Source organism: Microbulbifer maximicatervae (SeqCode) (assembly GCF_052467505.1).
In genome coordinates this window covers 4,789,045-4,846,715 of sequence record NZ_CP174313.1, presented here as the reverse complement: position 1 = coordinate 4,846,715, position 57,671 = coordinate 4,789,045, and the positions used below count along the sequence as shown (strand labels likewise).

The window sequence follows — 57,671 nt, the reverse complement described above, 5'->3', positions numbered from 1 at the left end:
CGCCTCAAGAAAGGCGGCTATGGAGCGCCTCAGCGAGAATACTTCCATATCAACAGTAGCCTAGCCACTTCAAAAGTCGACCAAAAAATATTCGGCCTTCAACAGCTGCTTTCCCAGTCCTCGTTCAAAAAGAGTATTTCAGGAGAAGAAGGCGCAATGCTGTTGAAAAACCTACTAGCCAGTCAGCGTTTCTTCAGCGATATCGATTCCCTAACCCCGATTCATTGGGGAGAGGCAGTCAAACTGGAGCTCAGTTGGAAGGAAAGTAAGAGTAGTGCACAGTTGCAATTAGATGTACCTGACCTCCCCGATGATTGGAAGCTCATACCTACCGAACCACCTTGCTATTATTCACCACAGGAAGACATCATTGGTCCCATCATCAGCCCGGTGGATGGGGAAGCGCTTAATGACTTTACAACCATGCCCGCCATTTCTAAAGATGAAATAGGCAATGCTATTACTTTCCTCAATAAACAATATGGCAGTGAACAATTACCCACGCCAAAGTCGGTGCCCATCATACCTGTAGATGATTTGTTACGGCCGGTATTAACCCTTAACTCAATTTCTATTCGAGAAGGGGCTGAAAGTCTCCATACGGCAAGTTTTCTTATTAAATATGGTCCGGTAGTAATCCGCGCGGAAGAAATTCTTACAGAGAATCGTCCTGAGACTAATATCTACCCCCAAAAAGATAAACTATATAAAGTAGAGCGAGACTTCAAACATGAAGCCGCCGTACTGAAGGATCTCTTGCAGTGGCAATTTAGCTTGGGGGCGGACGAAACTGGTGAACCCGTTTTATTCTTCTCCGATAGTGGGCCAGGCCAAACTCCTATTGAGCGCTGGCATGAATTCCTCAATGAGGGTATCCCAAGACTTGAGGAATCTGGCTGGATAGTTGAATTCGAGGATAACTTTTCTTTAAAAGTACACGAGATTGAAGATTGGGAATGGCAAACAGAGCAATCTTCCAACGACTGGTTTTCCCTTAGTGCAACTGTAGATATTGAAGGGCAGTCTATTCATTTAGCACCATTATTATTGCAATATTTGGAATCGGGGTATGTGGCTACAGACGAAGAAGACATATTGGTTCCCCTCGGCTCAGACCAGTATATCCGTCTACCCATTGCACTATTTCACAACTTATTCGCAGTTTTAGAGGAGTGGTATGACAGCGAGTCCCAAAGCCTCAAAGTGCCCAGGTTTGCTGTTCCGGAACTGCCTAATGCAACTTCAGCCTGGCAGGGCAATAAAGACTTAAAATCGCTCGCTAAAAACCTGCAAAAAGGTCCGCAAAGCGTAAAACCACCCAGGGCCCTAAAGGCACAATTACGCCCCTATCAACAAACGGGTTTTGAGTGGCTGCAATACCTGCGTAAACTCAATATGAATGGCATCCTGGCCGATGACATGGGCCTGGGAAAAACTTTGCAGGGACTGGCCCATATCCTCAAAGAGAAAGAGAGCCGGCGCCTGGCCAAGCCTGCCCTGGTGGTTGTACCCACCAGCTTGGTAGGCAACTGGCTTAACGAGACCCAGCGTTTCGCCCCAACCATAAAGTCACTGCTACTTCATGGTAGCAATCGGCATGAGAGCTTCCCACTCATTCCTGAATCAGACCTGGTGATAACGACCTACCCGCTTATAGTGCGGGACAGCGAAATATTAAAAGAACATGACTTTCATTTATTGATCCTCGATGAAGCTCAGGTTATTAAAAACCCCAAATCAAAAGCGGCACAATTACTCCGCACACTCAATGCACAGCACAAGGTATGCCTGACCGGAACTCCGCTGGAGAACCACCTGGGCGAACTGTGGGCGCTATTTGATTACCTGATGCCCGGCTTCCTACACAACCAGAAAAGGTTCAATAGCCTTTATCGGAACCCCATTGAGAAGCAGGCTAATGAGCACAAGCAACAGACTCTGAACCAGAGAATCTCCCCATTTATTTTACGCCGCACCAAACAAGAAGTGGCCACTGAACTGCCGCCGAAAACAGAAATTATCCAACGGGTGACTTTCGATACCGCCCAAGCCGCGCTTTACGAAACCGTACGCTCGGTGATGGAGAAGCGGGTTAGGGACCTGATGAAGAAGAAAGGTCTCAACCGCTCTCATATTGAAATCTTGGATGCCCTATTAAAGCTGCGACAAATTTGCTGCGACCCCGCACTGGTCAAACTGGACAAGGCAAAAAAGGTTAAACAATCGGCCAAGCTGGAAGCGCTGATGGATATTCTCCCGGAAATGGTGGAGGAAGGCCGCAAGATACTTGTATTCTCCCAATTTACCGAAATGCTCGGCAAGATTGAAACCGCCCTTGAAGAACAGGCGATACCCTATGTAAAACTGACCGGGCGCACGCGCAAACGCCAGGAGGCGATTGACGCTTTCCAGAATGGCGATGTTCCTGTATTCCTGATTAGCCTAAAAGCCGGCGGTGTAGGCCTAAATCTTACCGCTGCCGACACAGTTATTCACTACGACCCCTGGTGGAATCCCGCAGTAGAAAACCAGGCTACCGACCGCGCATATCGCATCGGCCAGGACAAGCCAGTCTTTGTGTATAAATTTATCTGTGAAAATACCGTAGAAGAAAAAATAGTCGATATGCAGGCGCACAAGCAAGCCCTGGCTGATGCGATTTACAGTAAAGATGGGAAAGATATAACTATGGATTCAGAGCAATGGTTATCATTGTTTGAGGGCTGATTTACGCGATAAAAAAATGAGTGGCAAGGTATGTCGTAGATAGAACCCCATCAGTCATATAATTTCGGTTTTATTGTCGGCTTCCATAAGCTTATTTATAACCAGCCCTCACAATAGGACAGCCTACGGCAGCTTTGAAGAAAATAATCAAGCGGAATTAGGGCAACCTAATTCCGCTATGCCTACTAATTTACAGTAAATTCGCTAGCTTACAAGTTTGGCCAAACCAGCTTCTTTTGTGCTTTCTTTACTCTTCTCGTAGTCCAAAAAATTCGTCACAGACTCTACTACCGAGGTATCCCAGACCATTTTCCGGTGTCCCACACCACTAATTTTGATCATCTCCGCTGCGGGCCAGGTTTTGTGAATTCTCTCTCCATGAAAAATCGGCACTTCATCATCTTCAGTATCGTAAATCATCAGAAGCGGAGTCTCTTCCGGGGTATGCATTTTACACTGTAACAATTCCTGCCAAGAGTATCCTATCTGGTCGGCAATCTTGTCTTGGCATATCTCTATAGTTTCAGGGCTTACCTTCAACAAATTTTTCATAATTTCAAGAATCGGCAGAGGTGCACTCGGTGAGCCGAGTACAGCATAACATTGAGCTTTAAGCCCAAATTCCCGTGCTCTCATCGTCATCATTCCACCCATCGAGTGGCCGACGACGGCAAATATTTCCGAAAACTGACTGGCCAGAGAATAAATATCTTTCGCCATAATATCGAAATTACAAACCTTTCCCTCGGAGTGACCATGAGCAGTAGCATCTATGGCCACCGCTTGGAAGCCTTGCTCGGCAATTGCCATCGCCATAGTGGCCATTTTTGCGGCTTTGGCCTCCCAGCCGTGGCATAGAATCACTACAGGGCCCTCACCCCAGGACCAAGCTGTGTTTTCTGTACCTAAAGCACCCTGGTAGATAATCTTCCTGGCTTGGGCTAACTGCGCTTTCTCGCGTTCTGAATCTGGATAGTGCCTGGGCCGGGAGGCCATATACATCGCTATATTTGCTGATAATTTGGGGGATAGTCGCCCTGTGAGTTGCATTATTCCCTGTATTATCTTAAGCATATTATTAAATCTCTGATATCCCGTTTTATATGATCATTGATGGTGTTTAATACGCAATAGGAAAATTACACTGATCAATGGTCTCTGATGAGATTTCAACCTAAAAACATTCAATAATACAGGGCAATTTCATCCAACAGATTAACCGATTCGATGATTACTCTTCTTCTGAAATATTTTCCTAACGAAATAGGAAGTTTTTCCCAGCAGAGATCTTTAGAGTTATATCAATAGAATATTGCGCCACCGCTTTTGTTATCTACATGCCCAGTCCCCCAAGACATCTACACTAATAATCTGACAGTAGATTAGGGTTCTCCTACCCCTATCAGATCTCCTACTTATATTCCATCGGATCTCTGGAAAGTTGGACATGAAAGGAATCAATCTGACAATAGTTTTTTGCATGGCACTATTGCTCACCGGCCATTCCACTGCGGACTATAAAAAGGGAGATTTTATCGTTCGCGTTGGCGCAGCGGCCGTCGATCCAAACGACGATTCAGGCAGGCTTCGCCTCAATGGCACCCCCTTGGACTACACCCGGGTCTACGTGGATACCGGCTACTCCGCTAGCATCACTGGTACCTGGTTATTTGCAGACCACTGGGGACTGGAATTACTGGCAGCTGTACCTTTCCGGCACGATCTTGATGTTCGCGGTTTACCGGACCCGGATACCGGTGATCCACTGGGTCGGGTATCCCTGGGTGACATCAAGCACCTTCCCCCAACCCTCAGCGTACAGTGGTATCCGGTATGCACCGAGTCCTGGGTACAGCCATATATTGGTGTGGGAATTAACTACACCCATTTCTTCGATGAAGATATCAGCCGCACGGCACAAAACTACTTCGAGACGGCCCTGGGTGCAGACTCAAGAGCATCCCTGAGCCTGAGCAATTCCTGGGGCCTGGCAGGGGAAGTGGGCATAGATATTGCCTTTGGACGAGAGAGCAACTGGCTGTTTAATGCGGCCATCTGGTACTTGAGCATCGATACCAAGGCCAAAATTCGCTTCCGCACAGAAGATAACGACTACGACCGCATCAATGTCGATGTGGATATCGACCCTTGGGTTTACTCGGTGGGCATCGGTTACCATTTCTGAACTAAGGCCCTATTGCACCTAATGATAAGATAGGCTCAACAATCATTCTATTTTTTAGAATGGTTTGGTCGAATTTAACCAATTTTCATTCTATCGATCCTCTGTAAACTGCCTCTTACTCACAGCAGCGACTACTGAGTAGCGCAAAATTCACAGTTTTAGGAGCGATACCATGAGCACATCCACTTTATCCACAAGCGCCAATATCGACGGCAGCTCCCTGTTTTCCGCAAGTGCTGACTTGGCTGGCCGTATCAGCTTGGCGGCGATCTTCCTGTTGGCGGGAATGAATAAGATCCAAAATTATGAGGGCAGTGCACAGTACCTAGCTTATGGCGGCCTGCCAGAATTTCTGCTGCCTCTTGTTATTCTGTTTGAGATAGGTGGTGCGCTCGCACTAGTCGCCGGCTTCCAGGTTCGCCTGACCGCCTTGGCGTTTGCTGGCTTTAGCTTAGTTACTGCTGCCTTGTTCCATAACAATCTGGGCGATCAGATGCAGTTTTTGATGTTCTTCAAAAACCTGGCGATTGCCGGCGGCTTTTTGGTAGTGGCAGCCCATGGCGCCGGGCGTTTCAGCTTGGATCACCGCAAAAGCACCAAGCAATAAATTCCTCTGGACCAGAAAATACCGATTGTGGAGTAAAAAATGGGACTGTTAGTCAATGGCCAGTGGCACGACCAGTGGTACGACACCGAGAATTCCGGTGGGAGCTTTAAGCGCGAAGCGGCGCAACTGCGCAATTGGGTGACTGCTGATGGCAGTGCAGGTCCCAGTGGTGACAGCGGCTTTAAGGCGGAGTCCGGCCGCTATCACCTGTATGTTTCACTGGCCTGCCCTTGGGCCCATCGCACCCTTATTTTCCGCAAGCTGAAGAAACTGGAAGAGCATATCGATGTTTCGGTAGTAAGCCCCGATATGCTCGATCAGGGATGGAGCTTTAACGTCGACGAAGGTAGCAGCGGGGACACTCTGTTTAGCTATCAGTTTATGCACCAAGTATACACTCGTAACAAGTCTGACTACTCGGGCCGGGTGACGGTACCAGTACTCTGGGATAAACAAAAAAACTGTATCGTTAGCAATGAGTCCTCTGAAATTATCCGCATGTTCAACAGCGCGTTTAATACCATTACCGGCGATACACAGGACTTTTTCCCCGAAGAGAAGCAGCAGGATATAGATACCATTAATCAACTGGTCTATGAGAATATAAACAACGGAGTTTATCGCTGCGGCTTTGCCACAACCCAGGAAGCCTACGAGAATGCTTACTATAATTTATTCTCTGCTTTAGACCAGGTTGAGAAAATTTTAGGGGAACAGCGCTATCTGGTCGGAACAGAAATTACCGAGGCAGATTGGCGACTGTTCACTACCCTTATTCGCTTTGATGCTGTCTATCATGGACACTTCAAGTGCAACCGCCAGAGACTGGAGGACTTTCCTAATCTGCGTAACTATGTACGCGAGCTATACCAGTGGCCGAAAGTTGCTGAAACAGTAAATTTCCACCATATTAAACGTCATTACTACTTTAGCCATACATCGATCAACCCAACCCAGGTTGTACCTGTAGGGCCGGAAATCGATTACAACAGCTCTCACAACCGCAGCTAAAAACCCTTGCCTATCCAGCCTGGGCCAGTCAGGATATTCAGGGCTGCCCCAGGCTCCTTAAACCTTGGAACAGCCCTTCGCAGCCTTCAAAGAGTACCCAGATGCAAAAAACCACTCTGGAACAGTGGCGAATGTTTAAAGCTGTCGCAGATGCCGGCGGCTTTAATCAGGCCTCTTCCCACGTTCACAAAAGCCAGTCCAGTATTCACAATGCAGTTAGCAATCTGGAAGCTGCTCTCGGCGTAAAATTGTTTGAAGTCTCGGGTAGAAAAGTAGTAATTACTGAAGCCGGTAATTTAATGCTACGCCGGGGCCAATACCTGCTGGATGAAGTCTCACGTATTGAGGATATTGCCGGCTCCCTTAACCGGGGAGTGGAATCCGAGCTGCGCATTGCCGTAGATGGCGCCTTTCCCCAAAGTGTCGTTTTTCAGGCTCTGGAGAGAGTTTCCGCAATTTATCCACAAGTGAATATTGATATCGTTGATACCGTACTATCCGGCACTAATGAGTTGATCCAGGAGGGGCTGGTAGATCTGGGACTTTCCGCCTTCCGCATGAAGAATGCCCTCAACGATGAGATTTGTCGCATCGAATTTGTGGCTGTAGCCCATAAGAACCATCCACTGCATCAGCTGGGATACGAGCTGAGCTATGAAGACTTGAAGTCCTATCGCCAGATTATTGTGCGGGACTCCGCACTACAGACCAATAGGGATTCCGGCTGGCTGGGGGCAGAGCAACGCTGGAAAGTGGGCAGTTTACGGACATCCGTGGATTTAATTGTACAGGGGCTGGGGTTCGCCTGGCTGCCACTGCCAATGGTCTCAAAGCTACTCGAGAATGGCACTCTAAATCGACTCCCCTTGAAAAATGGCGGAGTGCGCTCCAGCAGTTTTTACCTGAACTTTAAAGACCAGGATAAATTAGGCCCCGTGGCGAGGGAGTTTATTGGCGAGCTTCGATTACTCACTTTAGATATGCCCACTTCTGAGGAAGGCTGAGTATTCTATTGATACGAATGGTAAGATTCTTTTTACCCAATATTCCCTTATACCGCAAAAGACTATCATAGCCCTAATATTCTATTTACTGCACTAATAGGAGCTGGCTATGTATTACTTCAGACCGTCACATGAACGCGGTCAAGCCCGATTTGGCTGGCTGGACAGCAAGCACACCTTTTCATTTGGGCACTATTACGACCCAAAACACATGGGTTTTTCTGCACTGCGCGTTATCAACGATGATACAGTAAAAGCAGGGGCCGGATTTGACACCCATGGACATCGGGATATGGAAATTATTTCCTATATTCTTGAAGGTGCTATCGAACATCGGGATAGTGAAGGCAATCACTTTGTCGTTCCCGCTGGCGAAGTTCAGATAATGAGCGCCGGAACCGGAATTACCCATTCCGAGTTCAATCACTCGAAAACAAAAAAATTGAAGTTTCTTCAAATCTGGATTCAGCCAAATCAGAGGGGTATTCAACCTGTCTATGAGCAAAGGACAATAAACCAAACGAGCATGCTGACTCCATTGGTAACCCCCAGTGGTCGAGATAATTCGTTAAAAATCCATCAGGATACCAGCCTATATCGTCTTCAAATAGAGCCTGGAGAGATTCTACAATTGGATACATTGCAGCGCCCTGGCTACCTACATATCATAGATGGAGACATCATTATTAAAAATAATCGCCAGTTAAGTGCCGGGGATGGTCTAGGCATATTTAAAGAAATAATAAGGCTAAAAGCAGCAACAGATGGAGCAACGGCATTATGGTTTGATTTGCCTATAGTCTAATATTCATAACCTCACTAGGCTACTGGCCCACAGAGTAGCCCCCCTGACAACACTAACTAATCAATACAAGAATTATTTGCTGTACCAAAATCATTATTTATCCACTGAAATCGCCCACAAGGAATAGTATTTTGATCACTCAAATCATCTCCAGAATTATCTCGCGCAGTACTATTAAAAATCAATCCACCTGACATAGAACTGGCTTCAGCTAGTATTCCATCAACACCATTATCATTGGCCGTAACACTATCTAAGGTAATATTATTAGCGGTTGTAATTACGAAACCCGATCCGGAGTTTGATAGCGCGCTACTTTGTTTAATATAATTATTATTTCCAGAAATCTCCACACCTGACTGTGTATTCTTTTCAAATGCAGAAAGTATAATCTGATTATTCGCGCCAGCCAGCCTAACCCCAACACCACCATTACCAATAGTAGAGGAACCAGAAATAACATTGTAAATAAAATTAGTATCAGAAATAACGGAAATACCAGAAAAATTATTAAGAACTACTGTTATAAATTCCAAATAGTGCCCCCCCACTCCCTCTACAGAAATGCCAACATCACAAGATTCAACACTTCCCGCGCCGAGAGAACTATCTGAAAGCGTCCTTCCTGACCCTAGTATTTGCACCCCTATCCCAGCCCCATTGCAGCTAATAGTATAACCATTTAAATCCAAGGATCCTGCATCAGTGATAGTAACAGCGGGACTTGTAGCACATGCAACAATAGATGCATCCAGAGTCTCTGGAGTAGTAACCGTGTCACCGCAGCTTACCGCGAAGGCGGCACCCGCCAGTGAAAAAGCTGAAACACCAGATATCGTTAAAAGCGTAAATCTTGTGAGGTTAGCACATTCAGTTTTCATATCATTTCATCCAATCATAATTAATTACTACAAAGCCTGGAATTTTCGAGTCTATTGATAGTGTGACAGAGAGCTAGGATTTATCTATGGGATCTCCTTCCCAATTAAACGTGAATTAAATGTCTCGTAAAGTGAATGAAAAATATGCCCCGCACAAGATGGTCATTCCTAGTGGTAGTATTCAGAATTCTGAATACTACCACTAGGAGACCCGCCAATATTTGAAGAGTTGGTCTATTATGATATGCCATTTCCAAGTCTCGGAATCGATTACTTTAAAAATGGCCAACTCATTATCCAATACCTAGATCCCCCCTAACTGCAACCTTTAACGCCTACCCTTAAAAAGGCGGAGTTCGGACCTACAGCTTTTACCCGAACTTTAAAGATCTCGATAAACAGGAGTCTTTGAAATATAGATTTTGGCGAGTTAAGCTTGCCAACAAGTTATATAGATACTGCTGTCCCAATGTGACATAGAAATTAGCTTATTTTTATGTCTTGCAATAACACCTAAACTTGCGTCAACCAAACCAAATACATCTGCAAAGAATATCAACCCCATAACCCTCCTATTGGATGCACGAATCATTAGAGCTGCCAAAGGTATTTGAAATCCATACATTATTCACACAGGCAGGATTATTTTGGTCCCTAAGGTCCGTATTACCACTATCATTCACCTCATTCCCTGTAATAACATTACCATGCTGATCATCTGCCTCCAATAGAATTCCATTTGTTCCATTTTCATCCAATGAATTCCCAACAATTAGATTATTATCTGCATCTGAAATCACAATTCCGTTATCATCATTTAGTTGATATTCACTTGAACTTATTACATTGCTACTTCCAGAAACTTCCATACCGGAAGAATTATTAGCGCTTATTTCTGCATTTATTACTTGGTTAAAGTCACCCAACACCTGGACACCCACACCGGAATTAAAACTTGAAAATAAATCCAAAACAACATTATTGTTACTTGTAATTGCAACACCAGAATTAGAATTACTCATGACACTTACATTTTGAATAAAATGCGCTCCAACCCCTTCAACGGAGACACCTGTTGCACAATTCTCTATAAGCCCTCCCCCCTCTGAGTTACTCAGAATCCTTCCAGCACCTTGCAGATTTACGCCCACCCCAGAACCATTACAGCTAATTGAGTAACCATTTAAATCCAATGTTCCAGCATCAGTAATAGTGACCGCAGGGCTTACGGCGCATGACTCTATCGCCCCTTCCAAAATTTCCGGTACAGTTACAACATCCCCACAGCTCACAGCAGAAACACCACTGGACAGAAAAACAGCAGAAGCTCCCACTGCAGCTAAGCATGCCAATTTCAACATATCTATTCTCCTATGTTATATTCCACACTTCTTCATTGTGCATAAATACTTGCGACTCAATAACAGGAACAGTGTGAGGGGAATGGGGTATTTATCTATAGGATATTTTTCTTAATTATTAATCCAAGTGATTGGATAAAATTATAAGAATACAAATCCGCTGCCGCCTTTAGCATTAATCATCATACTCTTTCGAGATCCCGGTTTGACCTCTCAGATTATTCACCTGATACGGACAATCAAGAGTAATTTGATCCTAAGCACTCTAGCTCAGGAATAACACCTAAACTATTACCCTGGCAGTGAATCACTACTGTATATAGGCATCGAGTCACCAGGGATAAAATAATGGAATCAGAAGGCGACATGGAAAGTCGCAATGGCGATAAAAAAACGCCAGGAAGATGGATCTCCCTGCTTTCTCCGATTCCTCCGGCCATTGTCGCCTTGTCATTGCTTTTTCATCTGCCTGATATTTCCGCAGGTAGAGAGTTTTCCTTTGGCGTTAATTGGGTTCCAGAGCTGGGCGTATCCCTACGCTTCTATATCGATGGCCTCAGCTTCTTATTTGCCTTATTAATCAGCGGTATTGGATTTTTTATCACCATTTACGCCGCTGAGTATTTACGCGGCAATCCACTATTGCGACGTTTCTTCCTCTATCTCTATCTCTTTATGGTCGGAATGCTGGGTTTGGTATTGGCATCCGATCTCATTACTTTATTTGTGTTTTGGGAAGTGACGACAGTCGCAAGCTACCTCCTGATTGGCTTTAACCACTCCAGTGCTGTTGCACGACGCTCAGCTTTGCAAGCCTTACTGGTAACTGCCTTAGGGGGACTTTGCTTACTAACCGCTTTCCTATTAATGGGAGAGATTGTCGATAGCTATGATCTTGAAGAATTGTTAATTAAAGGTGAACAGATTAAATCCAGTTCACTGTATCTTCCTATCTTGATACTGGTACTTATCGGAGCATTCTCAAAGTCGGCACAGCTGCCCTTCCATTTTTGGTTGCCCAATGCCATGGCGGCGCCAACACCGGTGAGCGCATATCTACATTCCGCCACTATGGTCAAAGCCGGTATTTACCTTCTTGCGCGCCTACATCCGGTACTGGCTCACACTGAATACTGGGAGTGGATTTTAACCTGCACCGGTATTGCCACTGCCGCAGTAGCGGCATTGGCCGCCCTGCGTCAAACAGACCTGAAACTGGCCCTCGCTTATACCACCGTTATTGCCCTCGGCACTATCACCATGTTTCTGGGTTCTGATGCTTCAGCTGCCGTCGCCGCTGCAATTACTTTCTTGCTGGTTCACTCTTTTTATAAAGCCGCACTGTTTATGGTGGTGGGCATTATCGATCGGCAGACAGGTACCCGGGATTTAACTAGGTTGCACGGTCTGGCGAAATTATTGCCCTTTGCTTTTATAGCTGCACTGGCTTCAGCCCTATCCATGGCAGGATTCCCGCCGTTCCTTGGATTTATTGGTAAAGAGCTTAAATATGAAGGTGCACTGGCGGTAGCTTCAGAGCCCGCACTGGTGGGCACAGCAGCAATTTTTGCCAATGCGGTAACGGTGACAGTAGCCGGCATGGTGGCCATCAAACCCTTCTTTGGCCCTCCCCCCAAAGATGCCAGTCGTATTCGCTGGGCACCTCCTGGTTTGTGGATAAGCCCACTGGTTTTAAGCGCCTTCGGCCTCACATTTGGTTTGGCCCCGGACTTAGTCGGTGGCGGACTGGTGGAACCGGCACTGACAGCGATACTTGGCCTTCCGGAAACCATCGACCTGAAACTCTGGCACGGTATTAACATTCCGCTCCTGATGAGCATTCTTACTTTTGTGCTCGGGGTGATTATGTATGTCAATTTAAAACGTATGCGTGCCTGGCTAAACTGGGACTTTACCCATGCGCCAACTAGCGCCGATCTACTGTGGGATAAATCCTTAGAACTATTAAAAGCTTTTGCCGCACTGCAAACACGCATATTGCAAAATGGAATTATGCGTCGTTATCTCACAGTCATTTTTGTTACGCTCTCGATGGCCCTTTTTTATGCCTTTGTTCATACCGGCCACTTCTCACTGGAATACACTGCGCCACGACTTAATTTAAAAGAGTGGGCAGCCATACTGCTGACGGTAGGAGGTACATTTACTGCGGGTTTTGCGCGTAAACCTCTGACTGCCATTTGCGCTCTCGGCGCTCTCGGTGTGGGTATCGCTCTAATTTACCTCTTCTTTGGTGCACCGGATGTGGCCATTACACAGATTCTGGTGGAAACACTCTATTTAGTATTAATTGCTGCGATTCTTCCACGTCTGCCCGTATTTACTCCCGGCAAGAAGGAAGGCTTTCGTCCCAGGGATGCATTGCTCGGTGCCACAGTTGGCCTTTTATTTACCATTAGCATTCTGGTGGTTCTGCAAACCCCATTCGAGAGCCCTGTGAGTGAATTTTACAAGGAAGCTGCTGTACCCGAGGCCCATGGGCGCAATATCGTCAATGTCATTCTGGTGGACTTCCGGGCCCTGGATACTTTCGGGGAGATTATTGTGGTGTTTACCGCAGCTGTCGCTGCGGTGACCTTACTCGGTCATCATTTAAGACGGGGCAAGCAGTGAATTCTATTATCCTACAGACAGCGACCCGTGTGTTGGTAGCGCTGATCTTGGTCTTCTCCATTTATATGCTGTTACGTGGACACAATTATCCCGGAGGCGGATTTATTGCTGGATTAATTGCCGCTTCTGCTTTTGCCCTGTTTGCCATGGCTTGGGGGATGGAGGCGGCACAAAGTGCTCTGCGCATACCTCCAGGAACCCTCGCCGCCTGGGGAGTTGTCATCGCCGGATTATCTGGATTGATGGCTCTATTTTGGGGAGACGGCCCCTTTTCTGGACAGTGGTTTGCCATTGTAGGTAGCAAAGAAAATGGCGGAATCATTATCAGCAACCTTTTATTTTTTGATATTGGGGTCTATCTGACAGTACTCGGAGCCGTTCTCACACTAATTTTTGCCTTGGAAGAGGCCAGCTGATATGGAAGCTCCCCTCGCCGTTGTCGTCGGCATCCTGATTGCTACCGGCGTTTACCTTATGCTGGCCCGCCACCTATTGCACTATCTGTTCGGCTTGGTACTGATTAGCAATGCCGCCAACTTGGCAATTTTTATCGCGGGGCGGTTGACCCGCGCCTCACCACCGCTGGTACCCAAGGATCAGGAAGCCCCGCAAATTATCGTCGCTAATCCCCTACCCCAGGCCCTGATCCTAACCGCGATCGTAATTGGCTTTGGCCTGCTGGCCTTTGCCCTAGCCCTGATCGCCCAGGCTTACCGTGAGCTGGGTACATTAGATGTGGATAGCATGCGTATTGCCGAGCCTGTGAAACCCAAGAGGAAGAAGACCACTTGAGTTGGTTATTGGCCCTGCCATTCCTAATCCCTATCGCCACGGCGTTAATTACATTTCCCGCTCGAGGCCGTAGATACCTTTGCTCTGGTATTTCGATATTGGGGTGCCTTACCGCCCTTTGCATTAACCTTTATATTCTTGTCCTGGTAGAAAGCCAGGGCCCTCAAGCTGGGCAAATGGGAGACTGGCAGGCTCCCTTCGGCATCACATTGGTCGCCGATCGGCTCAGTGCGGTAATGCTGTTGATCAGTGCCATCGTGGGTTTGTGTGTCTCTCTATTTGCCATTTCAGATATCAGTGAGAAACGGGTGAAACTTGGCTTTCACAGTTTCTTTCAACTGCTATTGGCCGGTGTTAGCGGTAGCTTTATCACCGGCGACCTATTTAATTTGTATGTGTGGTTTGAGGTGATGCTGATTGCCTCTTTCGCACTGCTGGTACTGGGGGGGGAAAAAATACAGCTGGACGGTGGCATCAAGTATGTAGCATTAAACCTTGTATCCACGCTGTTGATGCTGACCTCTATCGGGTTGCTTTATGGACTCACCGGCACCCTTAATATGGCACAGCTGCATATTTCTCTGGTCGAAGTACAAAATCCCGTCGCGATTTCAACATTGGCAGTTATTTTTATCTGCGCTTTTGGAATTAAGGCGGCAATATTTCCACTCTTTTTCTGGTTGCCCGCTTCATACCATGTTCCACCTGTCGCTGTAACCGCTGTATTTGCCGGTCTCCTGACCAAAGTCGGCGTCTATGCGCTAATTCGCACCTTTACTTTAATATTTCCCAATGATTTGGAATTCACCCGGGATATCTTATTGGGAGCTGCATTACTCACCATGCTGACGGGTGTTTTGGGCGCAGCAGCACAGTACGAATTCCGCAAGATACTCGCATTCCATATCATCAGCCAGATTGGATTCCTGGTATTGGGATTAGCACTGAACAGCCCTTTAGCATTGGCCGGATCTGTGTTCTACATGGTCCACAATATTGTGGCAAAGACAAATTTATTCCTGATTAGCGGTACTGCCCAGCGCCTTACTGGCAGTTATGAGCTCAATGAAATTGGTGGTTTATATCGCGCCAGCCCACTTCTCTCTACTTTCTTCTTTATCGCCGCATTTAGCTTAGCGGGGTTCCCACCATTATCTGGGTTCTGGGCAAAATTGCTATTAGTCAAAGCAAGCCTCGATCAGGCCGCCTATATCGTCGCTGCAGTCGCATTGATTACCGGGGCGCTTACCCTGTTTTCAATGAGTAAAATATGGGCAGAGGCATTCTGGAAGCCACACCCCCAGGAGCACTGCAAAAATTTATATAGCCTCAGCGGCGCAGAGCGCTTCCAGCGGCTGTTACCAGTCGCGTTACTGGCATTAATCACTTTGGCTTTGGGGTTGGTGCCCGAGCCTTTTATCGAATACTCCCTGGGGGCTGCCGGAGAGTTATTGGAGCCTGATGATTACCTGAACGCCGTGTTACCAGGTACCACTCATTAACTTTGGGATGGATAAATAGAAATGCGTATTTTTCTATTAAATTTATTGCTCGCGATCAGTTGGTCGGCCCTGACCGGCAATGCTTCCATGGCAAATTTTTTCTTTGGTTTTCTGATCGGATTTCTGGCGCTGCGAGTCTCACCTATATTACCCGGGGCACAGACTTATTTTACCCGCTTGCCCCGTTTGGCTCATTTATTCTTTTTCTTTATCGAGGAGCTTGTTTTATCCAGCCTGCGTGCCGCCTACGAAGTCTTTTCGCCCCGCTTGCAAAGCCGGCCCCTGGTAGTACGACTACCCATGGAGAGGCTCGATAGAAACCAGATTTTTATTCTCACTAACTTAATTTCGCTGACACCGGGCACTATGGTATTGGATGTCACACCCAACAATGATGCCTTAATCGTACATACTATGTTTGTCAGTGATCCAGAAACCTTTCGCGAGGAGATTAGGGAGGGATTTGAGAAACGGGTTAAGGAGGCCGTTTCCTGATGTTTCTCACAATTATCGATATTCATTCGCCACTGGTCACAGTAGCAATCAATATTGCTTCCTTTCTATTATTACTCGCCCTGGTGATGTGCTTCCTGCGTATCGCTTTGGGCCCCACCTTAGCAGACAGGGTTGTCGCCCTGGATGTTCTCAATATTTTGGCGGTAGCCTACTGTGCACTACTGGCAATCGCCTCGGGACAACCCGTGTATCTGGACGCTGCCATCGCCCTGGCCCTGGTCGCATTTTTAGTGAGTGTGGCCTTTGCCCGTTTTATTGAAAAAAGCGGCTCGCGCACAGTCACCCACAGCCATAGGGATCATGATGACATTTGATGAAATTTTTATCGCTCTGATAATTCTGGTGGGCAGTTTTTTTGGGTTCAGCGCCGCTTTGGGCTTGCTGCGAATGCCGGACTTTTACACTCGAATGAGTACATCGGGAAAAGGGGCTACGGTGTGTTGCGGATTATTGCTGGCGGGCGTAGCAATTCTTTTTAGTGACGCTCAGGTAACAGCCAGGGCCATAGCCGCTATTTTATTCTTATTACTTACAGTGCCAATTGGTGTCCATATGATTGCCCGGGCGGCTTATCGAGCCGGCACTCCCATGTGGCGGGGTACCGGCTACAAACTCAAGTTCAAGAACCCGATGCGCAATATTCAGTAAGCACTAAATCTTTTCGCCGTAAAGTTCTTCAATCATACTTTCGCTGCGCTGGCGCAGGTGCTCCATATCTGGGTCCTGTAAAATGACATGACCCATTTTGCGCCCAGGGCGAAGTGCTTTGCCGTACAGCCAAACACCATCGTTATCCTGCTTCGGAGCTACATCAACCCCCAACATATTGACCATCGCAACTGGCACCGGGCAGGCAGTATCGCCCAGGGGCATATCCAGTATCGCGCGGATATGATTGGCAAATTGGCTGGCCTCAGGGCCGACAAAGGTCCAGTGACCGCTGTTGTGAACTCGCGGTGCCACTTCGTTGACAATCAGGCCGCTCTCACTGACAAAACATTCAACGGCCAATACACCCACATAGTCCCAGTCCTTCAGCAGGGTCGCCAGGTAACCCTCTGCGGCCTTGAGCAGCTCCGGGTTGTCGTAGGGAGCGGTGGACAGCAGTAAGGTGCCGTTGCGGTGGCGGTTTTCCGTCAGCGGATAAGCTTTGATTTCACCGGATGCCGAGCGAGCACCGATAATGGAGACTTCACAGGCGAAATTCACCCCAGCCTCAACCACACACTCCTGATCACCAGCTTGGGGAATGGCAGCATCCAAGTCTGCAGCACTCTTCACACACCATTGGTTCTTGCCGTCGTAGCCATTTTCACAGCTCTTAATAAACGCCGGATATCCCAGTTGGTCGACCGCTTCCCGCAGCTCTTTTTCACCCTGTGCTGCTGCGAAAGGTGCAACAGGCAGTCCAGCGTCTGTGAGTGCTCGCTTCTCACGCAAGCGGTGCTGGGCCTTCTCTGTAATATGCGGGTCCGGATATACCGGACAGAAGGGCTGAAATGAGCGCAGCAAGTCCACACTCACTTGCTCTCTCTCACTGGTGATCACTTCCGGGCGTCCCAATGCCTGATACAAGGCCTCAGGGTCCTGTCCCGGTTCCATCTCCACGATAGTCCCCAGTCCCTTCACACAGTCGGTGTTTTCACCGGTCTCAGCCAGGAAACTGAACTCCACTCCGAGGGGCTGTCCCTCTTGAGCCATCATCTGTGCCAACTGCCCACAGCCAATAATGGCAACTCGTCTCTTACTCACAACGATCTCCTATCACTCAACCGTGATCGGGACTTGCTCGGTCTGGCGCTCACGCCAGGCGATCAGGCGCTTCTGCAATTCCGCATCAGCCAAAGACAACATCTGCGCAGCCATTAAACCTGCATTGTAGGCACCGGAAGCACCGACCGCCTGGGTTGCTACCGCCACACCGCGAGGCATCTGCACAATGGATAATAAGCTGTCCATACCCGTCATAAAGCGGCTCTCAACCGGCACTGCGATCACAGGCAGGGGAGTCAAAGCAGCGATCATACCCGGCAGGTGGGCGGAGCCGCCGGCGCCAGCAATAATCACTTCGGTACCGGATTCGTGGGCACGGCTGGCAAATTCAACCATGCGCTGGGGAGTTCTGTGGGCCGAAACCACAGCAGTAGCAAAGGGAACTTCGAGCTCTTCCAGAGGCTTAGTCGCGTTGCTCATGGTGGCCCAATCCGAGCGGGAACCCATTACGATAGTGACTTTTTCAAAGGGAATCGGCTTCACTTGCGATTAACTCCAATATTGAACGAGCGCCAGATAGACGGGAATCGCCACCAGCACATTGAAAGGAAAGGTAACTGCCAGGGACAAAGTGATGGACACACTAGCATTGGCCTGCGGCAGGGCAACGGACATAGCCGCAGGCACAGCGATATAAGAGGCACTGCTACCGAGCACCGCGAGCAGAAAGATACCACCAGGCGACAAACCCAACAAACTCCCCAAGATACCGCCAGCGGCACCGCCAATCAGCGGCATAAAAATGCCGAAGCTGAGCAGGAAAGCACCCTGCCCTCTAACATCGGCCAACCGCGCCGCAGCGACACGCCCCATTTCCAGCAGAAAGAGCGCCAATATGCCATGAAACAGGGTCCCAAACAAAGGCATTACTGAAGCGGTGCGCTCTCCAGCCCAGGCTCCGATAACGATTCCCCCCAGGAGCAACAGTACTCCCTGGTTGCAGGTGACCTCGTGAAACACCCTGCGCTTGCTCGAACTGCCCATCGATTGCCGCGCCAACAGCATGCCGACAATGATTGCCGGGACTTCAAGAAGTGCTACAAACAGAGGGAAATACGCTTCGTATTCAATATTCTGTGACTGTAGCAGGGCCACAGCCACCGCGTAGGTGGCAACACTGACAGACCCATAATGCGCCGCCGTTGCCGCCGCATCCACACGTGACCACTTGCCAATCCAGCGCAAGATAGGGAAAGCTACCAGAGGTAACAGAGCACCAAAAGCCACCACCGCCAGGGACTGGGGAACCAGGGTGGCAGCGGAATACGCACTTAAAGCAGCACCACCTTTTAGGCCGATGGCGATTAGCAGGAAGATAACGCAGCTCTGGTAAAGACCTTTGGGTAAACGCAGGTCACTGCGAACCAGCTGGGCAAAGGCGCCCAGCAGAAAGAAACCAACAACAATATCCAACTGCATCTCTATCGCTGTCCCCGGCGCTGTCTGGAGCGATTATTGGAGATACGTATGCGTTCCGGGGTTTGCTGCGCCGTCAGCCAGTAAGCAGCATTGGCCAGAACCACCACTAGGCCTACAGCCATCAAGGGAACCCCGTTCATACCGGCAAGATTTACTGACAAGCCTGCGCATAAAACTAACAAGCCGACAACCACGCCAAAGAAGAGTTGTGATCTCTGCATTGATAATGACCCCACTGGTTATTGAAATTGACGCATTATCGGAATTGCCATTGATAGATAAAAATAGATATTTATTATGTAAACTATAAACTCAAACTTATACAGGTGATTTTGTGCCCCTAACTCGTGCCCATGCCCGCATTGGAACCGTTCGCCAGCTGGAGATCCTGCTCTGTGTCTATGAGTTGGGCAATATCAGCGCCGCAGCCAGGAAGCTGCACCTTACCCAACCGAGCGTATCGATGCAGCTGGCCAAACTCTCCGATGCGGTGGGTCTACCTCTGTACTACTCGGTGGGCAGGCAACTGCAATTTACGGAGGCCGGGCAAACCCTGGTAGAAAGTGCTCGGGAGATCCTGAAGAGTTACGAGTATCTGGACCTGAAACTGGCCCAATTGCGAGGGTTGGATACCGGCAGCTTACAACTGGCAGTAGTGACCACCGCCAAATACTTTATCCCCCACCTGATCGGGGAGTTTTATCAGCAGCATCCGCGACTGGATATCCACTTCAGGGTGGGCAACCGCCAACAGATCATTGATTACACCGGTGAGGATGAAGATGACTTCTACGTATTCAGCCATCCTCCAAAGAGCCAGGACCTGGAGCTGGTGGAGTTTCTACCCAACCGCTTACTGGCGATAGCGCCTGAGAAGCACCCACTGGCCTCCCGCAAGAAAATCTCCCTGCAAGAATTTGCAGGCTGTCAGTTCCTGCATCGGGAAGAGGGCTCCGGTACACGCCATGCCATTGAACAGTTCCTGCGCAAACGCAATGTAGACCTCAAGCTCCGTATGACCATAGAGAGCAATGAAGCCATTAAGCATGCAGTTATGTCCGGTCTGGGGGTCTCTATATTGTCGGAGCATACCCTGGCGTTTGGCGGACGCGCAGGCTTGTCAATTCTCGATGTCGAAGAGCTTCCTATTGTCACCCACTGGTATTTGGCTCGACGCAAATCACGTCCGCTATCACCAGCAGCACAGAAGTTCCTGGAGTACGCCCGCAATCTGGAAAAAGTGCCCCTGGGTAATCTCCCGTAGCCCAGCCTTATCATTGGAAAAGAGGGAAAGAATACACTGCACCCAAGACTCACAGTGGAAATTTCCCTGTAAACCCGAATAGACACCTATACCCCCAAAGGCACCAAGCGCATTATTCTTTCTCTCCTTATAAATTCCCTTCTCCCTGTAAACCGGGCTAGATAATTTAGGCCTCAAATTTTGAAAAATTCCCTGCGGCCTTTTTCAGTCCTGCTACTTTTTGGGGTACTTGGCCCATGCACTGCCAATAATTATCAACCAAAGCCACCTATGGCAGATAAGCTGTTTTGCCTGTGTCCGGATTTTCAGAGATGGATATCGAGATGACCGCAAAAGGAATTAATAAAGGAATTATTACTCTACTTTTCACTCTCTCAGCACTATCGACCCATGCCCAGGATGATTGGCGTGATATCGAATGGGGTGAATTTATTGTTCGTTTTGGCCTGACTTATGTCCAGCCAAACGATGAGGGCACAGCGCTTAAATACAGAGTTTTACAGCAATGGGATTTATACAACAGCAGTTGGCAAATCGACTCGACCCATGCATGGCAAATATCGGGAGTGTGGCGGCCCAGCGATCGCTGGGGCATAGAATTAATGCATATTAATGGCGCCAGCTATGGTACAAAACTGGATAATTTCACCGGCAACCCTGGGCGAAACCAAATCCAGCTCGGCGACTTTAGCACTACAACGACAATGGTCTTCGGCAACTGGTATTTCTTAGACCCATCCTATCGCGCTCGCCCCTATATCGGTGCAGGAATCAATTACACCAATTTCCACACCGTTGAAATCAGCCGCCAGTTTAACGAATACCTGATAGATTCAGAGCTCTCGGTCGCACCGGGATCATTTAATATGGGGCACTCGTGGGATTGGGGGCTGCAGGCCGGCCTGGATTATATCTTTGATTTCCGCGACTGGAGATATCCTCTACTACTTAACGCATCCGCGATTTATTACCTGGCAGACACCGATGCCACTATCGACTTCCCCACTGAATTGGGAAGGGATCGCCTCTATGCCCATTTTGACTACAACCCCTGGATCATAAATTTCGGGGTGGGTATTAAATTTTAGTTATCGGAGAAATTTCATACAGTTGGGCGACAGCGAATACGCTTAAAATTTGAAGTTATTTCACACACGAGCTGCGTTGTCCCCAACTATAACTTTGCCGCTAAAAACCTAATCGGTATTGCAACTATCTGGCACAATATAAAGGAATAACTGTGTCTCCCCAAAAAACTGGTTTCCAGCTTTCTCCTGTAGGATTCGTAAAAATATTCCTACTCATTATGACGGTTTCTGCACTGCTTATTTTTAGCCGCCACTCTCTAGCACAATGTACCCCCGGCAATAGTGGCACCACTGCCGCAGATGAAATCACCTGTGACGAAGACAATGACCCCGATGGTGCGGACATAGAAACTTATGCCGGCAACGATACCATCATTCTTAACGGTGGAACGGCGGAAAATGTACTTGCGGGAGAGGGAGATGACGAAATTACTATCACGGGAGGAATTGTTACTTTATTTGCCGACGGTGGTGCTGGCAACGATACGATAACTCTCGACGAGCGATCCAGTGATGTAGGGAATTATCTGGGGGGAGGAGGCATTCATGGAGGCGATGGAGATGACACCCTGATTCTACTCGATGGGTTGTCCTTTCACGTCTGGGGAGGAGAAGGAAACGATACCATCACCTTGGATGGAGGGTTCATTTTTAACTACCTGGATGGCGGAAACGGCGATGACTATATCTATTGGGATGAGGGCATCAGTAACGAAATTCGAGGCGGCTCCGGATCAGACACCCTACTGATAGATTCACACTCTTTCGATGGAGACGTCATACTGGATGGTGGTGATGATCTCAGTGCAAATGATGGTGAAGTCGACAATTTAATATTTAAATTGGATTACTCCGTTGATGGGACTCTTCTAAATAACTGGGAAAGAGTCGTTATCTGGGGTAGCTCCAAAATGACATTCACTGGGAGTTTAGCTGTCGGAGGAGGTCTCGATTCGGAAGGAAATTCCCTCGGCCTGGATATTCGCTGGGGTGGGCAGGCATTTTTTGATAGCGACAATTATGTAATTTCAGGAGATGTCTCCAATAGTGGAACCATTGATCTATCCAACAATAGGTTCAACACCCTCACCATAGCCAAAGACGATAATGGAAATTATGGGCAATACCGCTCTAATAATGGGCGCCTATGGGTAGACGCCGTCCTTGAAGATGATTTTTCACAGAGCGATCAACTAATTGTGGAAGGAGACAGCTCTGGCACCACCACTATCTCTGTCTTTAACCGCTCAGGTAAAGGAAAGCGGACAGAGGGCAATGGTATTAAGGTGGTTTCCGTCAAAGGCGAATCAAATGCACAATTCACTCTGGCAGGGGACTTTGTCAGTAAAGATGATCAGCAGGCAGTGATAGGTGGAGCCTATGCTTACACATTGCACCAGAACGGCGCAGGAGGAAGTGATGATGGCAGCTGGTATTTGCGTTCAACTGTGGATAACTCTTCAGTATTTCCTGAAGGCGGAATGATCCGCTGGCAACCTACTGCAGTACTCTACGAAGCCCTCCCGCAAATTCTCAGAACACTCAATATTCCCGCTTCACTGCGCAGCCGCCTGGGCAATCGCTATTGGGTAGGTACAAGCTATTTGGACTTGGCCAGTAGCGAGTATAGCGATGCCCAAGAGCAGGCAATTGATAATCGTGGACTTTGGATCAGGAACTCTGCCCGGCATATTACCCTTGACCCTAATGAGTCCAGTACCCGTGCAAACTGGAAACAGACTTACTATCAAGTACAAGTGGGCTTTGATTTACCAATACAAGTCTCCGTGTTTGGAAGCCAACTTATTGGCAGCGCCGCTTTGCACTACGGCGATTCAAATAACGATGTGAGTTCATTTTTTGGTGATGGCTCAATCGATGCGAGTAACTACGGCGTCAGCGCATTTGTCACCTGGTATGGATTGGATGGCATTTTTATTGATAGTCAACTTAAGCTAAATTGGTTTGACTTTGAAATGGATGCCAGGTCACTACGCGAACTCAATAATAGCGATGAAGCATTTGGTTACGCCTTGTCTATCGAGGGCGGAAAGAGTTTTAAACTGCATGATTACTATTCCTGGACACCCCATGCGCAATTGATTTACACCTCGGAGGAAGCCAATAACTTGCAGGATATCTATGCCGTACAAGCTACAGATATCAATAACAATGGCTTCCTCTTACGCTTGGGAACCATCTTTGAAAAGCGCAAGAGTCAACGTAAGAGTAGTCGCAATATGTATGGCTCAATTCCCCTGGAAAGGTTCTCTCTATTCGCAACTCCGAGCCTTATTTACAATATCGACCAGAGGACCAATTTACTCGTATCGGAAACCCGACTCAGTCAAAAACCTGATACCTGGTACGGTGAATTGCGCTTGGGCGCGAGCTACGATGAGTGCGGTGATCACTGTTCTATCTATTCAGAAATTTATTACAGTAGCAGTTTGGAAAACCTGGGGAATAGTTTTTCCGGAGGCTTGGAATTAGGATTTCGTTATAAGTGGTAGCAATTTGAGATTAAACTGAAAGCCAAACATCAACCTTAGAGAACGACAGCTACATTACCTATAGATTAAGCAGCGCCTATTCACTCTAACAGTAACTGAGTTAAATTATATTCAGAAAATACTCTGCGTATTTTCTTATCGTTACCACACTTTCCCTTTAAATTTTGTTTCTTCAAGCCGCTAGCCTGACACCCAGGGATTGTTAAAAACCTATCCCTCCAGAAACGAACATCTGGCACTCTTGCACAACGAACTCCTTGCCTCATACTCATGGCTTTAAGCCAGATATCATCCGCATTAGGACATAACTCCAAAAACTTATCTTTATTCAGAACATCGGGATGTAAAGATCCGGGATAATATAAAACACCCCCAACTCCAGTAGGAAAAACGCGATACGAAGGTTTGATATTCATGTTGCACTTCCAAGTTTCCCGCGTTGTCCTCCATTTATTGTAAGGCAACACATTACCTTTTTTATCAACACCTATCCTGTGAGCTCGATGACAGAAAATATGTGACGGGAACTTTAAATATGACTGATACAGCATATCGATGGTATCCATCGGGTAGAGGATATCGTCATCCACCGTGATTATCAGGCTATCAGGAAATTTTTGAAGCGTGTAATAATACTTTGTGTAAGGTCCTAGATCTTCATCAACAAATTCAATTTTCAACCCACGATCCACCTGCCTCATTAAAATATTGGGCAACATATAATCTGGAAATTCTTTGGTCGATAGCCAAAGTACAATTAAATCCGCCTTTAGCGACTGCTGAAATAAACTCTCGATACACAAATGGATATCATGGATTCGCTTTCCATAGCTAGTCAGAGAAACAACAATACTGTGTTTAGCCGCATTACCTACCCCAGAATCATTACCACTGAGGGCCGACTGCTCCAATATTCTCTTCCAGACCAGAGCATCTAATTTTAGGTTGTTGTTGATTGTATTTTTCTTGCTGCGCTTCGCCGTAAAACCCTTGAACATATTGACTTTACAATCTGGGGTTGAGACAACTCAATGCCTGGTTTTAGACATATACCTAAAAAGGACATTCAGTAATCCGTGGCCGCACATTAGAATTATTGAAATTCATAGTGCAGTAACAGAAATTGGTATAGGCGAGCTCAATTTTCCAAGATCGACCACACCCTCAATAGTAAAGGTATGGTCTAGTTTTCGGTAAATGCAACATTTACTATCCTACTTCACCTGCTCCTTCCGTCTCAGAGGCCAGTTTTTTCGTTGCACCACGGCGACCATATAACGCCAAAAGAACGCCAGATGGGAACATCAATACACCGTAAACTGCTGAGGGCACGGACATCTCACTCGAGTGTAAGAGCGTGAGGGTTACCATCATTCCGATGGTACTGTTCTTAATACCGAGTTCCGTTGCAACCGCAACCCCTTCCCGCTTTGGCAGGCCAGCAACCCGGCTGATAAGAAGCCCCAATAGCACACCACAGAGATTCAAAAGAATGACCGAGGGTCCAGCTTGAACCATCAAGTCTGCAAGGCGATCGCGAATTCCCCAGATAAGGCCTGCTACCAGTGCAAGCAATACAACCCCGCCAAAAATACTGACTATTCCCTCTGCGCGGCGAGCCAGGTGCGGTCTCCAGGCGCGAAATAGCATCCCTATCACAACAGGCAAGAGGACAATACTGGATAACATCACCACTGTACTGGCGAATGGCAGAGTTATAGTCTGGTCAGCGCCGAAATAAGTTCGAAGCGCATAATTTGCGAAAAGCGGTAAACTGGCAATTGTAATCAGGCTGGCAGAAACTGTTAATACAATAGAAAGCGCCACGTTGCCGCGAGCCATCAAGGTAAACAGGTTCGATGTTGTGCCTCCCGGACAGGCGGCAATAATGACTAGGCCAACAGCAATGGCCGGTGGTAGATTTAATCCCCAGCAGAGGCCAATTGCTATAGCTGGCATCAGGAGAATTTGGGTAAAAGTTCCGATAATAAGGCCAATGGGCTTTACCGTTACCTGATGGAAATCCCTGGCAGTTAGGGTCATCCCTATTCCCACCATGATAATAAACAGCGAGATAGGCAAGCCGATCGAAATAAGAGGACCTGATTCCATGATTTTCTCCAGTATCAGTCACTGTAAGAAAAATACCCGACCAAAATCAACTCCCAGAATAAAGCTGGCACTGGAGATGGATAACGAAATCAAGGCAGAAACTCCACTGCCAGGGGACTTATTTCGACATCGGTAATTCGCTGATTTTCTTGGTGCTCGGATCGATTCTTATAAGTGTAATTATTATTTTTAGTTCAGATGGTAAAGCAATCATAGATGACTGCACCAATCTGTCTTGTATTTTAGCAATATACAGAAGTTTAATGACTCAGGAAACGATACAGAAGACCATGATTTCCTCCCTGAAAAGCGGACAGGTAGATAATTGGGACAACTTAATGTGGTCCGTGGGAAGTTCGGATATTCCCACTAGCGAGGGCTCCGTTACAGCTTTTAGTGCAGCTAACCAACTCCCCTGGCTTCTACCCACGCGACGAAAGTCCCTATTGGAATACTTCTCCTGCCCGAAAGTAAAAAATGCACTTTCCCCTGAACTGGATAATTACCTGCACGAACTCAACCTCAACAAACCCAATAACCGCTTGGGCACTTACTTTGAAAGGCTCTGGTCATTTGCCTTTGACAAACATCCCGACTACCAGCTCCTCTACCAAAACCTCCCTCTAAGGTCTGGCGGCAAGACACTGGGGGAACTCGACTTCGTCGTGCAACACCTGCCCAGCAATCAGTGTGAACACTGGGAGATTGCCGTAAAATTTTATCTCCAGGTTACCGATATCCATTGGGTAGGGCCCGGAATCAAGGACCGACTGGATATCAAACTGGCAAGAATGGCAGATCATCAACTGCCACTGATTGACATGCCGGCAGTTCAATCGATGCTGAAAGAGCACGGCCTAGAGATAGATCGCCAGTGGGCGCTAATGCCTGGGAGGCTATTCAAACCGCTGGATACACTTCACCGGCCCTCCAGTCATGATCTTTGGTGGGTATCGTTATCCGAGTTTCGATCACTCTCCCTGAGCCAGGCAAACCGCGGTGCTCTCGAGTGGCTGGCACTCCCCAAGCAAGCCTGGCTGGCGCCTCAGAGAAGCACCACCGGCATGACTGCCGATCAACTGCTAGAGGCGCTGCTGCCCGAAAGTTTTACCCACCCCCTGTGCATCGCCGCCGTCGATAAAAATGGCGAAGCCTGCAGAGGCTTTATCGTGCCCGACAACTGGTACCAAAGAGCCAAAAGTAGCTTGAGCATATAACCCCGGCTGCGCCAGCCTCTCCCCAGATCAGAACCCGGGAGCCTCTCGCTGGCCTCACATTATTTTCTAAATTGGTGATTGACATAGATCAATTTACATTTACAATTTTCAGAAATTTCTGAAACTTAAGAAGTAAATGAAACTATCGAGTCAAGCCCAGGCATTCGTACTGCACTTTGGTGAAATGGGTAGCCGCTGGGGATTCAATCGCACGGTCGGGCAAATGTTTGCCCTACTCACCATTCATCCCACGCCACTCAATGCCGAGCAATTGGCCCAGGCACTGAAGATCAGTCGTGGCAATGTCAGTATGGGGCTCAAAGAGCTACAGGCCTGGCGCTTGGTTGAGCTGCACCATCAACCGGGCGATCGCAAAGATTATTTCACTGCAGCTGGGTCAATCTGGGACCTCGCTCGCACTGTCTTCGAGGAGCGCCGCAAGCGAGAGCTCGACCCTACATTAAGTCTGCTTCGCCAGCTGCTGCTCAATGAGCCCCAAGATGAGCTGGATGCCCAGGCACAGGAAAAAATCCAGGAAGTTTACAGCTTGCTGGAGCTACTCGAAGAATTTGCCAACACACTCAGCAAGCTAGAACACCAGGACCTGCTTAAATTGATGAAGCTAGGCTCCGGTATCGTCAAGCTACTGGAACTCAAAAGTAAGATGACAGGTGGACAGAACACCTCAAACTAGCGAAAAAAACGCTAGCACGAGGAATATACCGCTGCACTCAAAGCGAAATAACACCTTCATCTGAAGCACTTATTCCGGGGAGAAACCCATAGGGCCAAATCCATGGCTAAAAGCCCCGGCATATTTTTAATCCAGCAGCCCATAGTGCTGGATTAAAAACGGCACAAGGCCGTGCCGCTGCCGATCCAAAGTCGGCTCCTGCAGGATTGTATACGCGGGAACACACACCTGCCTCTATATTTTCTTGCAGTGCCGATTAGCACAGGAGGTGCTAATCGGCTCACTGGTTCAAAGATCTCAGACCAGCAGAGGCTCTCATGCTAGATACCCTGATCCTTTCCAGGATACAGTTTGCCGCAAATATCAGCTTTCATATTCTATTTCCAACAATCACCATCGCACTCGCGTGGATCGTTTTCTTTTTTAAATTACGCTACGACCAAACTAATAATCCGGTCTGGATGCGCGCATATCGTTTTTGGGTAAAAGTCTTTGCCCTGACATTTGCTCTCGGCGTAGTGAGTGGCATCACCATGTCATTCCAGTTCGGAACAAACTGGCCCGGCTTTATGGCCCAGGTCGGCAATATCGCCGGCCCGCTTCTCGGATACGAAGTACTTACTGCATTCTTTCTCGAAGCAACCTTTCTCGGCATTATGTTGTTTGGCATTAATAAGGTGCCAAGCAAAATACATACTTTATCTGCCTTTATTGTGGCAACAGGAACCACTCTATCCGCTTTTTGGATTATTGCTCTCAACTCCTGGATGCAAACACCTGCCGGATTCGATTTACGGGATGGAGTCGCCTACCCGGCAAGCTGGATGGAAATTATCTTTAACGCCTCTTTCCCCTACCGACTTACACATATGCTGCTGGCTTCGGGTTTGACGGCATCTTTCTTTGTTGCGGGGATTTCCGCTTATCGGATTCTTAAAGGAGACCCCAAACGCGCGCCCCGGCTCGCCCTTAAAACAGGACTGATTCTCGCTGCCATCTTTATTCCGATTCAAATCTATGTGGGTGACTTACACGGACTCAACACTTTTGAGCACCAACCGCAAAAAGTCGCCGCAATGGAGGGAGTCTGGGAAACAGAGCGCGGTGCGCCCCTGCTGTTATTTGCGATACCCGATGGAGAAGAAAAAACCAACCATTTGGCGATCGGCATTCCCAAGATGGCCAGCCTTATCCTAACCCATGAGTGGGATGGTGAGATCAAGGGAATAAATGAATTCCCCGATAATCACCCACCGGTAGCCCCCGTATTTTTCGCCTTCCGCATTATGGTCGGCATAGGAATATTGATGCTGCTAACCGCTTGGGGAGGGGTCTATCTATTGCGTAAAGGTGAGCTGCCTCGCTGGATGCTCAAAACCCTGGTCGCGATGACATTCTCCGGCTGGATAGCCACTTTGGCCGGTTGGTATGTCACAGAAATTGGACGCCAACCCTGGCTCGTAACAGGAGTACTGAAAACCGCCGACGCTGTTACTCCAGTACCACCTTCTCATGTCGGTTTTTCCCTAACCCTTTATCTGGTTGTCTACGTGATATTGCTCTATGCGTACATAAGAACCCTGAAAGTGATGGCCCTGAAGTCTGTAAAAGTCGAGGAGTTTGAAACTCAGGAACTATTCGCCGGCACTAGCTTAACCAACCGCCCAAAAGATACCGAGAAAAATGACAAGGGAGAAGGCAAATGACCGGTAGCTCTTCTGCAGCGGCCTATTGGCTGCCTGTCGCCTTTGTCGCCCTTATGGGCCTGGCGGTAATAGTCTACGCAATTCTGGATGGCTACGATCTTGGTGTGGGCATTTTGCTCCCCATGGGAGAAGAGGAGGAATCCCAGCGGGATACCATGATCGCATCCATTGGCCCCTTTTGGGATGCCAACGAAACCTGGCTGGTGCTGGCAATCGGTTTGCTCCTGATTGCATTCCCAATCGCACACAACCTGGTGTTAATGCACCTATATATACCAGCTGCGATTATGCTGGTCGGGCTAATCATGCGAGGAGTGGCATTCGACTTTCGTGCCAAGGCTGCCATCGACAAAAAGCTAACCTGGGATCGAACCTTTAAAGCCGGGTCTATTATTACCAGCCTTGCGCAGGGGTACATGCTAGGACAGTACGTGATTGGCTTTAAGCCCGACTGGTCTGCACAGCTTTTTTCAGCACTCAGCGCTCTGGGAGTTACCGCCGCATACGCCTATATTGGCGGCGCCTGGCTGGTTCTTAAAACCGAGTCGGAGCTGCAAAAACGAGCGACCACATGGACCCGTTACGCAGGGCGGGCCACCCTGCTTGGGGTGGTTGCAGTATCGGCCATCAATCCACTGGTAAACCCAACAGTATTCGACCGATGGTTTACCTACCCTCTGGTTATGTTTGTACTACTCGTCCCCACCCTGTGCTTTATCGCCTTTGTCTCCAATGATGTTCTGTTGGCGAGAATGCCTAAGCCTGCAGATAGACATAAAGCGGTTCCTTTTTTTACAGTCGTCGTTATTTTTCTGATGTGCTTTGTCGGCCTGGCCTTCAGCTTTTTCCCTGATATTGTTCCCGGCGAACTAAATATTTGGCAGGCAGCCAGTGCCACCGCCTCATTAAAATTTATTCTTGTGGGTGCGGTAATAGTGGTTCCCGTCATCCTCGCTTATACCGTTTTCTCTTATTACGTCTTCCGAGGAAAGGCGACAGAGCTACATTATCACTAGCTGCATTTCCATTCGGCTGGCAGAAATACCTGCTAGCCGAATTTAATTAATTAAGGTGGAACTACCCCACAAATCAAACAAGTTCTTCTTGCTCGCCCGAATTTGGTACGATTATAATAATCAATTCCAAAAGACAATTTTTTACATGGAAGTAAAGCGTATGCTAGCCCATGGCCAGTACCGCTTGTCTAAAGGGGGAGGTAGTTTGAACCAAATCGATCGACGAGCAATCAGCCGGCGCGACACCGCCAGTCCGCGCAAACCACAACGCAAAAATGGTCGGGAGAAGTATGAAAAGCTTCTTGACGCCCTTGAAGTATTAATTACTGAACAAGACTCTACGGATATTAGCCTCGCAAACCTTAGTCAGGTTGCAGGTGTTCCAGCAGCGTCTGTTTATCATTTCTTCCCAAGTGTAGATGCCAGCTTAACCGCCCTGGCCGAGCGTCACTATAAATCTTTCGGTGACGTAGTATTGGGCCATTCGGATTTTTCTCCGTCAGAAAGCTGGCAGGATATGCTGAATCAGCTGTGCGACCTTGTGCGCGGCTACTATGAAGAGAATCTCGCGGCACTAAAAGTACATTTTGGACCTCAGTCCAGTTGGGCATTACGCCAACTACAAATGGAAAACAATTGGCGCCTGGCAGATACTCTGATCAAGAACCTGTCTCGGGAGTTTGAGTTACCACCCTCTCAGGATTGGCGAGACCGGTTTATGTGTGCCATCAACATTAATGACTCTTTCTGCTCCCAGTCTTATTCCCGCTTTGGGAAAATAACAGAAGACTCCGCAGCAGAGGGGAAACGGGCCGCTGCAGCCTACTTAAAGCTCTACCTCGGTGAGCTTTTGCAGAGGCGCCAATTGCGCTTTGCCCCACTGGAGGCTTCGGCCTAAGCCCAGTAGCAGAACCGCTAACAAAAAAGCCCGACAAGTAATTGTCGGGCTTTTTTGTGCCCGTCATTTCCACCCAGCCCTCTGTTTAAGCCTCACCTGACTAACAATTACCAATAATCAAAAAAAAGAGGGTAAAAAATATTTGCTAATAAAATAGCTTCAACTTTTATATATATCAAATGGCTATATACAGACTTATATTAACTTCACTTTATAACTATGTTGATTAAGGGAAGCAGCGCTAGAATTGCATTTTTGTGACTGGCAAGACTGAACCTACACTTCATTAACTAATATCGATTGTGGAGGTCCCTTATGCCCATTGCTTCACACGAGCTCTCGGTGGATTTCCCAGAATATGCAGACACAATCAAGCAGCTCATCGAAGACGATATTCAATTCAAACTTGAAAACGACATCTACAGCAAACTGGATAAACAAATAAGAGGCCTTCAGGATAGTGGTATTGGCACCGACGACGATCACTATTCCAGCCTCAAAAAACAGAGAGCCTACTTAAAACAGCACCTCTATAACCGCATTACTTCAGTGATTACACATCACTAAAGTACGCGTTAACAGTTGCTCGTAGCAGCACTAGCGGTCACTGCAGTTGCTGAAAGGGCACGCAGCCTAAAAGAGCTTGGCCTATGCAACTGTACTTGACCTTTTCCTCCCCCTTTGCGCGCAAGGCGCGCATTGTTGTGCAAGAACAGCGCCTGCACTCTGTGGTAACAGAGCATTTCTCTCACCCCTTTCACAATGACGACGAACTTATTTCCAGCAACCCCTTGGGAAAAGTCCCCTGTCTAACCCTGGATAATGGCTCCTCGATCATTGACAGCGAAGTCATCTGTGCATTTCTTGATAAAAGCTTAGGAGATGGTCACTTATCTGCACCACTGGACAACAATTGGGATCTGTATACTTTTCACAGTGTCAGCTCTGGATTAATGGACGCAGCAGTGCATCTGCAAATGGAAAAGCTGCGCGCACGGGAAGAACTTAGGTCTGATTTTTGGTGGCAGCGCTACTTCAGTGCTATTGAGAGATCTCTAGATTACCTGGAAAAGCACCTGGATCGATTACCCGCCAGTCTTAGCTTGCCACATATTAACTTGTGCTCAGCACTATCCTATCTTGATTTTCGCCATGAAAATTTTGACTGGAGAAGTGACCACCCGAAACTTATGGCCATATCGGAAGATTTGGAGAAAAGTGAAAGCCTGAATAAGTGTCAGCTGCATGAATAGTTACAAAATGCGAAATACCAACAAGAATAAGTTATCCCGCTATTTGTTCTGAACAGGTCAAAATACTGAGTAGTAAACTATTGTGTCAGGTGGAAAGGAGACTCTACAACTGAGACTCGCTGTGATTACATCTCGGTAAGCTCGGAATCGGCATTCATCCTTAATGCGTTACTACAGCGCAGCGCATTCCTCATTTTTAGGCGCCGTGACTCCATCAGCAGAATGTAGTCTATTTTAATTAATATAAATGCCACACTTTTTTACTAGCCTAATCCCTTTTGGAATACTCCCATGGCCAAACAACCGAAGAGTACTCTTTGGATAATCCTGCACAGTGTGGCCATTGTTGCAGTTTTATGTAGCCTGCTAACGGGGCTCCGTATCTCCACATTAACTAAGCCAAGCATTGGAAATATCGAAGAACTGTTACCCCAGGGACATATTCATGATATTCACTTCTTTGTAGCAATTGTTACTTCAGCCATCCTTCTCTGCTACTTATCCTATAAAGTAACAATTAAAATAAAAAATACAAACTCGCAAAGCAAACCTCATAAAACATCAATTAGCTACCATAGGGTAGTAACACGCATTGGCTCATTTTTTTTAATACTCATGATCTTAAGTGGCTGGATTTTATTTATTGGTTCCGGCAATCCTTCTATCTTTCGCCAGGCACACTTTTATAGTGCTTTTACGATCTTATTCTATATATTCCTTCACGCTGGCGTTTACCTAACAACCTATGGCCTGAAGGCTTTGAGTCATTTACTTCCCAATACTCGATCGGGCTATCGAACTTCAATTTTCACCTACTTATCTACCGGCTGTATCACTTTATTACTTTGGATTACTGTTACAAATAACAGTTACCACGATCTTACAGTTGAGAAAATAAATCCGGAAACCTTTATAAACATAGATGGAATCCCCCAAGAATCCGCATGGTCCTCAGCCATATCACTTAAAATCCATACTGACGGAGGTGCTAACTTTATTGATGGTAGCTCAACCGTCAACTTGAGAGCCTTGCATAACCAACAGGAAATATTTTTTCATATCACTTGGGAAGATCCCACTGAAAGCCTGAAACACCTACCACTGAAAAAAGTTGGTTCTGGCTGGGAAATACAACAGCAAGGTTTTCAAAGTTTTAATGAAACCCGTCACTATGAAGATAAGTTTGCCATCCTGCTTTCCAATTCCTGTGATTTCGGTGCTTCGGGAACCTCTCACCTGGGCCGCAAACCATCAGCACAGTTGCCCGCAAATTGGCATGGCAAGGGCTACCACTACAGCTCATCCGATGAAATACACGATCTCTGGCACTGGAAAGCAGTAAGAACCAATAAAATGCACCTGGCAGATGACAATTATATTGGCAGGCCTGATATTGTAAGGCCAGGAGCACGCCGCTATACCGCAGGATATCTCCAGGATGGCAAAGAGTCCGGGGCATACTTAATGAACTGGAAGTGGTACTCCTTAAAAAACGTTACACCAAAACGACTCCCCAAAAGTCCCTCCAGCCTGACGCCATATCAAAACGAGGATACAAAGAGCGATTGGACTATTTCCTGGTTTGATTACCAGCCATACACGGCTGAAGATGACAATTATCCTATCAATACGATTATGCCTTCAGTCCTCTATACCTCAAATCGCTTTGAGGGAGATCGTGCCGATGTCAGGGCCTATGCTGTTTGGCAGGAAGGCCAATGGTCTATGGAGATGGTGCGAAAATTAAATACTGGGTCAGCGTTAGATGTAGCAATAAAAGATGGTATTTGCCTCTGGGTTTCTGCCTTTGATCACTCGCAAATCGCCCACACTCGCCACGCCCTCCCCGTCAAAATCAAGTTGGCAGATCAATAATGTTTGTGCGCATATTTTGGGTATTCATTTTTCCTGCAATCACGGTCTGTGCAGTCATACTGCACCAACCATCACAACCTCTGCCAAGGGAATATCACTTAGTTAAAATTGATAAAAATGGGGAGCCTATCGAGGCTTGGGCAGGCCCCTGGTCCTGTATCTGCGACACCGATACAGGGCTTCTTTGGGAAGTAAAAACTGACGACGAAGGAATTCACGATGGAAGGTGGACCTACTCGTGGTATCAATATGAAGAAGGTATAGAAAATAATGGAGATTGTTATTTTGAAGAAGAGCGGTGTGATACCGAGGATCTGATTCGCAATACCAATCAACAGAAATTGTGTGCAACGCAAAACTGGCGGCTCCCCGATATTACAGAGTTACGATCCATTATCCTGCAGGAAAGTAAATCTGGCAGACCTCTAATTGCGACTGAATATTTCCCGAAAACTCAAAGGGGAGATTATTGGACCCGTAATTTTGACAGGCCTTTATATGGCATCTACCAATATCTGGGAACAGGTGCTGGCGCAATCAATTTTATGAATGCAAAAACCATCACAATTCCCTATCGAAACGCCGCTTTCGTTCGTTTAGTCTCCAATCATTCAACGGCCTGTAATAAAGATCCACAATAATTCCGGCGCGCCGCACAAGTCTTTTGCAACTAATCTCTAAAGCTGCTGCGCCTGAAAAGAATAACCACTACTTACAGGAAACCCCCAATGAGACGGTTCTTAAGCACTGCTTTTGCTATCTCGGCTCTATGTTTGGCAATTGATGCCAGTTCAGCAACTAAACACCACAGATTGGCCTGGGATGGTGATGCATCCACCAGTGCCGTTATCGGTTTTTCGCCAGATGGCCACAGTAGTAACCCTTACATTAATTTTGGCTATTCAACCAATGAAAATAGCTGGAGCAGTCAAGGGGTTGATTCTACATCTACCTTCGATGGCAGCTTAGATAGCTACTTTGTCAGATTGGAAAACCTAACACCGGATTCAGCAGTTTACTATCGTGTGTGTGATCAGGACGGCTGTGGCGACCGGTTCTGGTTTAAAACGGCTCCTGCGGAGGAATCTCCCTTCGTCATAGTCGCTGGGGGAGATACCCGCACGGGGCATACAACACGGCGCGAGGGCAATGCTTTACTAGCCAAAATTCGCCCACTGGCCGTTATGCATGGCGGTGATTTTACCAACGCCAACAGTGCGTCGGAAATGGATGACTTTTTACAAGACTGGACGCTGACCTACTCCAACGACGAAATTGATGGCTATAGCTATCAACGTATTTACCCTCTAATACCTACCCATGGAAATCATGAGGATGACAACTATTCAACCACCTGCCAGGTCTTTGGTGTGGACTTCAATGCGGATGGTAGTTGTAGCCCCAGTGATACCTACGGCGCAGTACAAATTTCCCCCCTATTGCGTGTCTACACACTAAACAGCCAGTTTCAAGAAAGCGGCTGGTCATCTTATGCTACCGCCATGAACAATTGGCTTGAGAGTGATTTAGCAGGGACTGGCGCCTACAGTCACTGGCGCTTTGCCCAGTACCACAAACCCATGTTCCCCCACTACAGCGGTAAATCTGACAACCCCACATTATTTAATTGGTGGGCACAACCCTTTTATGACTACGCCATGAATATGGTGGTCGAATCAGATACCCATCTCACCAAAGTCACCGAAGTCGTTGCCCCCAGTAATAGCGATTTTTCAACCAACGAAACCGGCGGCACCGTTTACGTTGGTGAGGGAAGCTGGGGAGCACCAGCTCGCTCAGCAAATGATGCCAAGTTTTGGACCATAGATATGGCCAGCATCCAGCAGTTCAAAGTTATCCAGGTCAGCTTTGACCAACTCACTGTACGCACAGCACAGTTCGATAACAGCGCAAGTACTCTAACACGAGAAGATCGAGCCAATAATCCTCTTGTATTACCGGAAAATATCAATTGGTGGAGCGCCAACCGAATTGGTGAAGCTATGGTTCTCGCACAAAATAACGTTGGCAGGAGCGTTATGCTTGAGGACGACACTGGTAATGGCGAACTGTCACTACCAGTGACTGATGACACATTTATTTCATCGCGCTACTCTTCCAGTAATTTTGACAATGACTCAGATGGACTTCTCGCAGATGGCAGTGATAGCACCTATGGAACGCTTTACTCACTGATTAAATTTGATCTTTCCAATTTATCTCACTGCTCGACGATAAATTCAGTTGAGATCGAATTTAATATCACCAACCGGTCCAGCAATAGTTACGGTATTTACTTGGCTGAATCCAACTGGAGTGAGGAATCAGCCACCTGGGATTCTGTCGGTGGATCAACGGTGCTTTCACAGTTGGCCGCCAGCTTTACCCCGTCGTCTACTGGAACCCAAGTGGTGAACTTGAGTTCATCAAGTCTTCTGGATAGTTGGCTGAACAATGAAAATACTGGCTTGGTCATTGCCTCACTGAGTGGCAGTGATGGGGTAGATATCTCTTCACAAGAAACCGGTATTGCCCCAGCCCTCAGGGTAACCGCCGATTGCAGCGATTCTATTAGTGAAGAGGTATCTCAAGTTGCTTCAGACGATGTGTTTATTTCATCCAGAAAAGAGGATAATAATTTCGATGCTGATAGCGATGGACTCCTCGCCGACGGCAGTGATCTAACCTATGGAACTCTCTATAGCCTCATTCGCTTTGACTTATCAGATTTAAGCTGTCGCCAGTATATTGATGCGACACTCGAGTTGAATGTAACCAATACCTCCAGCAATAGCTACGGCATTTACATGGCAACACAAAGTTGGCGGGAAGAGTCGGCCACTTGGGATTCTGTCGGGGGTAGTTCTATTCTCGGACTCCAGGTGGGCAGTTTTATCCCCTCCTCTACCGGCCGACATCTCATTGACCTGGGAGCCTCAGGAATCGTCGACAGCTGGTTAAACGATAATAATAACGGCCTGGTCATCGCATCGGAACGGGGCATTAACGGTCTGGATTTAAGCTCCAAAGAGAGCGGGCAGAGCCCTCTTCTTACCTTACAGACACTCTGCAATTAATTGCCTTCAGGGCTCTCTGTCCGGAGAGCCTTATTTATCCCGTTCTGTGTATCTTATTTCTCCAACACTGGTTTAGATTTACAATCCAAATTTTTTGGCACGAACTTCTTCAAAATATAAAAATATCAACGTCACCCTACCCCAAAACCATAATTCCTTTAAATAAAAGAACCAGTAATTAAGTTTACCAATCTACCTTATTAATTCCTTTTAAACCTGACGCTATAAAATTCATATACTATTAACCCCATATCCAAGACTACGCTTCAGCCAAAGGGCAAAAGAAATCAGCGGTAAGGAATAGAGTCAGGTATTTCATCATCAAATAAATAATGAGCCAAAGGATGTACCAACGATCGTACGGAGATACTGTAAATGTTAATAAAATATAATCGTAGTTATGTCGCTTTATTAATCTCAATATTTATAGTCGCGCCATTTAGTGTCGCAGATACCCATGAGGAAGTTGTCACTGATCCAGTAATTCTTGAGGGTGCAGTAGAAGGACAGCCAAAGTCCAATCGGTTTTGGTGGCCTGATCAGCTGGATCTGCGTCCCCTCAGGCAGCACTCTCCAAGATCCAACCCAATGGGTGACGACTTTGATTACGCTGCCGAATTCCAAACCCTGGACCTTAAAGCGGTAAAACAGGACATCGAAACTCAGCTCAAAACTTCACAGGACTGGTGGCCCGCAGACTATGGCCATTACGGCCCATTTATGATCCGAATGGCCTGGCACAGCGCTGGCACCTACCGGATCGGTGATGGTCGCGGTGGTGCCCGTGGCGGCCAACAGCGTTTCGATCCCCTCAACAGCTGGCCTGATAATGCCAATCTCGATAAAGCCCGCCGTCTACTCTGGCCCATCAAACAAAAATATGGGCGCAAATTGTCCTGGGCTGATCTTATGGTGCTAACCGGCAATGTAGCCCTGGAGTCCATGGGATTCCCCACTTACGGATTTGCCGGGGGGCGACAGGATGACTGGGAGCCCGACCTGGTTTATTGGGGGCCCGAAACGAAGATGCTGGCAGATGAGCGTTACACCGGCAACCGAGAGTTGGACAAGCCCCTGGGCGCTGTGCAAATGGGGCTTATTTATGTCAACCCGGAGGGCCCCAATGGCAATCCCGATCCGGTGGCTGCCGCCACAGATATCCGCGAAACCTTTGCCCGCATGGCGATGAATGACGAAGAGACAGTAGCCTTGATTGCCGGAGGCCATACTTTTGGTAAGGCTCACGGTGCAGTGAAAGCTGATTGCCTCGGCCCAGAGCCCGCCGCCGCCCCGATAGAGCAACAGGGGCTTGGCTGGAAAAATAAGTGTGGGAAAGGTAATGCCGACGACACAATGACATCCGGCCTGGAAGGGGCCTGGTCTGCCGCCCCGATCAATTGGAGCCAGCAGTATCTGGACAACCTGTTTAAATTCAATTGGGTCAAAACAAAAAGTCCAGCTGGTGCCGTTCAGTGGATTCCCGATGATCAGAGCGCGGCAAATCTGGTGCCCGATGCATTCGACAAGAACAAGCGCCATGCCCCCATCATGTTTACCACGGATTTATCCCTTAAGTTCGATCCCAGCTACAAAGAAATTGCCAAGCGGTTTCAGGAAAATCCGGAAGAATTTCAACGCGCCTTTGCCAAAGCCTGGTTCAAGCTGACTCATCGGGATATGGGCCCTCGCGCGCGCTATTTGGGAGCGGAGGTGCCCGAAGAAGATTTAATTTGGCAAGACCCTATCCCCAAAGTTGATCACCCTCTGATTGACAGCCGGGATATAAATTCTCTCAAAGCAAAAATACTGGCGGCAGGCATTAGCGTTCCCGATCTGGTGAGGACTGCCTGGGCCTCTGCTTCTACCTTCCGTGGTTCAGATTTTCGCGGTGGCGCCAATGGTGGCCGTCTTCGCCTGGAACCCCAAAAGGACTGGTCGGTAAATGATCCCACTGAACTATCACAAGTCCTGGCATCGCTGGAAAAAGTCCAGCAGGAATTTAACAGTTCCCAATCCGGGGGCAAAAAAATCTCAATGGCAGATATCATTGTACTTGGAGGCGCAGCAGCCATTGAAAAAGCAGCAGAGCAAGGCGGACATAAAATTCAGGTCCCATTCAAACCTGGACGCACCGATGCTTCCCAGGAACAAACAGATATTAATTCTTTTGCAGTACTACAACCTCTGGCCGATGGCTTCCGCAACTACTTTGGCGATGGTTATGGAAGAACCCCTACAGAGTTATTAGTTGATAAAGCCAGTCTGTTAACCCTGAGTGTGCCTGAAATGACTGTTCTGGTTGGAGGAATGCGCGCACTTAATGCAAATACCGACTCCTCACAGAATGGTGTACTTACTCAGCGCCCCGGCACACTGACGAATGATTTCTTTGTGAATCTGCTCGATATGTCTACTGTCTGGTCCAAGTCGGCAAAATCAGAGGGTATCTATGAAGGAAAAGATCGCAAAAGTGGCCAGGCAAAGTGGACAGCCACACCTGTAGATCTGATTTTTGGTTCAAACTCTGAATTAAGGGCAGTCGCAGAGGTTTATGCTTCTAGTGATGGCGCTGACAAGTTTGTAAATGATTTTGTGCAGGCCTGGACCAAGGTAATGAATTTGGATCGGGTTGATCAGCCTCAGTCTTAAGAATCATATACCTCAATAAAGAAAAAACCGAGGCTAGCCTCGGTTTTTTCTTCTGGGAGATTATTTAAGTTTTAATCCTGCCCCTTTAAATGCCGATCAAAAAATCGCTTGATCATGCTGTATTGGTGGATGCGAGTCTGCTTACCGCGCAAGCTATGCTTCTTGCCTGGATAAGTCATCAGCTCAAATTGTTGGCCGTTGTCCTGCATCTGTTTTATAAGTTTAGTGGTATTGGTAAACAACACATTGTCATCCGCCATGCCATGATAAATCAGCAGATCACCTTGTAAGCCCTTAGCATAGGGAAACACAGAAGATGCCTCATAGGCATCCATATCCTTGGTTGGATTGCCCATATAACGCTCAGTGTAATGGGTATCATACAGCGTCCAGTCCGTAACCGGCGCACCCGATACCCCCGCCTTAAAGTAGTCTCCGGCTTTGAACATACTCATCAGTGCCATGTAACCACCGTAGCTGTGGCCGAAGATACCTACTTTATTTTTATCAACGTAAGGCAGGGTACGCAGGAATTCAACGCCGGTAATTTGATCTTCCACTTCAGGAGATCCCATATTCTTAAAGATAGGATTCTCAAAAGTGGTACCGCGGTTTGCTGAACCACGATTATCTAGGGAAAAAACAATATAACCCTGTTGTGCCATATACTGGTTGAATAGTTTATCCCAGCTATTGGTAACCACCTGAGCGTGTGGACCACCATAGACAAACACCATTACCGGGTAACTTTTCTTCGCATCAAAATTAGCAGGTTTGTACAAGCGGTAGAAAAGCTCCTGGCCATGGGGCGCCTCAATACTGCCAAATTCCGGAGTGATCCATTGATCTTTAAAAGGATAGAGAGGGTGATCACGATTTACAGCGTTCTGCTCAAGCCAGGTAACTCTGGTCCCTGAGCTGCTGTGCAGGCTCACCTGAGGGGGCGTGGTAACGCTGGAAAATTTATCAATATACCCAGAGGCATCCTCAGAAAATTCGATAGAGTGCATGCCACTACGCTGTGAAATTCTCTTAATATCGCTCTCCCCTTGCAGGGATACTTCATAGAGATGCCTCTCGATTGGAGTATCTTTTCGTGCGGTAAAATACAGACGGTTAGCCTGCTCATTAACAGCCTCTAACTCGTCAACCACCCAATCACCCTTAGTCAATTGTGCCTGTAATCTACCGCCAAAATCATATTTATACAGGTGTTTGAAGCCATCCCTCTCCGATGACCAAATAAAAGCATCGCTATCTTCCAAAAAGTGGAGATCATGGCTCAGGTTAACCCAGGTATCGCTGGACTCGGTAAGGAGCGTTCGGGTTTTTCCCGTATTGAGATTGTAAGCACGAAGCTCTAACTTTTGCTGGTCTCGAGATTGCCACTGGAAAGTTAACAGGTGATCACGGGCCCATTTTACTCGGGGAATATAAATATCCTGATTATCTCCCAGGTTGATCCAACGGATATCCCCCGAATCAATATCTATAAGGCCAAGTCGGATTTTTGCGTTCGCACGCCCAGCAGCGGGGTAACGTTGCTGTATCATTTCGATACGATCCGCATAGATTTCGCTACGGGTTACCTGATCAACTGGCGACTCATCAACTTGCAAGAAAGCAATATGCCGATCATCAGGAGACCACCAGTAACCGGTCATCCGGTCCATTTCCTCCTGGGCAACAAACTCAGCCATTCCATTTTTAATATAATCTTTGCCGTCGCTGGTTAGCTGCTTTTCCCTACCGGTTTTCAGATCGACAATATAGATATTTTGGTCGCGAATAAACGAAACAAAGTGCCCCTCGGGAGAAACCTTTACATCGGTTTCAAAGGTTTCCGTTTCAGTCAGTCGACGTGAAGAACGGTCTTTGAGATCGTAATAGTAAATATCGCCGGCCAAAGGGAACAACAGAGACCGACCATCCTCTGACCAGCTGTACTCCATTATTCCACTACCATAAATTCGCTGGCGCTCCCGTCTTGCCTTTTCCTCATCCGAAAGAGTTTCACTACCGCTGTGCAGACTATCGGAATTGACCAAAATTCGGGACTGACCGTCTTTCAGGTTGTACTCCCAAAGATCGTAACGGTTGTAATCTTCAACTCTACCTTTGAGGAAAGTTACGCGCTGCCCATCAGGTGAATATTCCAGCGCTCGGGGAGCGGTACCACTCAGAGCCGGGTCGGAGAATAACCGTTCAATGCTGAGTGACTCTGCAGAACATATTCCTGCAAAAGTACATCCAAGTAATGCAAGCAGTGCTTGTTTCATAGGAAAACTCTTTATATTAAGTATTGTTGGCAATTCACGTACCACTTTGCTAGCAGGGGTATTATTTAGAAAATTCTGATTAATTCCATGTTATCTCCGGCTTCCTTGGGAGCCGGCCTAAATGACATCCAGGTAAGCCATAGCTTCTCTTTGGGACTTGTTCTGATCACCAGAAGTATCTCAAATTTATCGGAAACCCTCTAAAAAATGCAGCTATATTGTGGATAAAGCAAACCGGTGAAGGATTCTACAACGGAACCTTCCGGGACATGCAGTACCTTATAGTTTTGGGTTTGCGCACAAACAATCCTGCTGCAATAGCCCCCCTTTACAAATGTTTACTCTGCTTAACCAACATTTGTGGTTAGCTAATGTCGGACTAAAGCTTTTATCAAAATATGGGGTAACAATAATGAAGGTTCATCTCTTTGCATCTGCAGCTGTGATTTTGATCGCTGCTGGCTGTAGCTCTACACCAGAGATCCCCACCACTGAATCGTTTATCACTGACATCACCGAACTGGGCCATCGTCGCTTTACCTACAAGGCAACCATTGGAGCTGGCCCAAAGGGCCAAGGCGGTAAGCGTGGTGGTCCGGGTGGTGGAGGTCCAGGTGGTGGTGGTCCCGGCGGCGGTGGTAAGGGTAGTGGTGGCCCAGGAGGTGGCGGTCCCGGCGGCGCCAATTCTGGAGATGTGAAGAAAGTTGCCCGGCAGAGAATGGAACTCTTGCTAGCCGAAAGTGGCTTCTGTCCCAATGGCTGGTTCCTGATCGAACAAACTTTTGACCAGAACAGAGCTGAAATTATTGGCGAGTGTCGGGCGGTTGCACGATAAGCTTACGCCTCTCACTTTGGCTCTATGTATTCTGCTCGTATCGCTTTATACATAGCAACTTGCCCAGGGCGCGAAACCCTTTACCCAAACAGCCCCTCAACTGAGGGGCTAACTTCACTAGTCCGTAATTTATCCAGCCTAATATATATGTCTGCTCAACAATGAGTCTGCATGGAACCTTAAGTGCTCCTCAATAAATGAAGCGATGAAATAGTAACTGTGATCGTAACCTGCATGGTGCTCTATCCGAAGAGGATAATCACTGGCTTCAGCAGCTGTTTGCAGGGAATGTGGTCTCAGCTGTTCCTCAAGAAACTCATCCTGTTCCCCCTGAGAAACCAAAATCGGAGTTTTCTCTACAGCGCGCCCCATTAGCACTGTTGCGTCATATGGTTCCCAGCTCTTGGGATCAGCTCCCAAGTAAGTTCCCAGCGCCTTTTCTCCCCAAGGACAAGCAATAGGATTGCAAATTGGACTAAAAGCAGAAATTGATTGATATCGCTTGGGGTTTCGCAGGCCAATTACTAGGGCACCATGGCCGCCCATGGAGTGCCCGCAAATCCCGCGTCGACCATTGGTGGGGAAATGAAGTTCTACCAGGCTTGGAAGTTCATCCACGACATAGTCATACATTTGATAATGCTGCTTCCAAGGTTCTTGAGTCGCGTTCACATAAAAACCAGCCCCCTGCCCCAGATCATAACCCGGGTCATCCGCCACATCGTCTCCTCTGGGGCTGGTATCGGGTATCACTAAGATAATCCCTAACTCTGCAGCGACTCTCTGAGCACCAGCCTTTTGACTGAAGTTTTCATCCGTGCACGTCAAGCCCGAAAGCCAATAAACAACAGGATATTTCCTCTGTGTATTCCCCTCTGCATCCTGTGGTAAAAAAATGGAGAAGACCATAGAACAGTTGAGCGTGCTGGATTTATGTCGGTAACGCTGCTGAAAACCGTCAAAAGATTTAGTACTGCTAACCAATTCAATCGACATTTTAAGTGGTCCTATCAAGCCTGCTGGAAATGAATAACACTGCGAATACTTTTACCTTCATGCATTAAATCGAAGGCATCATTTATTTGCTCAAGGGGCATTGAGTGAGTAATAAAGTCATTCAATTTAAATTCTCCAGCCAGGTAACGCTCTACGAAAGAAGGCAATTCAGAGCGCCCCTTTACACCGCCGAATGCTGATCCCTTCCAAACCCGCCCTGTAACCAACTGGAATGGGCGGGTACTGATTTCCTGTCCGGCACCTGCCACTCCAATAATAATGGATTCCCCCCATCCTTTGTGGCAAGACTCCAAGGCAGCTCTCATCAGGTTAACATTGCCCACACACTCAAAAGAATAATCCACTCCGCCATCGGTAAGCTCTACGATAACCTCTTGAATAGGCTTATCGTAAGCCTTGGGGTTAATACACTCAGTGGCTCCCAACTTCTTCGCCAGCGCAAATTTGTCCTCATTAATATCGACACCAATAATTCGTGAGGCGCCAGCCATCTTGGCTCCGATCACTGCGGATAAACCAATTCCGCCCAAACCAAAAATTGCCACACAGGAGCCCGGCTCAACCTTGGCGGTATTGGTAACGGCTCCCATTCCCGTAGTAACACCACAACCCAGCAGACAAACCTCATTTGAGGGGGCTTCGGGATTAATTTTGGCCACAGATATCTCAGGAAGGACTGTGTACTCAGAAAAAGTAGAGCATCCCATATAATGGAAAATGGGTTTCCCATTCACCGAAAAACGTGTCGAACCGTCAGGCATTAATCCTTTGCCCTGGGTGCTCCTGATTTTTTGGCACAAATTAGTCTTTCCAGAGAGACAAAACTTACATTCGCCACATTCAGGGGTATACAAAGGAATTACATGATCCCCGACAGAGACACTGGTCACCCCCTCACCAACGGATTCAACAACACCCGCACCTTCGTGACCGAGGATTGCCGGGAATACCCCTTCAGGATCATCTCCTGACAAAGTGAACGCATCTGTGTGACAAACGCCGGTGGCGTGTAATTTCACGCGAACTTCACCCCGTTGGGGAGGCATAACATCGACATCCTCAATAACCAAACGCTCCCCAGGCCCCCAAGCTACAGCTGCTTTACAGCGGATTGTCTCTGCACTCATTTTCAATTCTGCCTTTCATCATTCGTTCCAGTGGCGCCCAGCATAGTCCCCTAAGATTATTGGTGCAAAGCCAAGCGCCGCTGCTGAAGTAAAATCAGGAAAAATCTAAAAGCTCACCCTTATAGTAATAATTGGTAGCGCCGAACAATTATTCAAAATAATTCCTTTAATTGATTAACAATTAATAGCTTGTCGCTTCCTCCACTGCAGTGGGGAGCTTCCATGAATGGCTCGAAATGCTTTTGAGAAAGCACTGATATCGGTGTAGCCCAAACTTGCTGATAGTAATCCCACATCAATACTTGAGGCCCGTAGATGCCAGCGAGCAGTCTTCATTCGCGCCCCCTGTACCAACTGCTTAAAGGAGGTTCCCGCTTCATTTAAACGGCGCTGAAGCGTTCTCATTGGCATACCGAGTAAGCGAGAAATTTGCTCCAGGGAGTGCTGCTGGGCCCCGAGAGTTTGAAGGATTAAGACTTGAACCTGTCGGCTGATATCACCCTTGTGCTCTGCCAATAAGCACTTGGAAAACTCCTCAAAATATCTCATAAGACCGCTGCTGGGTTTAGCGAGGGGATAGTTCATCAATGATCCATCAAAAACCAAGCGATCTCGATCTTGCTCAAAACTAGCCTCAATGCCAAAAAAATTTTGGTAACTACTCAGCGGAGATTGGGGCTTATGCCGAAATGAAACAGAGCGGGGAGATACTTTAGAGCCAACCATCTCCTGTATCAGGCGATAGGCAGCGCCTACTGAAAGTTCAGTATACTGTTGCGCGGGAATTGCGTCGGGGAAGTGATTAACTCTCTCTGCAATCAAGCAGTCATCGGTTTGGTAAATTTTCCAGTGGTCCGCCTGGTTGTGTAACACCATATACCGATGAGTTACTGTCAAAGCACTGGATAGATTCTCACTTTCCAGTATCAGCTTACCAAGGACGCCCAGCATACGTAGCCCTTGCTTCCCCGCCAATCGCAAGCCAAAGTCACTACAGGACAAGTCCCGTGAACACAAATTAAGGAGGTCCACCAGCGTTGCAATGGGGATCAAGATATTTGGACGACGTGTACAATCCGCAGGAAGCCCCACTTGCGCTAAAAAATCTGATGACTGACCACCGAGCTGTGGCACCAATAGATTAAACCCAGCCAGCGCACCACTGCGAATTTCATAGATAGGCTTCATGTTTTATAGCTACCATATTGCCAACCTCTCATTTGCACTATCACACAGTGTCTAGGAATAATGAGCATCGGACAATAGCTATATCATATAACATAGCTCTTCAACTAACTGGGACTACCCCTATCCACAAACGCAACTTATTTGAAGGCTAGTGCCTGACTATTGTGGCACTTTCCACTATCTACTCATAAAACTATCGGTTTATACGAGAAAGAACTGCAAGGAAATTTCACATGGAAACTGAAAATCTAACACTATTTTTAGGCTGGGCTTCGATTATAAACATATTGATACTACTGCTATCAACTATTGGACTTGTCTGCCTGAGGAAGTTGATCACCAGGATTCACGCACGAATATTTGAGCTTAATGAACAAGATTTAGGCCGTGCATATTTTCAATATCTAGCACAATACAAAATTGCTATTATCGTCTTCAATATTACACCGTATTTTGCTCTAAAAATTATCAGTTAATTGATAAAAGCGGAAATATTTTGCAAAAAAATAAGAAAGGTAAACTATACCTTTCTTATTTTCATAATTAAGACGGACAAGGGAGTATTTCGGGTCCGCCGGCAGATACCCTTTTCAGAAAATGAAGTTATTTCTGAAATATTTATCAGCCACTCTTTTTCACAAACTTTGTCAGAATAACAATTCTCTGACCCTCGACCCGTCCTTCGATATGCTCAGGATTATCGCTTAAGCTGATACCGCGAACTGCCGTTCCCCGTTTTGCAACCAAACTGCTTCCTTTTACATCCAAGTCTTTGATAATAACTACATTATCTCCAGCTTGTAACTGGGCACCATTACTATCCCGATGAATCACCAACTCACCAGCCTCTGGTATTGCCCCGGCCTCTGCCCAGGCCAGCAAATCGCCATCCAAATACAACATGTCAAACAAGTCTTGGGCCCAGGTCTCGCCAGATAAGCGCTTTAGAATACGCCATGCCAACACTTGAATTGCCGGCTCGGTACTCCACATAGACTCCGACAGACACTGCCAGTGCGCACTTTCCAGCTGTGCAGGATTTTCCAGCTGGTCCCTACAGGTTTGACACAATAATACTGCCGCATCTGGATAGCCCTCTGACTGGGGTACGTCATAAACCGCCAAGCCATTTTCTGCTTTACAGAGCTCGCACTGATTTCCACTGCGTTGTGCCAACTGCTCCTGAGTCACAGCCATAAGTAACCTCAAAAAAAGTAGGGATTATACGACTGATTCTTCCTTCACGCCTCCCAAATAATCACATTTAACGGACATCGGGGTCGACCGTGAACATGATCAAGCTCAGACAGGAAGTAAATAAGACTATCAACAGCCCAGTAGTAGATGGAGCCATTAGGTTGCCGAGGGATTCACAGGCTTCGGACAAGACACTCTAGAGCACTCAAACTTCCAACAGCCGCCAATATAGATTGACGACTGTAAAGAGCATTATGCGTTAAGTCCCACACTCAGTGGTGCGAGGAGACCGCTGCTGCGAACTGCCCACCCTGCTTGCTGGCGATGGCACTGGTAATATCCCCTAAACTGAGAATACCGACCATACGCTTTTCACTATTGAGTACCGGCATTCGCCGTAACAACTGTTGCTCCATTTTGTGGACAGCAGACAGCAGATCATCCTCTTCCCAGCACCATTCAATCCCCTCTGTCATAACATCTCGGGCGGACAAAGAGCTGAGATTACCCCCCTGAACCACACCGCGACATACAATATCTCTATCAGTCACTATTCCTACAAGCCTGTCATTTTCTCCGATCGGCACTGCACCAATATCTTCATCTCGTAAAATTTTTGCCAACTCCTGTAATGGAGTATCCGGGGTGCACCAGGTAGCCCCCTCATGCATTGCGTGTTTAACTTTCATAGGTACCTCAAAGCTCTTTAGACAAATGCCAAAGAGAGTGACGGGTAAAACCCATCACCCTTACCCCCTATAGATCAGTGCACTTCAATCCGCTTTCTTTGCGGGGGATGCCCCTCATGTTTTGGTACCGTGAGCGTGAGAATCCCATCTTTGAAATTTGCATCAATCTCACTTTCGCGAACATCTTCACCAAGATTGAAACTGCGCAAGAACTTGCCGTAACGCCGCTCCTGACGAAGCACGCGGCCATCCTTCTTCTCCTTAACCTCGCGGTGCACCTCAGCTTCAAGGGTCAAAACCCCATTTTCTAGGGTTACACTGATATCGTCCTTACCCACTCCCGGCAGCTCAGCGCTAATTTCATACATATTCTTGCGCTCACTCACATCGATACGCGGAGAAAAAAATCCCTCGCGTTCAGAGCCGATTGCACGGGTCGGTGAGAGCATTTGTTCAAACATATTATCAAGGTCCAATAGGGACCCTCTGGGGATCAGACTCATATCTACAACCTCTTTTTACGCTAAGCCGCAAAAGGCGCCAGAAAACTCAAGAGTCCGTCTTGCGCCTGTTACATCTTGAGTACAGTCTAGGAAATACTGCGACAAACGAAGGGATTAAGTGCCGATAAAAGCCATTACAAATTGAATATGAGAGCTGTCGTATATTTCTTTTGTACATATAAATATTAAAAACTTCCTTTCCAATTGCACCTAAAGAGAATTTCCACCTCCATATCCATCAATAAGCAACCAGGGCTCGTGGCCAATATGGCTATTTACTAGGATTAAATAAGGCAGTTAAACGAGGATATGTTCATGGCCTTAGCATGGGTCCTTGTGGCTAACCAGTCCCAAGCGCGAATTTTTGAAGCCAACAAACGCGCGGGAAATCTCAATGAAATCCAGGCACTTCTCCATCCAGAATCGCGGCTCTCTGGCAGAGACCAAGAGAGTGATGCACCCGGACGCACTTTCGACAGCTATGGTCAAGGAAGGCACTCAGTAGGTAATTCTGCAGGATTACATCGCCGTGAAGGTGAGAATTTTGCCAGAGAAATTGCACATACCCTGGAGAGGGGAAGACAGGAGGGCCAGTACGAAAAACTGTATATTGTTGCAGAACCCTACATGGTTGGCAGCTTGAGGGATGCCTTGAAAACTCCAACCCGCGCAACAATAGCGGGAGAAACAGGAAAAAATCTGGTGGCTTGTGAACCCGAGGAGATCCGGGCTCAGCTTCCTATTTGGCTATAGTGACGTTCGACCAGTAGAGAGGGTCACGAGTGAACCTCTCTACGAACCCCGCTCAAGCCCTGCTTTCCATTAAAAGCTTATCAATCAGGGCATCCTTTTCAGTCCATAACTCATTTACCCACTGATTAAACTCCACCCGAAACTCCTGATCGGTTGCGTAGTCTCTCTCAAAAAACCGGCTCGGCAACTGGACTTTCTCAATGCGAACAATCACTTTCTTTAACTTACCGGAAAGAAAATCTTTAAAAGTAGGTATACCATCAGGGTAAACAATGGTGACATTCAGTAACTGGTTCAGCTGCTCACCCATACAGTGCATTGCAAAAGCAATTCCTCCGGACTTGGGCTTTAGAAGATGTTTGAAAGGCGATTGCTGTCTTTGATGCTTCTCTTTGCTAAACCTTGTTCCTTCAAGGAAGTTCATAATACTGGTGGGTATTAGCTTAAATTTTTCACAAGATTTTTTCGTCGCTTCAAGATCCTTACCGCGCATCTCTGGATGTTTTTTCAAAAATTCTTTGCTGTAACGCTTCATAAATGGAAAGTCGAGTGCCCACCAGCACATTCCAATCACAGGAACTTTGATCAACTCTTGCTTCACAAAAAATTTCAGGAATGGAATTCTTCGATTAAAAATCGACTGCATAATAAAGATATCAACCCAGCTTTGATGGTTCGCTGTGACCAGATACCATCCATGTTTATCGAGATGCTCTATCCCCTGTACATCCACCTGGGTTCTTTGGGTCAGCTTCATCCATCCTTTATTTAGGGTTATCCACATTTCTGCCCAAGAAATAAAAAAACCCATGAAAATTTTTTGCAGAAAGGCAAAAGGGAGAATAAATCTAAAAACTGAAAACAAGAGTATGGGGGCTGCACAAACCAATGTGCTAACGGCCAGCAACACCGAAGATATGACCAACAGCAAAAACGAAGGGAGAAAGTTAAACATCTAAAGGCTCTTTTAATTTTCCGGGCTTACAGGTCAGGCTCTCACGCCATATTCACAGGTTACCCGTTTCTTTTTTAATATCTTGAAATCCACTTATCACAAACTAAGCGGACTCTGCTCTCATCAGTGTATTTACATAATCCGGGCTAAAGGCTGCCTATCGCAATCAACATGGCTGTGTATATTTATGGCTCAAGGGAAACTGCTCCACAGCAATAAATTCATGCGCCGAGCGCCTAGGCTTTAGCCGCGCCAGAGGCAATATCAAACCGCAGCAACTCTGGGAGAGTAACACGCATTTCAACCCCATATTTATTGACTGAATAGTCTGAATCTATCGGCGATACATCAGCGCAAACTGCACGGATAAAACCAGTGACAGCAGCCCAGTGAGCGGCCTCATTTTTTCAGCATGCCCTGGATATGAAAAGGCGCCATTGTACCCTTTCTATAATCATGGATTAGCAACTTTTATCTTCCCACGCCGCAAAGGCACGATAGTGACTGGAGCAGCGTTGCACCCTGCTAAACTTGAGGCTCCAGGTCGTAGAATTGCGCCGGGAGAATAGAATGGGAATTACAGGTAATAAGCAACACTTCCACCGCAAGCAATGGCTCAGCGTACAGCAAGCCGTTGACCACCTGAGTGCATTGTCTGAAGAGCCACTAACCAGTGCACATCTTGCAGACCTGGCCGATGAGCAGCTTCTTAACCTGTACTGGTACCGTCCAGGCCAAAAACTGTCTTTGGAAGATCACAAGGGGACCCGTGAACTGGTAGAGCCTGTCAGGCTCTGTTACGAAAATCCCAGTGACTGGCACGCCATCGTGGATATTTTGCGGAATAATCCAGCGCTGCCCGCCTACGAACATGACACTCCGCTTCTGGAAGATGCCGACGGAAACCGGCTGCGAATCACCTTCGACTATCACCAGCGGCCAGAACCGTTTAGCAGCCGCTGGTACCCTACCTATGCGGAGTTAGTACTCAAGCGCAACGATTTGGAACAACTGGAACCCCACCTGTTTACCAGCCAGGCGGTTGAGACGGGGTTTGAGCGTGAGACCCTATTGAATGTTATCTGGCAGCTGGAACAACTAGCCCTTGGGGATGAAGAGCACTCCACCAGCTGGCTGGCAGACCAATTGGCACAGCGTTCTTCCTCCCTGGACCGGCTATCTTGTGAGCGCATCCTTCAGGCGGCCGAGCGCGAAAGCTCTCCTGGGCGATCGATATAGCGCGGCATTTCCTACTAACACCTTTGACTCCTTTCCCATACTCAGGAACTCCCCATTGGTGGTAGAGCCCAAAGGCTGTACCCTAGTGGCACTTAGCAAATCTAAGTGTGACGTACTACCAATAGGAGAGAGAAGTGCAGGCCAAAAACAGCTCCTCCAGCTACGGCTGGGTAGCCATCGCCCTCCATTGGATAATGGCCCCTGCGATCATAGGGACTTTTATTCTCGGTTGGTGGATGCGCCAGCTATCCTACTACGACCCCTGGTATCAGCGAGCCCCTGAAATTCACAAAGGGGTCGGCATCATCCTGCTTGTGTTTCTACTCTTCAGGCTGGCTTGGCGCTTTGCCAACCCATCTCCGGCGAGCAACCCCCAAACACCCAACTGGCAGAAATTTGCCGCCACCGCCACACATGGGCTGATTTACCTGTTACTACTGGCAATCATGGTTTCCGGCTATCTGATTTCTACCGCCGATGGCCGTCCTATCGATGTCTTCGGCATAGTGAGTATCCCTGCAACCTTACAAGGGATTCCTAATCAGGAAGACATTGCGGGATCTATCCACGAAATCCTTGCCTGGGGCCTGATTGGACTCGTAGCAGCACATGTCTTGGCAGCCCTCAAGCATCACTTTATTGACCGTGACGGCACACTGCGCAGAATCCTTGGCATCCGTGTAAAGGGTTCTACAGACGATCACTCACACGTACAAACAACACTCTCAACCACCAAATAAGGAAAAAATGACATGAAGAAGCTCTCTGTATTTCTTATTGCAGCTCTGATGGGGACTGTAGCTCAAGCAGCGGAATACAAAATCGACACCAAAGGGGCTCACGCTTTTGTGCAGTTTCGTATCAAGCACCTTGGATACAGCTGGCTGTACGGCCGTTTCGATGACTTCAACGGCTCCTTCTTTTACGATGAAAAGCAACCAGAAAAATCTTCTATCAATGTCGACATCGATGTAACTAGCCTCAACAGCAATCACGCTGAGCGAGACAAGCACCTGCGCAGTGATGACTTCCTCGATACCGCAAAATTCCCCACTGCTACTTTCAAGAGCACTAGCTTTGAACCTTTGGAAGACGGCAAAGCCCGTCTAAATGGCGAACTGACCCTGCGCGGTATCACTAAGCCAATCACAATTGACGTTACCAATATCGGTGGCGGTAAAGACCCTTGGGGCGGCTACCGCCAGGGCTTCAGTGGAACCACTGAGTTCGAGCTGAAAGAATTCGGTATCAAATCCCTAGGCCCAGCCTCGCAGAAAGTTGAGATGATCCTGGATATCGAAGGTATCCGTATCTAACAACAAAAAAGTACACCCCCTGAGCCCGGAAATTCCTCCGGGCTCCCCCCTAACTGCGCTTCGCAACACTCCAATAAACAACGCAAGCAGCAGCTGCAGCCAATAGCCAGTCGACGCCTGCCATCAACCCTCTCGGTAAGAAAAAAGCTAGCATTGTGATGACAATACATGTCCCCAATAAAGTCAGCAGTGCTCGCGGGTTCCAGCCACAGAAATAGTAATAACGCCCATCACTTTCGCTGTAATACAACTGCCCTACATCCATCTGGCGCTTCTCTATTAAGTAGTAGTGAGACAATATGACACCGTAGGCAGGCGCCAGAAAAACCCCCATCCAGTTTACGAACGCCACTAAACCGATTTGTTTGATAACAGCGGGCCACAAAGCACTAATCAGAAAGGCCAGAAACAGCGTTATCAATGCCGCCCTGCGAAACCCCAGGTACTTTGGCAGAAGATTTGAAATATCGTTAACTGGAGCCACAAAGTTCGCCACCACATTGATGCCCGCCGTTGCTGTAAAAAAAACAACCGCGGCGATCAATGACAGTTCCAGATTCCCAAGCTTCTGCACGATATCAGTGGGATTTGCCAGGTTCTGGTGGAAAACTGACTGGGCGGCAATAGCGGTAAACAAAACAATTATCGCAAAGCCAGTCATATTTATAGTGATTCCCAGCCAATTTCCCCTTCGCATAACAGACACGTTCTTACAGAAGCGAGCAAAATCTCCATAACTTAGGATTATCGGCGCATAGAGAGCCAACATAGTACCTGTGACTTTGATGAGTTGGGCCAAGCCATCGTCCCAGGATGCTATAGACCGATCAAAGAAAGTAGCAACTGCAAATGAAAACTGTCCGTCACTGCGAACCACTAGCATCCACAATAACGCGAGCATCACTCCATAGACACAGGGCGCAGCCAGGTTGATAAACCAACGGATCGTATTGATACCTTTGAAAAATAGAAGAGCCTGCAATAAGGAGACAAGTACGAGGGAGGCCCAATCGATCCGGTCCATTGCCAGCCACTGCCCTCCGACAGCTTGTGGCCACCACTCTCTCAGTAATAAAGACATGGCATGGGCAGCAAACCAAGTCTGCGCACCGTACCAAAATATTGCCACGCTCCCCCGAAGCAACGCAGGGACGTTAGCACCTCGGATCCCCATACTCGCCCTGGCCAATACGGGAAACGGTATACCGTATTTAACACTCGGTTCACCGATTAAATTTAACAGGATGATAATTAAAATTGCTGCAATAGCGATCCCAGCGAGAACCAGCCAAGCATTCGTATTGGGACCGAGGAATAGAGTTGCCGCCAGGGTATAGCCAGCGAGACTTTGTGCGGCGTTGGCCCAAAGGTTAAAAATCGTCAGAGTGCCCCAGCGTTTTGCTTCGGGCTTCACTACCGCTAAATTTTCATTCTTTAGCTGCAAAGTGCCACCTAAGTGCATCTGATAAATAGCGCGCCAAAGCAGCTACTTCAAATCAACCTTTTCAACAATGACATACAAGCCGTCAAAAGTGCCAAATTTAACGGTTAATAATATATATTCTCTTTTACAATTGAGACTTATTTTCAATAACAGCAAAAGTGGTAACCATTTACTAAATTAGCAGTAATGCCGCTAGCACCGACGTACAACTATGAAATATATTGTGTAGTCATCGATTAAAGTAGATGCGATCGACAAAGATACAAGCAAGTATCCATTAAACTAGTGTACAGCCGTGTATTTGGAGAACATTAACCAAGTCACAAGTAAAAGTACGAAAAGGTCTTTAAGATTTTTGACGGCGGCACAACTTTTCAGCGAAAATGGAAGCAATTACTGACAATTATTGCACTCCCCTAGAGACAGTTATCAAGGGAGCGCAAAAATAGAACAATTTCCAAAAATCGTAGTGACTAAATCATTCAGAACTGGGGCAATTCTCTCCGAGACAAGCAGTGGGATAGCGGCGCAGAACAGCGCCCATCACAACAAGTAGTGTCTCAGCTCGGGGAAATGATCGCCACAAATGGAAAGCCAAGGCTCCGTTCTGCTGAGGTACTCGCAGGACAATCACAGCAGGCCCCCACCAGTATGATTGAACTTTGTCGCAATCAGGCCACAACTTGAGTTGGCCACGACAGAAGGGTAGGAATATGGCTTGCTTACAGCATCCAGATAGGGAACAACCAGTTTACTTAATGGCACACCACACCATTGGGCGCCGGCAGGGTGCAGTAGACACAAGAATCACAAGTGCTGAGATATCGGGCATCCATGCCGCAGTGCAGTGGACCGGTACACATTGGAATATCCGCGATCTGAGTCGCAATGGCACCTGGCTAAATGGCCAGCAGCTGGTGCCAGCTAAGAGTTACCCACTTCAAACTGGCGACAAGATCGCATTTGGACGAGCCAACAATCCAGCCTGGATTGTTGAGAACCTCGACGGTCCAGAGAATTTGCTGATCGATATCCAATCCGGCGAAGCTCAGCAGCTGGAGCAGTTTCACCTGCTGCCCAATGAAAATGAGCCCCTTGCCAGCTTGCAGTACAGCCCCCTCACCGGGCAGTGGCTATACGAGTTTACCGGTGCATCCGCTGACGATGGCGATAAAATCCTGGTCAATCATGGCGATCGTATAGATTGTGGACTTAATAGCTGGCAGCTTTTCCTGGCGGACAACCAAGGGGCAACGAAAGAGTTGTCACTGCAGCAGCTGTCTATTGTCGACTTTGAGCTGAAGTTCTCTGTGAGCTCCCACGAAGAGCACGTGCAGTTACAACTTCAGCGTGAAGGCATGAAGCAGTCCCTACCCGCAAGAATTCATAACTATCTATTACTGTATCTCGCCCGTGCCCGCTACAAGGATATGCAGAGCGGTATAGATACAGACTCTCAGGGTTGGGTTTCTATTCAAGTGGCCACTCATGAGCTAGGTATTACGGTCAACCACCTAAACACCCAGATTTTCCGTGCTCGTAAACAAATCTCCGAGTCACTACCTGACGCAGTAGATACTTCTAGCTTAGTAGAGCGTCGCTCCTGGGAAATCCGTATAGGTTGTCCACAATTCGAAATATTTAAAGGTAACCAACTTGAGGCAAAAGCAGAGTTGGAAGTAGTATAATTTCGCCTTCAGCGAAGGGGCTTAAGGCTAAGCCTCCTATTTACCTATTCAGTCATTACTTGCCAGGGGGGGCGGAACTGAATCACTCACCCCTTGGCAAGATTTACAATGTCATCGCAACCACCTTCTTATATCGGGCACTACAAGATCATCGGCCAGATTGGAGCTGGAGGAATGGGGGTTGTATATCTCGCCAAAGATGAGCGGCTCAACCGACAGGTCGCCATAAAGCGACTGCTCAATAATCCCGGCAATGAGTTTGCTTCACAGCGAATTCGCCAGGAAGCATTATTGCTCGCTCAGCTTAACCACAACCATATTGTACAAATTTACGATGTTGTGGAGGAGCAGGACGATGTTGCCCTCGTTATGGAGTATGTTGATGGCCGCCCGCTCACCTATTGGGCACGGGAATTCAACCCCAATCTTCGCCAAAAAATACAACTGCTCAAGCAAATCACTGTAGGGTTGGCCCGCGCACATGCCGCCGGCATTATTCACCGCGACCTAAAAGCTGACAACATCCTTATTGATAGTAATAATATCGCTAAAATCGCGGACTTTGGCATTGCTCGAAGTTGGCAGGATACAATAGCGCTCACTCGAGAGCAGCATATCGCCGGTAGCTGGTACGCAATGTCCCCCGAGCAAGCCCTCGGCGAAAAATTGGATTTCCGCTGTGATTTATTTGCGCTAGGGATGCTAGCCTATCACTTGCTATGTGGCCAACCGCCGTTTGGCAAGCACGGAAGTCCATATATTATCATCGATCGGATTATCAACAATCCGCATCCCCCTGCAGGGGTCATTAATACAGGTCTTCCTACAGCACTATGCAAACTGCTAGATAAATTACTAGCCA

The 57,671-nt window shown here is 47.5% G+C and carries 53 protein-coding genes (2 of these 53 only partly in view); 35 read left to right on the top strand and 18 right to left on the bottom strand.

What is annotated here, in order from left to right:
• On the top strand, positions 1 to 2,727 hold the 3' portion of the coding sequence (locus ACJJIN_RS21295; RefSeq protein ID WP_444896107.1) for a DEAD/DEAH box helicase. Its footprint begins 474 nt before the window's first position; only the last 2,727 of its 3,201 coding nucleotides appear in the window; its start codon lies beyond the left edge, outside the window; it ends in the stop codon at positions 2,725 to 2,727.
• A gap of 204 nt (positions 2,728 to 2,931) precedes the next feature.
• On the opposite strand, the gene ACJJIN_RS21290 is transcribed toward ACJJIN_RS21295, so the two are convergent.
• Complete coding sequence (locus tag ACJJIN_RS21290) at positions 2,932 to 3,801, bottom strand: alpha/beta fold hydrolase (protein ID WP_444896106.1); 870 nt, start codon at positions 3,799 to 3,801, stop codon at positions 2,932 to 2,934.
• Between the two features lie 373 nt (positions 3,802 to 4,174).
• Here ACJJIN_RS21290 and ACJJIN_RS21285 point away from each other — a divergent pair, with 373 nt between their 5' ends.
• From ACJJIN_RS21285 to ACJJIN_RS21265, 5 genes are all read left to right on the top strand, one after another.
• The gene (locus tag ACJJIN_RS21285; protein WP_444896105.1) at positions 4,175 to 4,912 is read left to right on the top strand and encodes an OmpW/AlkL family protein; all 738 of its coding nucleotides are present in this window, start codon (positions 4,175 to 4,177) and stop codon (positions 4,910 to 4,912) included.
• A gap of 172 nt (positions 4,913 to 5,084) precedes the next feature.
• Positions 5,085 to 5,519, top strand: a complete 435-nt coding sequence (locus ACJJIN_RS21280; RefSeq protein WP_444896104.1) for a DoxX family protein — start codon at positions 5,085 to 5,087, stop codon at positions 5,517 to 5,519.
• A 39-nt stretch (positions 5,520 to 5,558) separates the two neighbouring features.
• Positions 5,559 to 6,530, top strand: a complete 972-nt coding sequence (locus tag ACJJIN_RS21275; protein ID WP_444896103.1) for a glutathione S-transferase family protein — start codon at positions 5,559 to 5,561, stop codon at positions 6,528 to 6,530.
• A 101-nt stretch (positions 6,531 to 6,631) separates the two neighbouring features.
• Positions 6,632 to 7,534: a LysR family transcriptional regulator gene (locus ACJJIN_RS21270; protein WP_444896102.1), complete on the top strand. Its 903-nt coding sequence runs from the start codon at positions 6,632 to 6,634 to the stop codon at positions 7,532 to 7,534.
• Positions 7,535 to 7,643: 109 nt separating this feature from the next.
• Positions 7,644 to 8,339, top strand: a complete 696-nt coding sequence (locus ACJJIN_RS21265; protein ID WP_444896101.1) for a pirin family protein — start codon at positions 7,644 to 7,646, stop codon at positions 8,337 to 8,339.
• A gap of 56 nt (positions 8,340 to 8,395) precedes the next feature.
• On the opposite strand, the gene ACJJIN_RS21260 is transcribed toward ACJJIN_RS21265, so the two are convergent.
• Together ACJJIN_RS21260 and ACJJIN_RS21255 are read right to left on the bottom strand one after the other, a co-directional pair.
• Complete coding sequence (locus ACJJIN_RS21260; RefSeq protein ID WP_444896100.1) at positions 8,396 to 9,220, bottom strand: right-handed parallel beta-helix repeat-containing protein; 825 nt, start codon at positions 9,218 to 9,220, stop codon at positions 8,396 to 8,398.
• Between the two features lie 572 nt (positions 9,221 to 9,792).
• A complete protein-coding gene (locus ACJJIN_RS21255; protein ID WP_444896099.1) occupies positions 9,793 to 10,581 on the bottom strand; it encodes a NosD domain-containing protein in 789 nt (262 codons plus the stop codon).
• Positions 10,582 to 10,929: 348 nt separating this feature from the next.
• On the opposite strand from ACJJIN_RS21255, the gene mbhE reads away from it, so the two are divergent.
• The 7 genes from mbhE to mnhG are packed head-to-tail and all read left to right on the top strand — an operon-like array spanning position 10,930 to position 16,673.
• Positions 10,930 to 13,215, top strand: coding sequence for a hydrogen gas-evolving membrane-bound hydrogenase subunit E (gene mbhE, locus ACJJIN_RS21250; RefSeq protein ID WP_444896098.1), 2,286 nt, complete (start codon positions 10,930 to 10,932; stop codon positions 13,213 to 13,215).
• Positions 13,212 to 13,631, top strand: a complete 420-nt coding sequence (locus tag ACJJIN_RS21245) for a Na+/H+ antiporter subunit B (RefSeq protein ID WP_413663314.1) — start codon at positions 13,212 to 13,214, stop codon at positions 13,629 to 13,631. Before mbhE ends, ACJJIN_RS21245 begins: the two co-directional genes overlap by 4 nt.
• Before the next feature lies 1 nt (position 13,632).
• Positions 13,633 to 14,007 (top strand): Na+/H+ antiporter subunit C, encoded by a 375-nt coding sequence (locus ACJJIN_RS21240; protein WP_413663315.1) that lies wholly within the window; start codon positions 13,633 to 13,635, stop codon positions 14,005 to 14,007.
• Positions 14,004 to 15,509 (top strand): Na+/H+ antiporter subunit D, encoded by a 1,506-nt coding sequence (locus ACJJIN_RS21235; RefSeq protein ID WP_444896097.1) that lies wholly within the window; start codon positions 14,004 to 14,006, stop codon positions 15,507 to 15,509. Before ACJJIN_RS21240 ends, ACJJIN_RS21235 begins: the two co-directional genes overlap by 4 nt.
• 21 nt (positions 15,510 to 15,530) lie before the next feature.
• Complete coding sequence (locus ACJJIN_RS21230; protein WP_413663317.1) at positions 15,531 to 16,004, top strand: Na+/H+ antiporter subunit E; 474 nt, start codon at positions 15,531 to 15,533, stop codon at positions 16,002 to 16,004.
• Complete coding sequence (locus ACJJIN_RS21225) at positions 16,004 to 16,339, top strand: cation:proton antiporter (protein WP_413663318.1); 336 nt, start codon at positions 16,004 to 16,006, stop codon at positions 16,337 to 16,339. Before ACJJIN_RS21230 ends, ACJJIN_RS21225 begins: the two co-directional genes overlap by 1 nt.
• On the top strand, positions 16,326 to 16,673 hold the full coding sequence (gene mnhG / locus ACJJIN_RS21220) for a monovalent cation/H(+) antiporter subunit G (RefSeq protein WP_444896096.1): 348 nt from the start codon (positions 16,326 to 16,328) through the stop codon (positions 16,671 to 16,673). Before ACJJIN_RS21225 ends, mnhG begins: the two co-directional genes overlap by 14 nt.
• A 3-nt stretch (positions 16,674 to 16,676) precedes the next feature.
• Here the strand turns inward: mnhG and ACJJIN_RS21215 are convergent, their stop codons facing one another.
• From ACJJIN_RS21215 to ACJJIN_RS21200, 4 genes are read right to left on the bottom strand one after another with little or no spacing between them, the layout of a single operon-like run.
• Positions 16,677 to 17,777 carry a 5-(carboxyamino)imidazole ribonucleotide synthase gene (locus ACJJIN_RS21215; protein WP_444896095.1) on the bottom strand — a complete coding sequence of 367 codons (1,101 nt, stop codon included), beginning with the start codon at positions 17,775 to 17,777 and terminating at the stop codon, positions 16,677 to 16,679.
• A gap of 12 nt (positions 17,778 to 17,789) precedes the next feature.
• The gene (gene purE / locus ACJJIN_RS21210; RefSeq protein ID WP_282931253.1) at positions 17,790 to 18,281 is read right to left on the bottom strand and encodes a 5-(carboxyamino)imidazole ribonucleotide mutase; all 492 of its coding nucleotides are present in this window, start codon (positions 18,279 to 18,281) and stop codon (positions 17,790 to 17,792) included.
• Positions 18,282 to 18,287: 6 nt separating this feature from the next.
• Positions 18,288 to 19,217, bottom strand: coding sequence for a sodium-dependent bicarbonate transport family permease (locus ACJJIN_RS21205; protein WP_282931252.1), 930 nt, complete (start codon positions 19,215 to 19,217; stop codon positions 18,288 to 18,290).
• Between the two features lie 2 nt (positions 19,218 to 19,219).
• Positions 19,220 to 19,438, bottom strand: coding sequence for a hypothetical protein (locus ACJJIN_RS21200; protein WP_444896094.1), 219 nt, complete (start codon positions 19,436 to 19,438; stop codon positions 19,220 to 19,222).
• A 113-nt stretch (positions 19,439 to 19,551) separates the two neighbouring features.
• Here ACJJIN_RS21200 and ACJJIN_RS21195 point away from each other — a divergent pair, with 113 nt between their 5' ends.
• The 3 genes from ACJJIN_RS21195 (at position 19,552) to ACJJIN_RS21185 (ending at position 24,082) form a co-directional block, all read left to right on the top strand.
• Positions 19,552 to 20,481, top strand: a complete 930-nt coding sequence (locus tag ACJJIN_RS21195) for a LysR family transcriptional regulator (RefSeq protein ID WP_444896093.1) — start codon at positions 19,552 to 19,554, stop codon at positions 20,479 to 20,481.
• Positions 20,482 to 20,774: 293 nt separating this feature from the next.
• On the top strand, positions 20,775 to 21,569 hold the full coding sequence (locus tag ACJJIN_RS21190) for an OmpW/AlkL family protein (RefSeq protein ID WP_444896092.1): 795 nt from the start codon (positions 20,775 to 20,777) through the stop codon (positions 21,567 to 21,569).
• A gap of 152 nt (positions 21,570 to 21,721) precedes the next feature.
• Positions 21,722 to 24,082, top strand: coding sequence for an autotransporter family protein (locus ACJJIN_RS21185; protein WP_444896091.1), 2,361 nt, complete (start codon positions 21,722 to 21,724; stop codon positions 24,080 to 24,082).
• A gap of 80 nt (positions 24,083 to 24,162) precedes the next feature.
• Here ACJJIN_RS21185 and ACJJIN_RS21180 read toward each other — a convergent pair whose 3' ends face one another.
• Both ACJJIN_RS21180 and ACJJIN_RS21175 read right to left on the bottom strand, forming a co-directional pair.
• Positions 24,163 to 25,080, bottom strand: coding sequence for a glycosyltransferase family A protein (locus ACJJIN_RS21180; RefSeq protein WP_444896090.1), 918 nt, complete (start codon positions 25,078 to 25,080; stop codon positions 24,163 to 24,165).
• A 211-nt stretch (positions 25,081 to 25,291) separates the two neighbouring features.
• Positions 25,292 to 26,194 (bottom strand): bile acid:sodium symporter family protein, encoded by a 903-nt coding sequence (locus ACJJIN_RS21175; RefSeq protein ID WP_444892036.1) that lies wholly within the window; start codon positions 26,192 to 26,194, stop codon positions 25,292 to 25,294.
• A gap of 263 nt (positions 26,195 to 26,457) precedes the next feature.
• Between ACJJIN_RS21175 and ACJJIN_RS21170 the strand changes: the two genes are divergently transcribed.
• From ACJJIN_RS21170 to katG, 11 genes are all read left to right on the top strand, one after another.
• Complete coding sequence (locus ACJJIN_RS21170; RefSeq protein WP_444896089.1) at positions 26,458 to 27,411, top strand: DUF1853 family protein; 954 nt, start codon at positions 26,458 to 26,460, stop codon at positions 27,409 to 27,411.
• A 136-nt stretch (positions 27,412 to 27,547) separates the two neighbouring features.
• Positions 27,548 to 28,105, top strand: coding sequence for a GbsR/MarR family transcriptional regulator (locus tag ACJJIN_RS21165; protein WP_282931244.1), 558 nt, complete (start codon positions 27,548 to 27,550; stop codon positions 28,103 to 28,105).
• A 317-nt stretch (positions 28,106 to 28,422) separates the two neighbouring features.
• Positions 28,423 to 29,811, top strand: a complete 1,389-nt coding sequence (locus ACJJIN_RS21160; RefSeq protein ID WP_444896088.1) for a cytochrome ubiquinol oxidase subunit I — start codon at positions 28,423 to 28,425, stop codon at positions 29,809 to 29,811.
• A complete protein-coding gene (cydB, locus tag ACJJIN_RS21155) occupies positions 29,808 to 30,827 on the top strand; it encodes a cytochrome d ubiquinol oxidase subunit II (protein WP_444896087.1) in 1,020 nt (339 codons plus the stop codon). The genes ACJJIN_RS21160 and cydB overlap by 4 nt, the downstream gene beginning before the upstream one ends.
• Before the next feature lie 145 nt (positions 30,828 to 30,972).
• Positions 30,973 to 31,725 carry a TetR/AcrR family transcriptional regulator gene (locus ACJJIN_RS21150; RefSeq protein ID WP_444896086.1) on the top strand — a complete coding sequence of 251 codons (753 nt, stop codon included), beginning with the start codon at positions 30,973 to 30,975 and terminating at the stop codon, positions 31,723 to 31,725.
• Between the two features lie 315 nt (positions 31,726 to 32,040).
• Positions 32,041 to 32,292, top strand: a complete 252-nt coding sequence (locus tag ACJJIN_RS21145; protein ID WP_282931240.1) for an HP1242/YdcH family protein — start codon at positions 32,041 to 32,043, stop codon at positions 32,290 to 32,292.
• 83 nt (positions 32,293 to 32,375) lie between these two features.
• Positions 32,376 to 32,978 (top strand): glutathione S-transferase N-terminal domain-containing protein, encoded by a 603-nt coding sequence (locus ACJJIN_RS21140; protein WP_444896085.1) that lies wholly within the window; start codon positions 32,376 to 32,378, stop codon positions 32,976 to 32,978.
• Between the two features lie 291 nt (positions 32,979 to 33,269).
• The gene (locus ACJJIN_RS21135; RefSeq protein ID WP_444896084.1) at positions 33,270 to 34,853 is read left to right on the top strand and encodes an ethylbenzene dehydrogenase-related protein; all 1,584 of its coding nucleotides are present in this window, start codon (positions 33,270 to 33,272) and stop codon (positions 34,851 to 34,853) included.
• The gene (locus tag ACJJIN_RS21130) at positions 34,853 to 35,494 is read left to right on the top strand and encodes an Lcl C-terminal domain-containing protein (protein WP_444896083.1); all 642 of its coding nucleotides are present in this window, start codon (positions 34,853 to 34,855) and stop codon (positions 35,492 to 35,494) included. The genes ACJJIN_RS21135 and ACJJIN_RS21130 overlap by 1 nt, the downstream gene beginning before the upstream one ends.
• Before the next feature lie 87 nt (positions 35,495 to 35,581).
• Entirely contained in the window at positions 35,582 to 37,930 is a 2,349-nt protein-coding gene (locus ACJJIN_RS21125; protein ID WP_444896082.1) for a DNRLRE domain-containing protein, read from the top strand.
• A gap of 375 nt (positions 37,931 to 38,305) precedes the next feature.
• Positions 38,306 to 40,579, top strand: coding sequence for a catalase/peroxidase HPI (gene katG, locus ACJJIN_RS21120; protein WP_444896081.1), 2,274 nt, complete (start codon positions 38,306 to 38,308; stop codon positions 40,577 to 40,579).
• A gap of 71 nt (positions 40,580 to 40,650) precedes the next feature.
• On the opposite strand, the gene ACJJIN_RS21115 is transcribed toward katG, so the two are convergent.
• Entirely contained in the window at positions 40,651 to 42,858 is a 2,208-nt protein-coding gene (locus tag ACJJIN_RS21115) for a S9 family peptidase (RefSeq protein ID WP_444896080.1), read from the bottom strand.
• A gap of 412 nt (positions 42,859 to 43,270) precedes the next feature.
• Here ACJJIN_RS21115 and ACJJIN_RS21110 point away from each other — a divergent pair, with 412 nt between their 5' ends.
• Complete coding sequence (locus ACJJIN_RS21110) at positions 43,271 to 43,693, top strand: hypothetical protein (RefSeq protein ID WP_444896079.1); 423 nt, start codon at positions 43,271 to 43,273, stop codon at positions 43,691 to 43,693.
• Positions 43,694 to 43,831: 138 nt separating this feature from the next.
• Here ACJJIN_RS21110 and fghA read toward each other — a convergent pair whose 3' ends face one another.
• From fghA to ACJJIN_RS21095, 3 genes are all read right to left on the bottom strand, one after another.
• Positions 43,832 to 44,689, bottom strand: coding sequence for an S-formylglutathione hydrolase (gene fghA, locus ACJJIN_RS21105; protein ID WP_444896078.1), 858 nt, complete (start codon positions 44,687 to 44,689; stop codon positions 43,832 to 43,834).
• Between the two features lie 14 nt (positions 44,690 to 44,703).
• The gene (locus ACJJIN_RS21100) at positions 44,704 to 45,837 is read right to left on the bottom strand and encodes an S-(hydroxymethyl)glutathione dehydrogenase/class III alcohol dehydrogenase (RefSeq protein WP_444896077.1); all 1,134 of its coding nucleotides are present in this window, start codon (positions 45,835 to 45,837) and stop codon (positions 44,704 to 44,706) included.
• 174 nt (positions 45,838 to 46,011) lie between these two features.
• On the bottom strand, positions 46,012 to 47,025 hold the full coding sequence (locus ACJJIN_RS21095; RefSeq protein ID WP_413663343.1) for an AraC family transcriptional regulator: 1,014 nt from the start codon (positions 47,023 to 47,025) through the stop codon (positions 46,012 to 46,014).
• Positions 47,026 to 47,258: 233 nt separating this feature from the next.
• On the opposite strand from ACJJIN_RS21095, the gene ACJJIN_RS21090 reads away from it, so the two are divergent.
• Positions 47,259 to 47,501 carry a DUF6868 family protein gene (locus tag ACJJIN_RS21090; RefSeq protein WP_444896076.1) on the top strand — a complete coding sequence of 81 codons (243 nt, stop codon included), beginning with the start codon at positions 47,259 to 47,261 and terminating at the stop codon, positions 47,499 to 47,501.
• Positions 47,502 to 47,646: 145 nt separating this feature from the next.
• Here the strand turns inward: ACJJIN_RS21090 and ACJJIN_RS21085 are convergent, their stop codons facing one another.
• The 3 genes from ACJJIN_RS21085 to ACJJIN_RS21075 all read right to left on the bottom strand — a co-directional run bounded on the left by ACJJIN_RS21085 (position 47,647) and on the right by ACJJIN_RS21075 (position 49,414).
• A complete protein-coding gene (locus ACJJIN_RS21085; RefSeq protein WP_282931227.1) occupies positions 47,647 to 48,222 on the bottom strand; it encodes a PhnA domain-containing protein in 576 nt (191 codons plus the stop codon).
• Between the two features lie 272 nt (positions 48,223 to 48,494).
• The gene (locus ACJJIN_RS21080) at positions 48,495 to 48,911 is read right to left on the bottom strand and encodes a CBS domain-containing protein (protein WP_108734525.1); all 417 of its coding nucleotides are present in this window, start codon (positions 48,909 to 48,911) and stop codon (positions 48,495 to 48,497) included.
• Between the two features lie 74 nt (positions 48,912 to 48,985).
• Positions 48,986 to 49,414: an Hsp20/alpha crystallin family protein gene (locus ACJJIN_RS21075; RefSeq protein ID WP_282931225.1), complete on the bottom strand. Its 429-nt coding sequence runs from the start codon at positions 49,412 to 49,414 to the stop codon at positions 48,986 to 48,988.
• Between the two features lie 315 nt (positions 49,415 to 49,729).
• On the opposite strand from ACJJIN_RS21075, the gene ACJJIN_RS21070 reads away from it, so the two are divergent.
• Positions 49,730 to 50,167 (top strand): host attachment protein, encoded by a 438-nt coding sequence (locus tag ACJJIN_RS21070; RefSeq protein WP_413663346.1) that lies wholly within the window; start codon positions 49,730 to 49,732, stop codon positions 50,165 to 50,167.
• 52 nt (positions 50,168 to 50,219) lie between these two features.
• Here the strand turns inward: ACJJIN_RS21070 and yihG are convergent, their stop codons facing one another.
• Positions 50,220 to 51,122, bottom strand: a complete 903-nt coding sequence (yihG, locus tag ACJJIN_RS21065; RefSeq protein ID WP_444896075.1) for a 1-acylglycerol-3-phosphate O-acyltransferase, YihG family — start codon at positions 51,120 to 51,122, stop codon at positions 50,220 to 50,222.
• Between the two features lie 570 nt (positions 51,123 to 51,692).
• On the opposite strand from yihG, the gene ACJJIN_RS21060 reads away from it, so the two are divergent.
• The 3 genes from ACJJIN_RS21060 (at position 51,693) to ACJJIN_RS21050 (ending at position 53,677) form a co-directional block, all read left to right on the top strand.
• A complete protein-coding gene (locus ACJJIN_RS21060) occupies positions 51,693 to 52,361 on the top strand; it encodes a hypothetical protein (RefSeq protein WP_444896074.1) in 669 nt (222 codons plus the stop codon).
• A 134-nt stretch (positions 52,362 to 52,495) separates the two neighbouring features.
• The gene (locus ACJJIN_RS21055) at positions 52,496 to 53,101 is read left to right on the top strand and encodes a cytochrome b (protein ID WP_444896073.1); all 606 of its coding nucleotides are present in this window, start codon (positions 52,496 to 52,498) and stop codon (positions 53,099 to 53,101) included.
• Positions 53,102 to 53,113: 12 nt separating this feature from the next.
• Positions 53,114 to 53,677 (top strand): YceI family protein, encoded by a 564-nt coding sequence (locus tag ACJJIN_RS21050; RefSeq protein ID WP_108734532.1) that lies wholly within the window; start codon positions 53,114 to 53,116, stop codon positions 53,675 to 53,677.
• A 49-nt stretch (positions 53,678 to 53,726) separates the two neighbouring features.
• Here the strand turns inward: ACJJIN_RS21050 and ACJJIN_RS21045 are convergent, their stop codons facing one another.
• Entirely contained in the window at positions 53,727 to 55,121 is a 1,395-nt protein-coding gene (locus tag ACJJIN_RS21045) for a cytosine permease (protein WP_444896072.1), read from the bottom strand.
• A gap of 713 nt (positions 55,122 to 55,834) precedes the next feature.
• Here ACJJIN_RS21045 and ACJJIN_RS21040 point away from each other — a divergent pair.
• Positions 55,835 to 56,809: an FHA domain-containing protein gene (locus tag ACJJIN_RS21040; protein ID WP_444896071.1), complete on the top strand. Its 975-nt coding sequence runs from the start codon at positions 55,835 to 55,837 to the stop codon at positions 56,807 to 56,809.
• A 108-nt stretch (positions 56,810 to 56,917) separates the two neighbouring features.
• Positions 56,918 to 57,671: the 5' portion of a protein kinase domain-containing protein gene (locus ACJJIN_RS21035; RefSeq protein ID WP_444896070.1), read on the top strand. It continues 1,832 nt past the right edge of the window; only the first 754 of its 2,586 coding nucleotides appear in the window; its start codon is at positions 56,918 to 56,920; the stop codon falls past the right edge of the window.

Bases quoted from the DNA above. Each gene is read 5' to 3' on its own strand.
- ACJJIN_RS21275 (WP_444896103.1), top strand. From the start codon at position 5,559: ATGGGACTGTTAGTCAATGGCCAGTGGCACGACCAGTGGTACGACACC.
- ACJJIN_RS21200 (WP_444896094.1), bottom strand. From the start codon at position 19,438: ATGCAGAGATCACAACTCTTCTTTGGCGTGGTTGTCGGCTTGTTAGTT.
- ACJJIN_RS21085 (WP_282931227.1), bottom strand. From the start codon at position 48,222: ATGGCTGTGACTCAGGAGCAGTTGGCACAACGCAGTGGAAATCAGTGC.
- ACJJIN_RS21230 (WP_413663317.1), top strand. From the start codon at position 15,531: ATGCGTATTTTTCTATTAAATTTATTGCTCGCGATCAGTTGGTCGGCC.
- ACJJIN_RS21130 (WP_444896083.1), top strand. From the start codon at position 34,853: ATGTTTGTGCGCATATTTTGGGTATTCATTTTTCCTGCAATCACGGTC.
- yihG (WP_444896075.1), bottom strand. From the start codon at position 51,122: ATGTTTAACTTTCTCCCTTCGTTTTTGCTGTTGGTCATATCTTCGGTG.
- ACJJIN_RS21165 (WP_282931244.1), top strand. From the start codon at position 27,548: ATGAAACTATCGAGTCAAGCCCAGGCATTCGTACTGCACTTTGGTGAA.
- ACJJIN_RS21095 (WP_413663343.1), bottom strand. From the start codon at position 47,025: ATGAAGCCTATCTATGAAATTCGCAGTGGTGCGCTGGCTGGGTTTAAT.
- ACJJIN_RS21100 (WP_444896077.1), bottom strand. From the start codon at position 45,837: ATGAGTGCAGAGACAATCCGCTGTAAAGCAGCTGTAGCTTGGGGGCCT.
- ACJJIN_RS21160 (WP_444896088.1), top strand. From the start codon at position 28,423: ATGCTAGATACCCTGATCCTTTCCAGGATACAGTTTGCCGCAAATATC.
- cydB (WP_444896087.1), top strand. From the start codon at position 29,808: ATGACCGGTAGCTCTTCTGCAGCGGCCTATTGGCTGCCTGTCGCCTTT.
- ACJJIN_RS21285 (WP_444896105.1), top strand. From the start codon at position 4,175: ATGAAAGGAATCAATCTGACAATAGTTTTTTGCATGGCACTATTGCTC.
- ACJJIN_RS21255 (WP_444896099.1), bottom strand. From the start codon at position 10,581: ATGTTGAAATTGGCATGCTTAGCTGCAGTGGGAGCTTCTGCTGTTTTT.
- ACJJIN_RS21110 (WP_444896079.1), top strand. From the start codon at position 43,271: ATGAAGGTTCATCTCTTTGCATCTGCAGCTGTGATTTTGATCGCTGCT.
- ACJJIN_RS21090 (WP_444896076.1), top strand. From the start codon at position 47,259: ATGGAAACTGAAAATCTAACACTATTTTTAGGCTGGGCTTCGATTATA.
- ACJJIN_RS21135 (WP_444896084.1), top strand. From the start codon at position 33,270: ATGGCCAAACAACCGAAGAGTACTCTTTGGATAATCCTGCACAGTGTG.
- mnhG (WP_444896096.1), top strand. From the start codon at position 16,326: ATGATGACATTTGATGAAATTTTTATCGCTCTGATAATTCTGGTGGGC.
- ACJJIN_RS21280 (WP_444896104.1), top strand. From the start codon at position 5,085: ATGAGCACATCCACTTTATCCACAAGCGCCAATATCGACGGCAGCTCC.
- ACJJIN_RS21290 (WP_444896106.1), bottom strand. From the start codon at position 3,801: ATGCTTAAGATAATACAGGGAATAATGCAACTCACAGGGCGACTATCC.
- ACJJIN_RS21040 (WP_444896071.1), top strand. From the start codon at position 55,835: ATGGCTTGCTTACAGCATCCAGATAGGGAACAACCAGTTTACTTAATG.
- ACJJIN_RS21115 (WP_444896080.1), bottom strand. From the start codon at position 42,858: ATGAAACAAGCACTGCTTGCATTACTTGGATGTACTTTTGCAGGAATA.
- ACJJIN_RS21060 (WP_444896074.1), top strand. From the start codon at position 51,693: ATGGGAATTACAGGTAATAAGCAACACTTCCACCGCAAGCAATGGCTC.
- ACJJIN_RS21125 (WP_444896082.1), top strand. From the start codon at position 35,582: ATGAGACGGTTCTTAAGCACTGCTTTTGCTATCTCGGCTCTATGTTTG.
- mbhE (WP_444896098.1), top strand. From the start codon at position 10,930: ATGGAATCAGAAGGCGACATGGAAAGTCGCAATGGCGATAAAAAAACG.
- katG (WP_444896081.1), top strand. From the start codon at position 38,306: ATGTTAATAAAATATAATCGTAGTTATGTCGCTTTATTAATCTCAATA.
- ACJJIN_RS21260 (WP_444896100.1), bottom strand. From the start codon at position 9,220: ATGAAAACTGAATGTGCTAACCTCACAAGATTTACGCTTTTAACGATA.
- ACJJIN_RS21240 (WP_413663315.1), top strand. From the start codon at position 13,633: ATGGAAGCTCCCCTCGCCGTTGTCGTCGGCATCCTGATTGCTACCGGC.
- ACJJIN_RS21265 (WP_444896101.1), top strand. From the start codon at position 7,644: ATGTATTACTTCAGACCGTCACATGAACGCGGTCAAGCCCGATTTGGC.
- ACJJIN_RS21070 (WP_413663346.1), top strand. From the start codon at position 49,730: ATGGCCTTAGCATGGGTCCTTGTGGCTAACCAGTCCCAAGCGCGAATT.
- ACJJIN_RS21080 (WP_108734525.1), bottom strand. From the start codon at position 48,911: ATGAAAGTTAAACACGCAATGCATGAGGGGGCTACCTGGTGCACCCCG.
- ACJJIN_RS21225 (WP_413663318.1), top strand. From the start codon at position 16,004: ATGTTTCTCACAATTATCGATATTCATTCGCCACTGGTCACAGTAGCA.
- ACJJIN_RS21170 (WP_444896089.1), top strand. From the start codon at position 26,458: ATGACTCAGGAAACGATACAGAAGACCATGATTTCCTCCCTGAAAAGC.
- ACJJIN_RS21205 (WP_282931252.1), bottom strand. From the start codon at position 19,217: ATGCAGTTGGATATTGTTGTTGGTTTCTTTCTGCTGGGCGCCTTTGCC.
- ACJJIN_RS21270 (WP_444896102.1), top strand. From the start codon at position 6,632: ATGCAAAAAACCACTCTGGAACAGTGGCGAATGTTTAAAGCTGTCGCA.
- ACJJIN_RS21150 (WP_444896086.1), top strand. From the start codon at position 30,973: ATGGAAGTAAAGCGTATGCTAGCCCATGGCCAGTACCGCTTGTCTAAA.
- ACJJIN_RS21180 (WP_444896090.1), bottom strand. From the start codon at position 25,080: ATGTTCAAGGGTTTTACGGCGAAGCGCAGCAAGAAAAATACAATCAAC.
- ACJJIN_RS21140 (WP_444896085.1), top strand. From the start codon at position 32,376: ATGCAACTGTACTTGACCTTTTCCTCCCCCTTTGCGCGCAAGGCGCGC.
- ACJJIN_RS21050 (WP_108734532.1), top strand. From the start codon at position 53,114: ATGAAGAAGCTCTCTGTATTTCTTATTGCAGCTCTGATGGGGACTGTA.
- ACJJIN_RS21145 (WP_282931240.1), top strand. From the start codon at position 32,041: ATGCCCATTGCTTCACACGAGCTCTCGGTGGATTTCCCAGAATATGCA.
- ACJJIN_RS21175 (WP_444892036.1), bottom strand. From the start codon at position 26,194: ATGGAATCAGGTCCTCTTATTTCGATCGGCTTGCCTATCTCGCTGTTT.
- ACJJIN_RS21075 (WP_282931225.1), bottom strand. From the start codon at position 49,414: ATGAGTCTGATCCCCAGAGGGTCCCTATTGGACCTTGATAATATGTTT.
- fghA (WP_444896078.1), bottom strand. From the start codon at position 44,689: ATGTCGATTGAATTGGTTAGCAGTACTAAATCTTTTGACGGTTTTCAG.